The organism is Sphingomonas sp. 179-I 2A4 NHS (assembly GCF_045369135.1).
In the GTDB taxonomy this organism is placed as follows: Bacteria; Pseudomonadota; Alphaproteobacteria; order Sphingomonadales; family Sphingomonadaceae; genus Sphingomonas.
This window is the reverse complement of the sequence record NZ_JBIQFL010000011.1, coordinates 1-54,639: the sequence shown is the minus strand read 5'-3', so window position 1 is coordinate 54,639 and position 54,639 is coordinate 1. Positions and strand designations below refer to the sequence as shown.

The 54,639-nt window shown below is 65.0% G+C and carries 57 protein-coding genes (1 of these 57 only partly in view); 31 read left to right on the top strand and 26 right to left on the bottom strand.

The window, feature by feature from the left end:
• The 3 genes in view from ACH0CP_RS15775 to ACH0CP_RS15765 are tightly spaced (at most 5 nt apart) and all read left to right on the top strand, a layout consistent with a single transcriptional unit that may run on beyond the window.
• A protein-coding gene (locus ACH0CP_RS15775; RefSeq protein WP_406888979.1) for a hypothetical protein crosses the window boundary here: on the top strand, nt 1–317 show its 3' portion. Its footprint begins 79 nt before the window's first position; the window shows 317 of its 396 coding nt (coding positions 80–396); its start codon lies beyond the left edge, outside the window; its stop codon occupies nt 315–317.
• Entirely contained in the window at nt 314–1,678 is a 1,365-nt protein-coding gene (locus tag ACH0CP_RS15770; RefSeq protein WP_406888981.1) for an NAD(P)H-hydrate dehydratase, read from the top strand. The genes ACH0CP_RS15775 and ACH0CP_RS15770 overlap by 4 nt, the downstream gene beginning before the upstream one ends.
• 5 nt (nt 1,679–1,683) lie before the next feature.
• Nucleotides 1,684–2,862, top strand: coding sequence for a class I SAM-dependent RNA methyltransferase (locus ACH0CP_RS15765; RefSeq protein WP_406888984.1), 1,179 nt, complete (start codon nt 1,684–1,686; stop codon nt 2,860–2,862).
• A 15-nt stretch (nt 2,863–2,877) separates the two neighbouring features.
• Here the strand turns inward: ACH0CP_RS15765 and truA are convergent, their stop codons facing one another.
• Nucleotides 2,878–3,618: a tRNA pseudouridine(38-40) synthase TruA gene (gene truA, locus ACH0CP_RS15760; RefSeq protein WP_406888987.1), complete on the bottom strand. Its 741-nt coding sequence runs from the start codon at nt 3,616–3,618 to the stop codon at nt 2,878–2,880.
• Nucleotides 3,615–4,517 carry a methionyl-tRNA formyltransferase gene (gene fmt, locus ACH0CP_RS15755; RefSeq protein WP_406888989.1) on the bottom strand — a complete coding sequence of 301 codons (903 nt, stop codon included), beginning with the start codon at nt 4,515–4,517 and terminating at the stop codon, nt 3,615–3,617. Before fmt ends, truA begins: the two co-directional genes overlap by 4 nt.
• A gap of 56 nt (nt 4,518–4,573) precedes the next feature.
• On the opposite strand from fmt, the gene recR reads away from it, so the two are divergent.
• The 3 genes from recR (at nt 4,574) to rmuC (ending at nt 7,186) form a co-directional block, all read left to right on the top strand.
• A complete protein-coding gene (recR, locus tag ACH0CP_RS15750) occupies nt 4,574–5,170 on the top strand; it encodes a recombination mediator RecR (RefSeq protein WP_406888991.1) in 597 nt (198 codons plus the stop codon).
• Between the two features lie 31 nt (nt 5,171–5,201).
• Nucleotides 5,202–5,738: a peptide deformylase gene (gene def / locus ACH0CP_RS15745; protein ID WP_406888993.1), complete on the top strand. Its 537-nt coding sequence runs from the start codon at nt 5,202–5,204 to the stop codon at nt 5,736–5,738.
• Nucleotides 5,739–5,800: 62 nt separating this feature from the next.
• Nucleotides 5,801–7,186 (top strand): DNA recombination protein RmuC, encoded by a 1,386-nt coding sequence (rmuC, locus tag ACH0CP_RS15740; protein WP_406888994.1) that lies wholly within the window; start codon nt 5,801–5,803, stop codon nt 7,184–7,186.
• A gap of 10 nt (nt 7,187–7,196) precedes the next feature.
• On the opposite strand, the gene eda is transcribed toward rmuC, so the two are convergent.
• The 8 genes from eda to ACH0CP_RS15700 form a co-directional block, all read right to left on the bottom strand.
• Nucleotides 7,197–7,802 (bottom strand): bifunctional 4-hydroxy-2-oxoglutarate aldolase/2-dehydro-3-deoxy-phosphogluconate aldolase, encoded by a 606-nt coding sequence (gene eda / locus ACH0CP_RS15735; protein ID WP_406888996.1) that lies wholly within the window; start codon nt 7,800–7,802, stop codon nt 7,197–7,199.
• Nucleotides 7,799–8,767 (bottom strand): glucokinase, encoded by a 969-nt coding sequence (gene glk / locus ACH0CP_RS15730; RefSeq protein ID WP_406888998.1) that lies wholly within the window; start codon nt 8,765–8,767, stop codon nt 7,799–7,801. The genes eda and glk overlap by 4 nt, the downstream gene beginning before the upstream one ends.
• Nucleotides 8,768–8,785: 18 nt before the next feature.
• Complete coding sequence (gene edd / locus ACH0CP_RS15725) at nt 8,786–10,618, bottom strand: phosphogluconate dehydratase (RefSeq protein ID WP_406889000.1); 1,833 nt, start codon at nt 10,616–10,618, stop codon at nt 8,786–8,788.
• A gap of 123 nt (nt 10,619–10,741) precedes the next feature.
• Nucleotides 10,742–11,449, bottom strand: coding sequence for a 6-phosphogluconolactonase (gene pgl, locus ACH0CP_RS15720; protein ID WP_294442769.1), 708 nt, complete (start codon nt 11,447–11,449; stop codon nt 10,742–10,744).
• 109 nt (nt 11,450–11,558) lie between these two features.
• Nucleotides 11,559–13,022 (bottom strand): glucose-6-phosphate dehydrogenase, encoded by a 1,464-nt coding sequence (gene zwf / locus ACH0CP_RS15715; protein ID WP_294442768.1) that lies wholly within the window; start codon nt 13,020–13,022, stop codon nt 11,559–11,561.
• 64 nt (nt 13,023–13,086) lie between these two features.
• Nucleotides 13,087–14,004 (bottom strand): N-acetyl-gamma-glutamyl-phosphate reductase, encoded by a 918-nt coding sequence (gene argC / locus ACH0CP_RS15710; protein WP_406889001.1) that lies wholly within the window; start codon nt 14,002–14,004, stop codon nt 13,087–13,089.
• Complete coding sequence (locus tag ACH0CP_RS15705) at nt 14,001–14,354, bottom strand: SH3 domain-containing protein (RefSeq protein WP_406875740.1); 354 nt, start codon at nt 14,352–14,354, stop codon at nt 14,001–14,003. Before ACH0CP_RS15705 ends, argC begins: the two co-directional genes overlap by 4 nt.
• Entirely contained in the window at nt 14,311–14,631 is a 321-nt protein-coding gene (locus ACH0CP_RS15700) for a MarR family transcriptional regulator (RefSeq protein ID WP_294442779.1), read from the bottom strand. The genes ACH0CP_RS15705 and ACH0CP_RS15700 overlap by 44 nt, the downstream gene beginning before the upstream one ends.
• Nucleotides 14,632–14,855: 224 nt before the next feature.
• On the opposite strand from ACH0CP_RS15700, the gene secG reads away from it, so the two are divergent.
• From secG to ACH0CP_RS15685, 3 genes are all read left to right on the top strand, one after another.
• Nucleotides 14,856–15,245, top strand: coding sequence for a preprotein translocase subunit SecG (gene secG, locus ACH0CP_RS15695; protein WP_406889003.1), 390 nt, complete (start codon nt 14,856–14,858; stop codon nt 15,243–15,245).
• An 85-nt stretch (nt 15,246–15,330) separates the two neighbouring features.
• Complete coding sequence (locus tag ACH0CP_RS15690; protein ID WP_294442765.1) at nt 15,331–16,965, top strand: CTP synthase; 1,635 nt, start codon at nt 15,331–15,333, stop codon at nt 16,963–16,965.
• Nucleotides 16,958–17,527 carry an NUDIX hydrolase gene (locus tag ACH0CP_RS15685; protein ID WP_294442764.1) on the top strand — a complete coding sequence of 190 codons (570 nt, stop codon included), beginning with the start codon at nt 16,958–16,960 and terminating at the stop codon, nt 17,525–17,527. Before ACH0CP_RS15690 ends, ACH0CP_RS15685 begins: the two co-directional genes overlap by 8 nt.
• A gap of 173 nt (nt 17,528–17,700) precedes the next feature.
• On the opposite strand, the gene ACH0CP_RS15680 is transcribed toward ACH0CP_RS15685, so the two are convergent.
• On the bottom strand, nt 17,701–18,168 hold the full coding sequence (locus tag ACH0CP_RS15680) for an Hsp20 family protein (protein ID WP_294442763.1): 468 nt from the start codon (nt 18,166–18,168) through the stop codon (nt 17,701–17,703).
• A gap of 213 nt (nt 18,169–18,381) precedes the next feature.
• On the opposite strand from ACH0CP_RS15680, the gene ACH0CP_RS15675 reads away from it, so the two are divergent.
• The 5 genes from ACH0CP_RS15675 (at nt 18,382) to ACH0CP_RS15655 (ending at nt 24,172) form a co-directional block, all read left to right on the top strand.
• The gene (locus ACH0CP_RS15675; RefSeq protein ID WP_406889005.1) at nt 18,382–20,823 is read left to right on the top strand and encodes a TonB-dependent receptor; all 2,442 of its coding nucleotides are present in this window, start codon (nt 18,382–18,384) and stop codon (nt 20,821–20,823) included.
• A gap of 362 nt (nt 20,824–21,185) precedes the next feature.
• Entirely contained in the window at nt 21,186–22,436 is a 1,251-nt protein-coding gene (locus ACH0CP_RS15670) for a lipoprotein-releasing ABC transporter permease subunit (RefSeq protein ID WP_294442761.1), read from the top strand.
• Nucleotides 22,429–23,103 carry an ABC transporter ATP-binding protein gene (locus tag ACH0CP_RS15665; protein ID WP_406889007.1) on the top strand — a complete coding sequence of 225 codons (675 nt, stop codon included), beginning with the start codon at nt 22,429–22,431 and terminating at the stop codon, nt 23,101–23,103. Before ACH0CP_RS15670 ends, ACH0CP_RS15665 begins: the two co-directional genes overlap by 8 nt.
• Nucleotides 23,100–23,696: a GNAT family N-acetyltransferase gene (locus ACH0CP_RS15660; protein ID WP_294442758.1), complete on the top strand. Its 597-nt coding sequence runs from the start codon at nt 23,100–23,102 to the stop codon at nt 23,694–23,696. Before ACH0CP_RS15665 ends, ACH0CP_RS15660 begins: the two co-directional genes overlap by 4 nt.
• Nucleotides 23,693–24,172, top strand: a complete 480-nt coding sequence (locus ACH0CP_RS15655) for a glutathione peroxidase (protein ID WP_406889009.1) — start codon at nt 23,693–23,695, stop codon at nt 24,170–24,172. Before ACH0CP_RS15660 ends, ACH0CP_RS15655 begins: the two co-directional genes overlap by 4 nt.
• 53 nt (nt 24,173–24,225) lie before the next feature.
• Here ACH0CP_RS15655 and ACH0CP_RS15650 read toward each other — a convergent pair whose 3' ends face one another.
• Nucleotides 24,226–24,801: an HdeD family acid-resistance protein gene (locus ACH0CP_RS15650; protein WP_406889011.1), complete on the bottom strand. Its 576-nt coding sequence runs from the start codon at nt 24,799–24,801 to the stop codon at nt 24,226–24,228.
• An 89-nt stretch (nt 24,802–24,890) separates the two neighbouring features.
• Here ACH0CP_RS15650 and dnaE point away from each other — a divergent pair, with 89 nt between their 5' ends.
• Nucleotides 24,891–28,382 (top strand): DNA polymerase III subunit alpha, encoded by a 3,492-nt coding sequence (dnaE, locus tag ACH0CP_RS15645; protein ID WP_406889013.1) that lies wholly within the window; start codon nt 24,891–24,893, stop codon nt 28,380–28,382.
• Between the two features lie 79 nt (nt 28,383–28,461).
• Nucleotides 28,462–29,307 (top strand): transporter, encoded by an 846-nt coding sequence (locus tag ACH0CP_RS15640; RefSeq protein WP_406889014.1) that lies wholly within the window; start codon nt 28,462–28,464, stop codon nt 29,305–29,307.
• A gap of 14 nt (nt 29,308–29,321) precedes the next feature.
• Here ACH0CP_RS15640 and ACH0CP_RS15635 read toward each other — a convergent pair whose 3' ends face one another.
• The 5 genes from ACH0CP_RS15635 to ACH0CP_RS15615 form a co-directional block, all read right to left on the bottom strand.
• On the bottom strand, nt 29,322–30,419 hold the full coding sequence (locus ACH0CP_RS15635; RefSeq protein ID WP_406889016.1) for a PA0069 family radical SAM protein: 1,098 nt from the start codon (nt 30,417–30,419) through the stop codon (nt 29,322–29,324).
• A 32-nt stretch (nt 30,420–30,451) separates the two neighbouring features.
• Nucleotides 30,452–30,658 (bottom strand): DUF2842 domain-containing protein, encoded by a 207-nt coding sequence (locus tag ACH0CP_RS15630; RefSeq protein ID WP_294442752.1) that lies wholly within the window; start codon nt 30,656–30,658, stop codon nt 30,452–30,454.
• Entirely contained in the window at nt 30,655–31,215 is a 561-nt protein-coding gene (locus ACH0CP_RS15625) for a 5-formyltetrahydrofolate cyclo-ligase (protein WP_406889017.1), read from the bottom strand. The genes ACH0CP_RS15630 and ACH0CP_RS15625 overlap by 4 nt, the downstream gene beginning before the upstream one ends.
• Nucleotides 31,216–31,367: 152 nt before the next feature.
• Nucleotides 31,368–31,694, bottom strand: coding sequence for a cell division protein ZapA (locus ACH0CP_RS15620; protein ID WP_406889019.1), 327 nt, complete (start codon nt 31,692–31,694; stop codon nt 31,368–31,370).
• The gene (locus ACH0CP_RS15615; protein ID WP_294442748.1) at nt 31,694–31,852 is read right to left on the bottom strand and encodes a hypothetical protein; all 159 of its coding nucleotides are present in this window, start codon (nt 31,850–31,852) and stop codon (nt 31,694–31,696) included. Before ACH0CP_RS15615 ends, ACH0CP_RS15620 begins: the two co-directional genes overlap by 1 nt.
• 150 nt (nt 31,853–32,002) lie before the next feature.
• Here ACH0CP_RS15615 and gap point away from each other — a divergent pair, with 150 nt between their 5' ends.
• The 3 genes from gap (at nt 32,003) to ACH0CP_RS15600 (ending at nt 34,708) form a co-directional block, all read left to right on the top strand.
• Nucleotides 32,003–33,007, top strand: a complete 1,005-nt coding sequence (gap, locus tag ACH0CP_RS15610; RefSeq protein WP_406889021.1) for a type I glyceraldehyde-3-phosphate dehydrogenase — start codon at nt 32,003–32,005, stop codon at nt 33,005–33,007.
• A 103-nt stretch (nt 33,008–33,110) separates the two neighbouring features.
• Complete coding sequence (locus tag ACH0CP_RS15605) at nt 33,111–33,590, top strand: MOSC domain-containing protein (RefSeq protein ID WP_406889023.1); 480 nt, start codon at nt 33,111–33,113, stop codon at nt 33,588–33,590.
• Entirely contained in the window at nt 33,515–34,708 is a 1,194-nt protein-coding gene (locus ACH0CP_RS15600; RefSeq protein WP_406889026.1) for a phosphoglycerate kinase, read from the top strand. The genes ACH0CP_RS15605 and ACH0CP_RS15600 overlap by 76 nt, the downstream gene beginning before the upstream one ends.
• 67 nt (nt 34,709–34,775) lie before the next feature.
• Here ACH0CP_RS15600 and ACH0CP_RS15595 read toward each other — a convergent pair whose 3' ends face one another.
• The 3 genes from ACH0CP_RS15595 to ACH0CP_RS15585 all read right to left on the bottom strand — a co-directional run bounded on the left by ACH0CP_RS15595 (nt 34,776) and on the right by ACH0CP_RS15585 (nt 38,047).
• A complete protein-coding gene (locus ACH0CP_RS15595; protein WP_406889027.1) occupies nt 34,776–36,392 on the bottom strand; it encodes a choline dehydrogenase in 1,617 nt (538 codons plus the stop codon).
• A 105-nt stretch (nt 36,393–36,497) separates the two neighbouring features.
• On the bottom strand, nt 36,498–37,457 hold the full coding sequence (locus tag ACH0CP_RS15590) for an NADPH:quinone oxidoreductase family protein (RefSeq protein WP_406889029.1): 960 nt from the start codon (nt 37,455–37,457) through the stop codon (nt 36,498–36,500).
• Nucleotides 37,454–38,047, bottom strand: coding sequence for a TetR/AcrR family transcriptional regulator (locus tag ACH0CP_RS15585; protein WP_294442741.1), 594 nt, complete (start codon nt 38,045–38,047; stop codon nt 37,454–37,456). The genes ACH0CP_RS15590 and ACH0CP_RS15585 overlap by 4 nt, the downstream gene beginning before the upstream one ends.
• Nucleotides 38,048–38,133: 86 nt before the next feature.
• Here ACH0CP_RS15585 and ACH0CP_RS15580 point away from each other — a divergent pair, with 86 nt between their 5' ends.
• From ACH0CP_RS15580 to ACH0CP_RS15560, 5 genes are all read left to right on the top strand, one after another.
• On the top strand, nt 38,134–39,393 hold the full coding sequence (locus tag ACH0CP_RS15580; RefSeq protein ID WP_406889030.1) for an acetyl-CoA C-acetyltransferase: 1,260 nt from the start codon (nt 38,134–38,136) through the stop codon (nt 39,391–39,393).
• Nucleotides 39,394–39,451: 58 nt separating this feature from the next.
• Nucleotides 39,452–41,050, top strand: coding sequence for an acyl-CoA synthetase (locus ACH0CP_RS15575; protein ID WP_406889031.1), 1,599 nt, complete (start codon nt 39,452–39,454; stop codon nt 41,048–41,050).
• Nucleotides 41,047–42,639: an AMP-binding protein gene (locus tag ACH0CP_RS15570; RefSeq protein WP_406889033.1), complete on the top strand. Its 1,593-nt coding sequence runs from the start codon at nt 41,047–41,049 to the stop codon at nt 42,637–42,639. Before ACH0CP_RS15575 ends, ACH0CP_RS15570 begins: the two co-directional genes overlap by 4 nt.
• A gap of 119 nt (nt 42,640–42,758) precedes the next feature.
• Nucleotides 42,759–43,376, top strand: a complete 618-nt coding sequence (locus ACH0CP_RS15565; RefSeq protein WP_406889035.1) for a hypothetical protein — start codon at nt 42,759–42,761, stop codon at nt 43,374–43,376.
• A gap of 162 nt (nt 43,377–43,538) precedes the next feature.
• Complete coding sequence (locus ACH0CP_RS15560) at nt 43,539–43,706, top strand: RcnB family protein (protein WP_406889038.1); 168 nt, start codon at nt 43,539–43,541, stop codon at nt 43,704–43,706.
• A gap of 69 nt (nt 43,707–43,775) precedes the next feature.
• Here ACH0CP_RS15560 and ACH0CP_RS15555 read toward each other — a convergent pair whose 3' ends face one another.
• Nucleotides 43,776–44,564, bottom strand: coding sequence for an SDR family oxidoreductase (locus tag ACH0CP_RS15555; RefSeq protein WP_406889041.1), 789 nt, complete (start codon nt 44,562–44,564; stop codon nt 43,776–43,778).
• Nucleotides 44,565–44,704: 140 nt separating this feature from the next.
• Here ACH0CP_RS15555 and ACH0CP_RS15550 point away from each other — a divergent pair, with 140 nt between their 5' ends.
• From ACH0CP_RS15550 to ACH0CP_RS15540, 3 genes are all read left to right on the top strand, one after another.
• Complete coding sequence (locus ACH0CP_RS15550) at nt 44,705–45,532, top strand: SDR family NAD(P)-dependent oxidoreductase (protein ID WP_406889043.1); 828 nt, start codon at nt 44,705–44,707, stop codon at nt 45,530–45,532.
• Nucleotides 45,529–47,049, top strand: coding sequence for an MFS transporter (locus tag ACH0CP_RS15545; protein ID WP_365927815.1), 1,521 nt, complete (start codon nt 45,529–45,531; stop codon nt 47,047–47,049). Before ACH0CP_RS15550 ends, ACH0CP_RS15545 begins: the two co-directional genes overlap by 4 nt.
• A 158-nt stretch (nt 47,050–47,207) precedes the next feature.
• A complete protein-coding gene (locus ACH0CP_RS15540) occupies nt 47,208–47,780 on the top strand; it encodes a CHAP domain-containing protein (protein WP_406875744.1) in 573 nt (190 codons plus the stop codon).
• Nucleotides 47,781–47,786: 6 nt separating this feature from the next.
• Here the strand turns inward: ACH0CP_RS15540 and msrB are convergent, their stop codons facing one another.
• Complete coding sequence (gene msrB, locus ACH0CP_RS15535) at nt 47,787–48,284, bottom strand: peptide-methionine (R)-S-oxide reductase MsrB (protein WP_406889296.1); 498 nt, start codon at nt 48,282–48,284, stop codon at nt 47,787–47,789.
• 130 nt (nt 48,285–48,414) lie between these two features.
• Between msrB and ACH0CP_RS15530 the strand changes: the two genes are divergently transcribed.
• Complete coding sequence (locus ACH0CP_RS15530; protein WP_406889045.1) at nt 48,415–49,635, top strand: glutamate-5-semialdehyde dehydrogenase; 1,221 nt, start codon at nt 48,415–48,417, stop codon at nt 49,633–49,635.
• A gap of 19 nt (nt 49,636–49,654) precedes the next feature.
• Here ACH0CP_RS15530 and ACH0CP_RS15525 read toward each other — a convergent pair whose 3' ends face one another.
• Nucleotides 49,655–50,101, bottom strand: a complete 447-nt coding sequence (locus tag ACH0CP_RS15525; RefSeq protein ID WP_406889048.1) for a PaaI family thioesterase — start codon at nt 50,099–50,101, stop codon at nt 49,655–49,657.
• A gap of 39 nt (nt 50,102–50,140) precedes the next feature.
• Entirely contained in the window at nt 50,141–50,962 is an 822-nt protein-coding gene (locus tag ACH0CP_RS15520) for an SDR family NAD(P)-dependent oxidoreductase (RefSeq protein ID WP_406889049.1), read from the bottom strand.
• 132 nt (nt 50,963–51,094) lie between these two features.
• Here ACH0CP_RS15520 and ACH0CP_RS15515 point away from each other — a divergent pair, with 132 nt between their 5' ends.
• On the top strand, nt 51,095–51,736 hold the full coding sequence (locus ACH0CP_RS15515) for a TetR/AcrR family transcriptional regulator (protein ID WP_406889050.1): 642 nt from the start codon (nt 51,095–51,097) through the stop codon (nt 51,734–51,736).
• Here the strand turns inward: ACH0CP_RS15515 and ACH0CP_RS15510 are convergent.
• Nucleotides 51,719–53,029 (bottom strand): methyltransferase family protein, encoded by a 1,311-nt coding sequence (locus ACH0CP_RS15510; protein ID WP_406889053.1) that lies wholly within the window; start codon nt 53,027–53,029, stop codon nt 51,719–51,721. The two genes, ACH0CP_RS15515 and ACH0CP_RS15510, sit on opposite strands and share 18 nt — an antisense overlap.
• Before the next feature lie 84 nt (nt 53,030–53,113).
• Here ACH0CP_RS15510 and ACH0CP_RS15505 point away from each other — a divergent pair, with 84 nt between their 5' ends.
• Entirely contained in the window at nt 53,114–53,596 is a 483-nt protein-coding gene (locus ACH0CP_RS15505) for a GAF domain-containing protein (protein ID WP_406889055.1), read from the top strand.
• Between the two features lie 3 nt (nt 53,597–53,599).
• On the opposite strand, the gene ACH0CP_RS15500 is transcribed toward ACH0CP_RS15505, so the two are convergent.
• On the bottom strand, nt 53,600–54,268 hold the full coding sequence (locus ACH0CP_RS15500; RefSeq protein ID WP_406889057.1) for a glutathione S-transferase family protein: 669 nt from the start codon (nt 54,266–54,268) through the stop codon (nt 53,600–53,602).
• Nucleotides 54,269–54,427: 159 nt separating this feature from the next.
• Between ACH0CP_RS15500 and ACH0CP_RS15495 the strand changes: the two genes are divergently transcribed.
• Nucleotides 54,428–54,639 (top strand): hypothetical protein (locus ACH0CP_RS15495; RefSeq protein WP_406893927.1); only part of this gene is annotated, 212 nt, incomplete at its 3' end.

Below are 54,639 nucleotides of genomic sequence, written 5' to 3'. Positions count from 1 at the left end.
TGGCGAAGGCGGAGGCTGAGCAGGCGGTGGCCGCCGCGGAAGACGGCCGGGTGCAATGCGCGCCCGGCGGCGCCAAGGCATTCGCCCGCGTGTGCGAGATCGAGCGGGCGGAAAGCGACGGCGGGCTGGTGCTGACGATGCGGCACCCCGATGGCGGCTTCCGCCGGTTGCTGGTCGCGAGCGACGGGCGCGGCGTCGTCGCGGCCGACGGCGCGGAGCCGGCGGTGGTCACCTTGGCCGGCGCCGACGAGATCGAAGTGGCGCTGGGCGACGATCATTATCGTTTGCCGGCAACGATGAAGGCCGCTGCTCGATGAACTCGCTTGCCGGCCAGCTGATCCTGACCGCGGCCGAAATGCGTGCGGCCGAACAGCGGGCGATCGATGCCGGCGCTACCGTCGAAAGCCTGATGCAGCGCGCCGGTGAAGCGGTGGCGGAGCAGGTGCGCCGGCTGGCCGCTGGCGCGGAGGTTCTGGTGCTGTGCGGGCCAGGCAACAATGGCGGTGACGGTTATGTCGTCGCGGCGACGCTGCGTCGGGCAGGGCTGCCGGTCCGGGTCGCGGCGAGCGGCGAGCCGAAAACGCCTGCTGCGCAGGCTGCCCGCCAGCAATGGGGCGGGCCGGTGGAAATGATCGGTGATGCCGCGCCTGCCCCCGTGGTGGTTGACGCCCTGTTCGGCGTCGGCCTGACACGGGCGCTGGACGATGTGCTGGCAACGCTTCTTTGCGCGTTGGTTGCCGCTGCGCGCCTGTCGATCGCGGTTGACGTGCCGAGCGGCGCAGCGAGCGACGACGGTGCTTGCCCAGGCAAGGTACCGCGGTTTGACCTGACCCTGACGCTGGGTGCGGCGAAGCCGGCGCATGTGCTGGAACCGGCCGCCAGGCGCTGCGGGGCAGTGCGCGTTCTCGACATCGGCATCCCTGCGGACAGCAAGGTGCAGGTGGCCGCGGAGCCCCGACGCGAAGCGCCGAGCGTCAACGCGCATAAATATTCGCGCGGGATGGTGACGGTGATCGCCGGCGCCATGCCGGGGGCCGCGGCCTTGTGCGCAACCGCCGCGGCGAAGGCCGGGGCAGGCTATGTACTGTTGCTCGGCAGCGCGACGGATCGGCTGCCACATGCGATCGTTCGCCGCCGGTTCGACGCCGCGCTGCTTGCGGACCGGCGGATCGGCGCGGTCGTCGTCGGGCCCGGCCTTGGGCGCGGCGATGATGCGGTGACGAAGCTGGACGCGGCGCTGCGATGTGGCCGGCCATTGGTGATCGATGGCGATGCTTTAGCTCTCATTGGAAGTCATGCGCTGCCGCCCCAGACGATCCTGACCCCGCATGGCGGCGAGTTCGCGGGGATGTTCGGCGAGCAAGGAGGCAGCAAGATCGAGCGCGCGCTTTCCGCGGCGCGTGGGGCTCGCGCGATCGTGGTCTACAAGGGGGTGGACACCGTCATCGCATCGCCGGATGGCCGCGCCGTCGTCCATTCGGGTGCCCCGACGTGGCTTTCGACCGCCGGGACTGGCGACGTTCTCGCCGGCGTGATCGCGGCGCGGCTTGCCGGCGGGGCCGATCCGTTGCAGGCGGCGGTGGACGGGGTATGGCTGCACGCGCAAGCGGCGCGACTCGCCGGGCCCGCCTTTGTCGCCGACGATCTGGCGGCGCATCTACCGAGTGCGATTGGATAGTATTGGTGAGTGAAGAAGCGACGATCGTGCGGATCGCCGGGCGCGGCGATGGCGTGACGGACGACGGGCGGCATGTGGCGCTAACTGCGCCGGGCGACCGCGTCGCAGCGGATGGCACGATCGTGCGCGGACCGCATTATCAAGTGCCGCCGTGCCGCCACTTCCCGGAATGCGGCGGGTGCCAGCTGCAGCAGCTGGACGATTCGTCGTGGAGCGACTTCATCGTCGACCGGATCGCGGGGGCATTGTCAGCGCAGGGGCTCTCGACCGACGTTCGCGCGCCGGCCTTGTCACCGCCGCGGACGCGCCGCCGGGCGACACTCCATGCCGAGGCGGCGGGCCGGATCGGTTTCGCGGTGGAGAAGAGCCACGCCATCGTCGATCTTGCCGAATGCCACGTGCTTCGTCCCGAGCTGTTCGCGCTGGTGGCACCGCTTCGTCGGCTGATCCATGTGCTGCGGCCCAAGCGGCGGCTGGACGTCCACCTGACGCTGGCCGATCAGGGCGTTGACCTCCTCATCAACGGGATCATGCCGGAGGGGTTGAAAGCGGCCGAGGCGATCAGCGGCTTTGCCGAGGCACATGGCCTGGCGCGGATTGCATTCGACGAAGGCTATGGCCCGGAGGTGCGGTGGGAGCCGGACGCCGTGACGATCACGCTGGGCGGCGTGCCGGTGCCGCTGCCGCCTGCAGCGTTCCTGCAGGCGACGGCAGAGGGCGAGGCCGCGCTGGTCTCCGCCGTGCGCGAGGCGGTGGGTGACGCCGCTGTGACCGCGGATCTCTTCGCCGGGCTTGGGACCTTCGCACTAGCGCTGCCGGGGCGGGTCTATGCCGCGGAGGGCGGACGTGAGGCGATCGGGTCACTCAAAGCAGCGGCGTCGCGCGCGCAGCTGCCGGTGTTCACCGAGCATCGCGATCTGTTCCGCCGCCCGCTGACCCCGGTCGAGCTTGACCGGTTTGGCGCCATCGTGATCGATCCGCCGCGCGCCGGCGCGCGCGAGCAGGCGCACGCGCTGGCCGGCGCGCGGGTGCCGCGCCTCGCCTATGTATCGTGTAATCCCAGCAGTTTCGCACGCGATGTGAAGACGATGCTAGAAGGCGGCTGGCGTCTCGACTGGATCCAGCCGGTGGGGCAGTTCCGCTGGTCGACGCACGTCGAACTGGCAGCTCAGTTGACGCGCTGAGCGGCGTGGCGCCCCTTAGGGGTAGCGCGCGTTCATGAAGTAGAGACCGTCGGGCGGGGCGTTGAGGCCGAGCCGCGTGCGATCCGCAGCTTCCAGCGCGTCGCCCATGTCGGCGACCGCCCAGCGGCCCATGCCGACGAGTGCGAGGCAACCGACCATCGACCGCACCTGATGGTGAAGGAAGGAACGCGCCGCAGCGGTGACGATCAGGCGGTCTCCATTGCGCGTCACGTCGAGCCGATCGATCGACTTGACCGGGCTTTGTGCCTGGCAGTGGGCCGAGCGGAAGGTCGTGAAATCATGCCGGCCGACGAGCAGCTGAGCCGCCCGGTGCATCGCCGCTTCGTCGAGCGGCTGCGGCACTTGCCATGCGAGGCCCTTGTCCCACGTTAGCGGCGCGCGTCGGTTGACGATGCGATATTCATAGGACCGGCCAAGGCACGAGAAGCGCGCGTGCCAATCATCCGGAACGATCTCGCAGCCGAGGATAGCGATCGGCGCCGGCCGCAGGCGGGCGTTGAGTGCCTCGCCCAGCCGGAAGGGGGTGAGATCCTTCAACAGATCGAGATGCGCGCGCATGGCCACCCCGTGGACCCCCGCATCGGTGCGGCCGGCGGCGTGAATGGTGGTGCGCTCCCCCGTCACAGCAAAGGCTGCGTCCTCGATCGCCTGTTGGACGCTCGGCCCGTGATCCTGCCGCTGCCAGCCCATGAAGGGGCGGCCGTCGAACTCCACGGTGAGCGCGAACCGGGTCACAGGCGTGTGCCGGCCGGGATGGCGAAGCCGCGCAGCAGTTCGTGGACGCTCATCACGCCGCGACCGGCCCGCTGGACGGATGTTGGCCGTATCGCACCGGCTGCGCAGGCAATCGTCAGCTGATCGTCCAGCACCTCGCCACTTTCCCCGGACGGGTCCGCGACATCCGCTGAAAGCACGCGGATGCGCTCGCTGCCGACTTCGAACCATGCGCCCGGCGGATTGAAGGCACGTACCTGCCGTTCGACCGCCTCAGCGTCCCGGGTGAAGTCGAGCCGAAGCTCCTCCTTGGCGATCTTTGCGGCATAGGTGACGCCGTGTGCCGGCTGCGGGACCGGCGGATGGGCATCAATGTCAGCGAGAACCTCCACCATCAGCTTCGCGCCCATGCCGGCCAATTCGGTGGTAAGCTCGCCCGCGGTCTTGCCTTCGATCGGCGTGCGGCCCTCCAGGCGGACGGGCCCGGTATCGAGACCGGCCTCCATCTGCATGATCCCGACGCCGGTCTCTGCGTCACCGGCGAGGATCGCGCGCTGGATCGGTGCGGCTCCGCGCCAGCGCGGCAAGAGCGAGCCGTGGATGTTGAGACAGCCGTGACGCGGCGCCTCGAGGATCGGGCGCGGAAGGATAAGCCCGTAAGCGGCCACTACGGCGACGTCGGCGCCCAGCGCGGCGAAAGCCTCCTGCTCCGGCGCGGCTTTTAGTGAGACGGGGGTGCGTACCTCGATGCCGAGCGCTTCGGCGCGCTGGTGCACCGGCGAGGGGACGAGGGCGCGGCCGCGTCGGCCGCCGGGGCGGGGTGGCTGGCTGTAGGCCGCGACGATGTGATGACCCGCAGCAACGAGCGCATCGAGCGCCGGCACCGCGAACTCGGGCGTTCCCATGAAGACGATCCGCATGGCGGGCGCTTCAACGCGCTGGCGAAGCCAGGCGCAACCCCCTATCTGTTCCGGCGATGGCATCACAGGAGATCGAAGCGCTGACGGGCGCGTTGGCGCGGCTTCCTGGGCTCGGCCCGCGATCGGCGCGCCGTGCGGTGCTCCACCTCGTAAAGAAGCGAGAAGGGGCGCTCGTGCCGCTGCTCGCCGCGCTGCAGGCGGTGGAGGAGCGGCTGGCGACCTGCTCGATCTGCGGCAATGTCGACACCACGGATCCGTGCGCGATCTGCGCCGATCCGCGCCGTGACGCACGGGCCTTGTGCGTGGTTGAGGAAGTTGCGGATCTCTGGGCACTCGATCGGTCGCGGCTCTTTCCCGGACGCTTCCACGTGCTGGGCGGGCGACTATCCGCGCTGGAAGGCGTCAGGCCCGAGGATCTGGCGATCGACCAGCTGGTTCGGCGGGTGGAAGCAGGGGGCGTCGACGAGGTGGTGCTTGCCATGAACGCCACGCTCGAGGGGCAGACGACCGCGCATTACATTGCCGAGCGGCTGGAGCGCTTTCCGATTCGCCTCACGCAGCTTGCCCATGGCCTGCCGGTCGGCGGGGAACTCGATTACCTTGATGAGGGCACATTGGCACAGGCGCTGAGGGCGCGGCGACCCGTCGCTTGATTCGGCGGGCGTCCGCCAATATCTCGCGCGCATGGCCATTCTTCCGATTGTCGAGGTTCCCGATCCGCGTCTGCGTCTTGTCTGCGCGCCTGTTGAAACGATTGACGACGAGGTGCGTCAGCTCGTCGCTGACATGACCGAGACGATGTACGACGCGCGAGGCATCGGCCTTGCCGCGATCCAGGTGGGCGTCGCCCGCCGCGTCGTCGTGATCGACCTTCAGGAGCGCGAGACCGAGGACGAGGAAAAGCCCGAAGCGGTTCGCGATCCCAAGGCCTACATCAATCCGGAGATCATCTCGGTCTCCGAGGAGACCTCGCGATACAACGAGGGCTGCCTGTCTATCCCGGAACAATATGCCGAGGTGGAGCGGCCGGCGCGCTGCCGCGTGGCGTGGCTGGATCTCGATGGCCAGCGCCATGAAGAGGATATGGACGGCCTGATGGCGACGTGCATGCAGCACGAGATCGACCATCTGAACGGCGTGCTGTTCATCGATCATATCACGCGCCTGAAGCGCGACATGCTGCTGAAGAAGCTGGCAAAGGCGCGCAAGAACGCCGCTTGATCGCGCTTGCCTCTGCGTAGGCCGAGGGTTAGGTTCGCGCTTCGTTCTCTTCCGGAGGAAGCGTGGAGCCAGTCGCCGCATTGTTGATCGTCGTCGCCCTGCTCATCGGGCTCGCGGCGGGATGGTGGCTCGCCAGCCGCGGCGTGGCGGCACTTCGTGCCGAGCGCGATGCGCGGACCGACGAATTCAAGAAGGCGATCGTTGATCTTGCCGGCGCCGAAGAGCGCGCCAAGGCGGCGGGTTCGCTGCGCCAGGAACTGGCGGCGATCCGTGACGATCGTGATGCCGGCCGTGCCGAGATCGCGCGCTTGCAGGCCGAGGCGCGCGCGTTCGACTCGCGGTTGATCGAACTGCGTGAGGCGAAGGATGCGCTGGCGGCGCAATTCAGCCAAGTCGGCCAGCAACTGCTGGCGGAGGCGCAGGATCGGTTTCTTCAGCGTGCGAATGAGCGTTTCCGCGAGTCCGAAGAGACGGCCGGTCAGAACCTGCGTGCCATGCTGCAGCCGGTGAGCGAGCGGCTGCAGCGTTATGAAGAGGGCGTGCAGAAGGTGGAGGCGGAGCGCCGCGATGCCTTCGGCGAACTGCGCGGCCAGATCGAGCAGATGCGGATCGGGCAGGAATCGGTACGCAGCGAGGCAGCCAAGCTGGTCAACGCGCTGCGCAACGCGCCCAAGGCGCGCGGCCGCTGGGGCGAGCAGCAGCTTCGCAATGTGCTGGAAAGCTGCGGGCTTTCCGAGCATGCGGATTTTGCCACGGAAGTGTCGGTGACCGATGCGGATGGCGCGCGATTCCGTCCCGACGTGATCGTTCGGATACCTGGCGGCAAATCGCTGGTGATCGACGCAAAGGTGTCACTGAACGCTTATCAGGATGCGTTCGGCGCTGTCGACGAGGCGGATCGTTCCGCCGGCCTGACAGCGCATGCCGCAGCGATGCGGGCGCACGTTAATGGGCTGGGTGCCAAGGCTTACTGGAACCAGTTCGATGATGCCCCGGACTATGTGGTGATGTTCGTCCCGGGCGAGCATTTCCTGTCCGCGGCATTGGAACATGATCCGACACTTTGGGACTATGCCTTCGAACGGCGCGTGCTGCTCGCAACGCCGACGAACCTGATCGCCATCGCCCGCACGGTTGCAGCGGTCTGGCGGCAGGAGCAGCTCGCCGAGCAGGCGAGGGAGATCGCGCAGCTCGGCAAGGATCTCTACGCCCGCCTAGCGGTGATGGGCGGCCATGTCGCGAAGCTTGGCAAGAACCTCGACACCGCGATGGGCGCATATAATGCGTTCGTGGGCAGTCTCGAATCGCAGGTGCTGACCCAGGCCCGGCGCTTCGACACGCTCAAGATCGATACCGCCGGCAAGACGCTCGAGTCGCCGCCGGTCATCGAGCAGAGTGCCCGGCCCTTGACGAAGTTGACGGCCGACGTGGGGGAGGCGGCCGAATAACGCTTTGGGCTTAACGCCGGAGCGCAGCCGCCGCGCGCGCCTTAGCTTCGATCTCCGCTGGCGAACCAGTCGCAACCCAGCTGCCGCCGACGCAGAGCACCGGATCGAACGCGAGCCAGTCGGCAGCGTTGGCCTCCGAAACTCCGCCGGTCGGGCAGAAGCGGCATTGGTAGAAGGGGGCGGCGAGCGCCTTCAGCGCCTTCAACCCCCCGGAAGTTTCGGCCGGAAAGAACTTGAAGTGCGTGAGGCCAAGGTCGAGCCCGCGCATGATGTCACCCGCGGTTGCGACGCCCGGAAGATAAGGCACGCCGCTGGCAATGATCGGGCGCGCGAGCTGTTCGGTAAGGCCGGGGGATACGATGAACTCGGCGCCGGCCTCCACGACCTGCTCAAACTGATCGGCGAAGACGACCGTGCCGGCACCGACGATCGCGCCGCGCACTTGCTTCATCTCCCGGATGGCGTCGATCGCGGCCGGGGTGCGCATCGTTACTTCGAGCACGCGCAGGCCACCGGCGACAAGCGCCTCAGCGAGCGGCCGGGCGGTTGCCGCATCCTCGATCACCAGTACGGGGATGACCGCACTGGTGCGCATGATCTGGCCGATATCGGTCATGCCGTATGTTCCTGTGCGAAGGCCGCCGCGGCACCGAACAGGCCGGGCTGGGGATGGGTGATGAGCTTGACCGGGATGTTTGCCATCATCGACTGGAAACGTCCCTTGGCAACGAAGCGCTGATCAAAGCCCGAGCGGATCAGCTTGTCCTTGATCCGCAGGCCGAGCCCGCCAGCGATGACAACGCCGTTGGCGCCGTGGGCCAGCGCGAGATCGCCGGCCGTGGCGCCAAGCGCGAGGCAGAAGCGATCGAGCGCGGCAAGTGCGATCGAGTCGGTGCCTTCCAGCGCCTCCGTCCAGATAACCTTGTCGTCGCGGCTGGGAACGTGGCGGCCCTCCATCTCGGCAAGCAACTCGTAGATCGCGACGATGCCCGGGCCAGCGCAGATTCGCTCGGCCGAGACGCGGGTGAACGTGCCGCGCAGCCGCTTCAGCAGCGCGTCCTCGATCCCGTCCAGCGGCGCGTAATTGATGTGCCCGCCCTCAGTGGGAAGAACGTGATAGCCGTTGCCATGGCGGAACACCTGCGCGACGCCGAGGCCAGTGCCGGGCCCGCAGACGGTCGTCACACCCTTGTCGGGCAGCGTGATATCCGGCCCGCAGAGGTGATCGAAATGCTCCGGCGGCAGCTGAGCGACGGCATGGCCGATCGCACCGAAATCGTTGATGATCGTGAAGGTCGCGGCGCCGAGTCGTTCGGGGATCAGCGAAGGGCGGATGACCCACGGATTGTTGGTCAGGCGGATCACGTCACCGGTGATTGGCGAGGCGACGGCGATTGCCGCAGCCGAGGGAATCGGCCGATCCAGCTTCCGCTCGAACGCCTGCCACGCCGTCTGCAGACTGGCGTGATCGGATGTCTTGAGCGTGATCGGCTCGCCGAGCGAGACGACGCGACCGCCCTCGACCTCCGCGATCGCGAAGCGCGCATGCGTGCCGCCGATGTCGACCGATACCAGTTCCATGTCAGCCTTCGTCCCGATCTAGAGGTGCGCGCCGGCGAGTATGGCCGAGGCGCCTTTTTCGGCTTCATCCGCCAGGCCGCGGAACATGCCGAACAGTTCGCGGCCGAAGCCGTCAGCGGCGGGTGGCGCGGGCGCGGGCGTCCGCTCAGCCCATTCTCTAGCGTCAACCAGAGCGTCAATCGTGCCGGCGACCGCATCGACCCGGATCATGTCGCCATCGCGGATCAGCGCGATGGCCCCGCCGTCGCCGCTCAGCCCAGGCAGCGCTTCCGGCGACACGTGGATTGCGGCGGGGACCTTGCCTGAGGCGCCCGACATGCGACCGTCGGTGACAAGAGCGACGCGATAGCCCTTGTTCTGCAGGACGCCGAGCGCCGGCGTTAACTTATGAAGTTCCGGCATGCCGTTGGCACGTGGGCCCTGGAAGCGGACGACGACCACCACATCGCGGTCCAGTTCGCCGCGCTGGAAGGCCGCGAGCACTTCTGCCTGATCGTGAAACACGGCTGCCGGTGCCTCGATGATCCAGCGGTCGGGATCCACGGCCGACACCTTGATGCAGGCGCGACCGATATTACCGGCCAGGATGCGCATCCCACCATCCGGCGAGAAAGGGTCCGCTGGGGTACGAAGGATCGTATCGTCTCCGCTGGCCCCCGGATCACGCCATACAACCGCGTCCCCGTCGAGCATCGGTTTGCCCGAGGCATCGGAGAGCGTGTCGCTGCCGGCGGTGAGGATATCGGCATGAAGATGGCCGCTGGCGATCAGTTCGCGGATGACGAAGGCCATGCCGCCGGCAGCCTCGAAGCCGTTCACGTCTGCCGCGCCGTTTGGATAGACGCGCGCGATCAACGGCACCGCACGCGACAGGCGGTCCATATCCTCCCAGTCAATCACGATCCCCGCAGCGCGGGCGATCGCGGGAAGGTGAAGCAGGTGGTTGGTGGAGCCGCCGGTGGCGAGCAGGCCCACGGCTGCGTTCACGATCGCGCGCTCGTCAACGCAATGGCCGATCGGCCGGTAATCCTCGCCGCGCCAGCCGAGACCGGCAACGCGGTGCACCGCCGCGCGGGTCAGCGCCTGGCGAAGCTTCGTGCCGGGATTGACGAAGGCGGCGTTGGGGATGTGGAGGCCCATCACCTCCATCATCATCTGGTTGGTATTGGCCGTGCCGAAGAAGGTGCAGGTGCCCTGGGTGTGATAAGCCGCAATTTCGCTGTCGAGCAGCTCCTCGCGGTCCGCCTCCCCCATGGCGTAGCGCTCGCGGACCGCCGCCTTGCTCTTGTTCGAGATGCCGGTCGGCATCGGGCCGCCTGGCACCATCAGCATGGGCAAGTGTCCGAAGCGGAGCGCGCCCATCAGCAGGCCGGGAACGATCTTGTCACAGATGCCGAGCAGCAGCGCACCCTCGAACGTGCCATGGGAGAGGGCGATCGCCGTCGCCAGGGCGATCGTATCGCGGCTGAACAGCGACAACTCCATCCCGGCATAGCCCTGGGTCACGCCGTCGCACATCGCCGGCACGCCGCCGGCGACCTGCGCCGTTGCCCCGACCTCGCGCGCCCAGACCTTCATCTGCTCGGGGTACCGGTAATAGACGGCATGGGCCGAGAGCATGTCGTTGTAGGCCGTGACGATGCCGATGTTCATCCCGTCGCCCGCCTTCATCGCCGCACGGTCCTCTTCCGTACCTGCATAAGCGTGCGCGAGGTTGGCGCAGCCAAGCGCCGGGCGGCCGATCCACTGATCCCGCTCCCGCGTGAGGAGATCGAGGTAACGCGAACGGCTGTCGCGCGACCGGGCGATCACGCGATCAGTGACGGCGGAGACGACGGAGTTCAGGGGCATTTCAGTCTCTCAGTCCCCTCCAGGTGAAAGGAGGGTCAGGGGAGGGCATATCTATGTACGCCGAAGCGCCGGAAGGCGACAGGCCTCTCCCCCATCCCGCCCGTGAGTGGGAGGGTAGGGCGGCTACTCCGCCCAGTGGATGTCCACGGGAAGCTCGGCATCCGCGAGCACCCGGCCGATCGGATAAGCCGAGCCCGCGCCCTGGGCGATCGCATCCTCCAGCACCTTGCGCTTCTTGGCGCCGGTGATGGCGATCATCAGCGCCTTGGCGGAGATGATGCCGGCACGCGACAGCGTGACGCGCGCAACCGGCGCCTCTTCCGGCAGCGGCTCCGGCATCACGCCAAGTGCACGACGCTCGCGCGGGCCATTCAACGCTTCGTCATAGTCCGGCCCAGGGAAGATCGATGCCGTGTGACCGTCCGCCCCAACGCCAAGCAGGCAGAGGTCGAGCGGCCAGTGCAGGTCCTGCATCAGCGCGTCGGCCGAACGGCCGGCGGCCTTATAGTCGGCGGTCGCCTGCGGCACGATCGGGATCACGCGCGCGCCCTTGGGAATGAAGGTCTTGCCGATCATCGTCACGTTGCTGAGCGGATCGCCCAGCGGCACGATCCGTTCGTCCGTCGGCAGGATCGTCACGCGCTTCCAATCGAGCTTGGCGCTGGCCAGCTTCTGGTAGATCGGGATCGGCGTCTTGCCGCCGGAAAGCGCGATAACGGCCGCGCCGCGCGCATCAATCGCGCTTTCGATGATGAACTGAACGTCGCCTGCGACCGCATCTGCCATCTCGGCCGCGTCGTCATATTCCCACCATTCGATTTCGTCGCTCATAGATCCAATTCCGTAGGTCCCGAAGCAATGTCGCGGGACAGAAAGTGAGGCAAAACGTGTCTCGGCTCGCCTCACACGAACGGGTGAGGGGAAGCGTAAGCTCCCTCGATCAATCGTCCTGCCAGGTAACGCCGTCGCGCTCGGTCAGCGCGATCGAAGCTGCAGGACCCCAGGTGCCGGCGGCATAATGCTTCGGCTTCATGTCGTTGGCCTTCCAGCCCGCGCGGATCGCATCGATCCACGTCCATTGCGCCTCCACTTCGTCGCGGCGCACGAACAAGGTCTGATCGCCCTCGATCAGATCGAGAAGCAGGCGTTCGTAGGCGATACGGCGGCGCGTGCCGGCGAACTCTGCATCGAGGCTGAGATTCAGCGGCACTTCGCGCAGGCGGATGCCTTCCCGATCGAGGCCGGGCTCCTTCGCCATGACGAGAAGCTGGATATATTCTTCCGGCTGGAGGCGAATGATCAGCATGTTGGGCTGTAGCAGCCCGCCGCGTCCGGAGAACATCGAGTGCGGGACCGGCTTGAACTGGATCGCAATCTCGCTTCGTCGAGTGGGCATGCGCTTGCCAGTGCGAAGATAGAAGGGCACGCCCTGCCAGCGCCAGTTATCAACGTGTGCCTTGATCGCGACAAAGGTTTCGGTGTTCGAATCCTTGCCGAGTTCCTCGTCGTAGCCCTTGACGATCTCGCCCTTCACCGCCCCGCCGAGATACTGGCCGATGACCGTGCAGGTCGGCGCTTCTTCGGGCCGGATCTCGCGCAGCGAACGGAACACCTTCGCCTTCTCGTCGCGAATTTCGGTGACGTCGTAACGTGCCGGCGGCTCCATCGCGATCAGCGCAACGAGCTGCAGGATGTGGTTCGCCACCATGTCGCGCAGGGCGCCGGCGCCGTCATAATAGCCTGCGCGATCTTCCAGTCCCACCGTCTCGCTGACGGTGATCTGCACGTTATCGATGCCCTGCGCATTCCACACAGGTTCGAAGAAGGAATTGCCAAAGCGCAGGGCGAGGATGTTCTGCACCGTCTCCTTGCCGAGATAGTGGTCGATGCGGAAAATCCGCTCTTCCGGGAAGGCGGTGGCGACGGTGTCGTTAATTTCGCGGCTGGACGCGAGATCATAGCCGAGCGGCTTTTCCAGCCCGATCCGGACGGTGTCACCCGCCAGGCCGGCCTTGGAGAGCCCGCCGATCACCTGCTTGAATAGAGAGGGCGCCGTCGACAGGAAGATGGCGAGTCCCCCCGAGACGTCGCCCACCTTCTTCGCCAGATCGCCGTAATGGTCGACGTCGGTTGCATCGAGGGGCTGGTAATTCAGCCGCTTGAGGAAGCTGTCGATCGCATCCGAATCGCGCCGGTCCTTCGGCAGGAACTCGTCCAGCGCCTCCCGTGCGAAGGCGCGATAGCTTTCATCGTCATGATCCGACCGCGCCGTGCCGGTGATCGTCAGGCCGGCGGGCAACAGGTGATCGGCGTGAAGGCCATAGAGAGAGGGCAGGAGCATCCGCTGGGCGAGATCGCCAGTCGCGCCGAACAGCAGGAGCTTTGCTACCGGGTTGCGCTGCATTCGGATTCCTCTTTTCGCTTCGAGCGGCGCATGGCCGTGCCGGATACAGTAACGCCCAACTTCTTCAGAGGACCAACCCTACCAAAGGAGGGGCACCGATCATCAGGTTGAGGTTCTGCACTGCCGCGCCAGCGGCGCCCTTGCCCAGATTGTCTAGCCGGGCAACAAGCCGGGCCTGCTGCCCGGCAGCGTCGGCGAACACCCACAGGTCGAGCCGGTCGTCTGGCGCGGCGTCACGCGCCATCAGCAGCTCCGCGGGCTGATCCTGATGCACGGTGACGAGCGGCGCGCCGTCGAATGTGGCCGCAAGCGCATCGAGCACGGCGGCGCGCGACGGGGGGGAGGGCAGCGCAGCCAGCTGAAGCGGGACCTCCACGATCATGCCCCGAAAGGCGCGGACTACTGCAGGCGCGAACAGGGGGGCGTGCGCGAGTCCGGCGTGCTGCTGCATCTCCGGCACATGTTTGTGGCCCATCGCCAGGCCGTAGCTGCGGTAGGCGAGTTCGGGATCCGAATCGAAGCGCTCGATCAGCGCCTTGCCGCCGCCGGAATATCCCGACACCGCGTTCACCGTCAGCGGCCAATCCGGCGGGAGCAATCTGGCGCGAACAAGTGGGGCCACGAGTGCCAGGAATCCGGTGGGGTAGCAGCCGGGATTCGACACGCGCGCGGCGGCGGCGACATCGAAACCGAGCTCCGGAAAGCCATAGGTCCAGCCGCCCGCCACGCGATGCGCGCTGGAGGCGTCAATCACGCGGGTACGGGGATTGTCGATCAGCGCCACGGCCTCGCGCGCGGCATCGTCGGGGAGGCACAGGATGACCAGATCCGCGTCGTTCAGCGCTTCACGTCGAGCGGCCTGATCCTTGCGCCGATCGTCGGGCAGGGTGACGAGAGTCAAATCCTCGCGGTCGGCAAGCCGCTCGCGAATCTCGAGCCCCGTCGTACCGGCAGCACCATCGATGAAGACGCTGGTCGTCATGCGGAAGGTTCCAGGCTGGCTTCGTCTATATAGCCGACGAGGCCATGTGCGGGTGCAATGCCCCAGGCCTGAGCGCCGGTCACGTCTAGCACTTCGAACGTCTCGCCTTTTGCAAGAGTTGCCAGCGTAGCCGAATCGGTAGCGCGGCTTTCGCGAAGGCTGGTTTCACCGGACAGCACGCGCGGCAGAGGCGCTGCGTAATGGGGGGCGAAAACGTGCTCAGCGAGCCGAACGTCGGCGATGTCGCCACGAACAGCATAGCGTGTGGGATCAAGATGCCGCGACGGGCCGACCAGCGCGAATGATTTACGCGCTGGCGCGGCGGGGTTCCGGCTCTTCGCCGTCGCCAATGAACTGCCCGAACTCCTCAAGAAAATCTGCCCCTTCGGAAGTGCGCGCGACAAAGATATTGCGCTTGTCGCTGTCGTCGCGTTGGCGGCGCAGATAGCCGAGCGCCCCAAGCCTGTTCAAGGCGCGAGTGACGACGGGCTTCGAGACGTTGAGGATCCGGGCCAAGCCGCGAACGGTATGCGGCCCAGGCTTGAGATAGACGACCAGCAGCAAGGCCATCTGACGGTTGGTCAGATCAGGTTCACCCGAGCGGACATAATCCACGAGGGTCTTCATCCATGAACTGAGCTCGGAATGTGCGTAACTAGCCACGTGCATCATCCGGGTTCCAGGGGCCGGCTGTCTCCGACCACTCGGGGCGAATAACGCGGTCATCCGCGGCTGGTTTCAGTACTGTCACGAAATCGACCAACGGTTGATCGCGGGATCAGCGGCGCCTATGTGCGCGTATCGTTCGGCGGGCAGCCCCCACCGGAACAGCCAGTAAAGCCAGGATTGCCATGTTCACCTTCCTCCTCGTCGTTCAGGCGATCATCGCCGCCGCCCTCGTGACGGTGATCCTGATGCAGCGATCGGAAGGCGGCGGCCTCACCAGCGGCGGGAGCCCATCAGGCCTGATGTCGGCGCGCGGCGCGGCGGATTTCCTGACACGCGCAACCTCCATCCTCGCCAGCATCTTCGTCCTGCTGTCGATCACGCTCGCCGTTCTGGCCGCGACGCGGGGCACGACCAGCGTCGACACGTCGCTCGAGCGGACTGCTCCGGTCACTGCGCCGGCGCCGCAGCCGCAGGCTGACGACGCGGCGCTGTCCGCTGCCGAGGCAGCTGCTGCCGCAGCCGCGGCGAACCAGGCCGCGCCCGCTGACAACGGCGTTCCGCTCGCCCGCTGATCCACCCGGTTCGCCGGTTTCGTAGCGCCCGCGGTGACGCGGGCGCTTGTCCATTGTGCATGTTAGAGGCTAATCCGATATCCCCATGGCGCGGTTCATTTTCATCACCGGCGGCGTGGTCTCCTCGCTCGGCAAGGGTCTCATGGCGGCGAGCCTCGCGGCTCTCCTGCAGGCGCGTGGTTACCGCGTGCGGATCCGCAAGTTCGATCCTTACCTGAACGTCGATCCGGGCACGATGAGCCCGTACCAGCATGGCGAAGTCTATGTGACCGACGACGGAGCGGAGACCGATCTCGATCTTGGCCATTATGAACGTTTCACCGGCGTGGCAGCGCGCCAGAGCGACAACGTAACGTCCGGCCGGATTTATCAGCAGATCATCCAGCGTGAGCGCCGCGGCGACTATCTTGGCGCCACCGTGCAGGTCATTCCGCACGTTACCGACGCGATCAAGGCGTTCGCACGTGCCGAGACGGACGACCTCGATTTTGTCCTGTGCGAGATTGGCGGGACGGTCGGTGATATCGAATCGCTGCCGTTCATCGAGGCGATCCGCCAGCTCAAAAACGAAGTGGGCCGCGGCAATGCGATCAGCGTCCACGTGACGTTGGTGCCGTACATCGCCGCTGCGGGGGAGCTGAAGACCAAGCCGACACAGCATTCGGTGCGCGAACTGGCAGCGCTTGGCGTGCAGCCTGACGTGCTGGTCTGCCGCTGCGAACAGCCGCTCCCGCCCTCCGAGCGAGCGAAGATCGCGCTGTTCTGCAATGTGCCGGAAGGCGCCGTCATCCCGGCGCTCGACGCGAAGAGCATCTACGCGGTCCCGCTGCAGTATCACGCTGAGGGGCTCGATTCTGAGGTGCTGCGCGCCTTTGGTATCACGCCTTCTTCTCCGCCCGATCTCACCCGTTGGGAGGAGATCGTCGATCGCCTCACCAACCCTGAAGGCGAAGTGACGGTCGGCGTAGTCGGCAAATATGTCGGCCTGCAGGACGCGTACAAGTCGCTCAACGAGGCGCTTGTCCATGGCGGCATCGCCAACAAGGTAAAGGTCAACATCCGGTGGATCGACGCCGAGTTGTTCGAGAACGACGATGCGGAGATCGCCTCGCAGCTCGAGCCGTGCGACGCGATTCTGGTGCCGGGGGCCTTTGGTGAACGCGGTGCGGAAGGAAAGATCGCCAGTGTGCGTTTCGCGCGCGAGCGCGAGATTCCCTATTTCGGCATCTGCTTCGGCATGCAGATGGCGTGCATCGAGGGTGCGCGCGACCTTGGCGGTATCGAAGATGCGTCCTCGACCGAGTTTGGGCCTACCGAGGAACCGGTGGTCGGCCTGATCACCGAGTGGATGGGCCGCGACGGACTGGAGAAGCGCGAGGCCGAGGGTGATCTTGGCGGCACGATGCGGCTTGGTGCCTATGAAGCGAAGCTGGCGGGGAATAGCGTCGTCGCGTCGATCTATGGCGATACAACCATCTTCGAGCGTCATCGTCACCGCTACGAGGTGAACACGCACTACAAGGACGTGCTGGAGAAGGGCGGCCTCGTGTTCTCCGGTATGTCGCCGGACGGGACGCTGCCGGAGATTGTCGAGCGGCCGGACCATCCTTGGTTCGTTGGCGTTCAGTTCCATCCGGAGCTGAAGTCCAAGCCGTTCGATCCGCATCCGCTTTTCGCAAGCTTCATTGGCGCCGCGGTGAAGCAGAGCCGCCTTGTCTGACGATCCCGACCTGCCCGCGTGGCGGGTCGAGCGTTCGCGGCTGGCGTTCGATCATCGCTGGCTGCGGGTGCGCGCAGATGATTGCGTCACAGCGGAAGGGGTACGGGTCGCTCCGTTCTTCGTGACGGAGCACCCTGATTGGGCGATCGTCGTTGCTCTGGACGCGGATGGGCAGCTGCTGCTGGTCGATCAATATCGCCACGGCTGGGGGGTCGTCTCGCGGGAGCTGCCGACAGGCGCCGTCGATCCGGACGATGCGAACGCGATCGCTGCCGCCAAACGCGAGCTGCGCGAAGAGACCGGCTATGGTGGGGGCGAGTGGCGGCTGATCGCGACGCTCGCGCCTAATCCGTCGAACCAGTCGAACCGTTGCCATGTGGTACTGGCGACTGGCGTGGCCAAGGTCGGCGAACCGCAGAACGAGCCGACAGAACGCCTGCGGCTGGTTCGCCTACCCCTGAACGAGGCTATGTCACTCGCCCGATCCGGGGGCATCATCCAAGCGATGCACGTCGCAGCCCTCGCGATGGCATTGCCTGATCGCTGGAGCGCAGCCAGTTGAGCCGGGCCCGGCGAGGCATCTAAAGACGAAACGTGGCCGGCGGCGTGGGTGCCCGAACCATTAGCGACCCACTCCCGATAAGAAATTAAGGCGCCCGAGCCTTCCGGCCCGGACGCCCCACGACGCCTCGAAAAGGGAGCAAAGAGGCGCCGAACAGTCAGGCGCTAAGCCTGTTACGCGGCCTGTGCAGCCTCGTCGCGCTTGTCTTCCACGACCGTGGGCTTCGGGCCGGTCTTGATCGAGATGCTCTTCGGCTTCATCGCCTCGGGCACTTCGCGAACCAGATCGATGACCAGCAGGCCATCGTTCATCCGCGCGTCCTCGACGAACACGAAGTCAGCAAGCTCGAAGCGGCGTTCAAAGCTTCGGGTGGCGATGCCGACATGCAGGAAGTTCGGGCCGGTTGCCTTCTCATCCTTCTTGCCAGCGACAAGCAGCAGGTTCTGCTGGGCCGTAATCTCGATTTCGTCGCGCGAGAAGCCGGCCACCGCCAGCGTGATACGGTAGCGATCGTCGGCAAGACGCTCGAGATTGAACGGGGGATAGTTTTCCGAAGCCGTACGCGAATTGGCTTCGATGAGATCGAACAGCCGATCGAAACCGATGGTCGAGCGGCGATAAGGGGTCAGATCGAGACGCATCTTCAAGTCCTCCAGTGAGCGAGTTGAAAATCCGACGACGTGCGAATCGCCACGTTGCCGGTTGCGCGGCCCGTCAGCGGCACCGCGCAGAGCGAATTTTGGTGCGGTCAAGCGACTTTTCAAGAGGCTCGCACGATCAGCATTACATGGCGCTCACGCACATATCCGACTAAACAGATGGGGATAGTGAGGATCTATGTAGAAGGGGGGATCATGAGGTTGACGTTCGTTTCGTTTCTGCTGCTCGCCGGCACGTCCACTGCGGCCCTGGCGCAGGAGGCTAATCCACCGCTGATCGATCCCACCCCCGGTTCCGATGATCGCACGGGGGAGACGGTGCAGCGGAGTTCGGTGGCTTCGGACATCGTCGTCACGGCGCGCCGCAGGCAGGAACAGGTTCAGGATGTGCCGATCCCGATCTCCGTCGTTGGGGTGAAGGAACTCGACAACACCGGCAGCTTCAACGTCTCTCGGCTTCAGCAACTGCAGCCGTCGCTGCAATTCTATTCCACCAACCCGCGCAACTCATCGGTGAACATCCGCGGGCTTGGCGCGCCGCTGGGCCTTACCAATGACGGCATCGACCAGGGCGTCGGTGTTTATATCGACCAGGTGTACCTCAGCCGCGTTGCCGCCGCGACGCTCGATTTCCTTGACGTGCAGCAGATCGAAACGCTGCGCGGCCCCCAGGGAACGCTTTATGGCAAGAACACCGTTGCGGGCGCGATCAACATCACGAGCAAGGCGCCCAGCTTCGAGTTCGAGGGACGTGCCGAGGTCTCTGTCGGCAATCTTGAGTTCAAGCAGGGCAAGGCATCGATATCCGGGCCGCTGAGCGACAATGTCGCGGTACGGCTTGGCACCGCCGTCACATCCCGCCGTGGCACGATCTTCAACGTGGCGACGGGCAATTACGTGAACGAGCAGGACAACCTTGGCGTCCGCGGCGCCTTGCTGTGGCGGGCAGGCGACAACATGAATTTCACGCTGTCAGGCGATTACAGCCGGCAGAACCCGGAATGCTGTGCGCAGATCTTCGTTCGGCTGGGTTCCACCCAGCGGCCGCTCAACCGCCAGTTCGACGCGCTTGCCGCGGCGTTCGGCTATGAACCGTTAAGCCGTAATCCGTTTGACCGGCTGACTGATCTGGATGCCGACTTGAATGCGCTGAACGTGCTCGGCGGGGTCTCGCTCCGCGGCGAGATCGGCCTTGGCTCCGGTACGCTTACTAGCGTTACGGCATGGCGTTTCTGGGATTGGGGGCCGGCGAACGATCGCGACTTCACGGGACTGCCGGTCACGACCAAGTCGAACAACCCGACCAAGCAGAACCAATATACCCAGGAGTTCCGCTACGCCGGAGAGGGAAAGAGCTTCGACTATGTCCTGGGCATTTTCGCCTTCTACCAGGACATTCATACGACCGGCATTCAGCAGCAGGGGCCAGCGGCCAGCCGCTGGCTGATCAACCCGACCAATCCGCTGTCGAACGATCCCTCGGTGCTGAACGGCCTCACCGCGAACAACGACATTCGGCTAAAGAATTTCAGCGGCGCGATCTTCGGCAAACTCAACTGGAAGATCACGGACGCGTTGACGCTCTCGCCGGGCGTCCGCCTGAACTACGACGACAAGGTCGGCAGCTACGTCAGCATCGTGACCGACGGGCAGGGCAACCTGGTGCCCTATAGCGGCGGCACGGCGCGGCAGGCGGCACAGCGCGACGCGATCCAACCGCAGGCGTTCCGTGACGAGGCGTTCCGTGAATGGAACGTCTCTTATGACGGCACGATCTCGTACAAGCTTGCGCCCGATGTGCTGCTGTACGGCACCTATGCGCACACGTTCAAATCAGGCGGGCTGAACCTGAACGGCGTCCCGGTGGTGAATGGCGTCGTGCAGACCCAGTTGGCGCAGATCGCGCCCGAGAAGGTCGACCATTTCGAGATCGGCGTGAAATCACAGGTCTGGGATCGCCGCGTCACCTTCAACGTAACCGGCTTCTGGACCGACATCAAGGACTATCAGGCGATCGTCAACAATAGCTCGACCTCCACGCTTCGCGGCTATCTCGCGAATGCCGGCAAGGTACGGGTGCGCGGAATCGAGGCCGATCTGTCCGTTCAGCCGACTAGCGGCTTCACCTTCTACATCAACGGCGCCTTCAACGATCACGAATATGTCGACTTCAAGAATGCCCCGTGCCCGCCCGAGCTGTCGGGAGGCGGCACCGGGGCGGTGATCGGTGCTCCTGGGGTGCCCGGCGCGAACAGCCCGATCGTCTGCGACATTTCCGGCCAGTGGCTGCCGGGCATATCGAAATGGGCATTCTCCTATGGGGCGGAATATAGCGCCCCGGCCACGATCTTCGGCGAGCCGGGTGAGAGCTATGTCGCATTCGATGCCAACTCGAGAACGAAGTTCTCATCGAACGCCTCCCGCTCCATCTACACCGATATCGATGGGTATACGCTGGCCAATGCGCGGGTCGGCTTTCGTACGGACAACAAGCTCAACGCCTTCCTGTGGATGCGAAACGTCTTCGACAAGAAGTACTTCGATGTGCTCGCCACGACACCTGGCAACACCGGCCTCATCGCAGGCAACGTCGGCGACCCGCGGACCTACGGCCTGACGATCGGCATCAGCTTCTGAAGAAGCGGAACGGAACTGGATCCCGGCGGCAGCCGGGGTCCAGACGCAGCTGCTCGGCGATTGCCAAAAGACTCCGGATTTGGACAAGCAAACGCCCGGATCGTTTCCGACCCGGGCGCCTGCGTGACGATCACTCGTCAGCCCCCTTGTCGCCCCTCGTCCGCACGCCCATATCTAGGCGGGACTGAAGAGCGTTTTCCCCGAACCACGGCCTTTGCCTGTGTGCCAGTGATGTAAGGCTATGTGTCTACGCCGGGCGCGTCCACGAAAATGAACGCCAGCTAAACCGATTGCCCACCTCCTGTGACGATTCCGCAACAGCAGCGTTGCCAGCCTTCGTCGCCGCCGGTAGAGCGCTGCCCATGATCCTGTCGCGCTACGAACGAACGATCGCGCGGCGCTATCTTCTTCCCGGGCGCGGCGAGCGGTTCATCGTTCTCGTCGCCGGCTTCAGCCTCGGCGCAGTGATGCTGGGTGTGGCCGCGCTCGTGATTGTGATGAGCGTCATGAATGGCTTCCGGGCCGAGCTCTTCGACAAGATTGTCGGGCTGAACGGCCATGCCGTGGTACAGGGGGTCGGCGGCCGATTGGCGGACTGGCGCGACGTGGTGCGCGCGGCGGAAGCAACGCCCGGCGTCACCAGCGCAGTGCCGTTGGTCGAACAGCCGCTGATGTCGACCTATAACGGACGTGTCGAAGCGGTACTGGTGCGGGGCATGCGGGTGCAGGATATCCGTTCCAATACCGCGATTGGCAGCAAGGTGATCATGGGCACAATCAGCTCGCTGACACCTGGGTCGAACCGGGTCGCGCTAGGCTCGCGGTTGGCGGAATCACTTGGGGCGACCGTCGGATCCGAAATCACGCTGATCAACCCGGCGGGCCAATCGACGCCGTTCGGCACCGTCCCGCGCTACGTCAATTATACCGTCGCCGCCATTTTCGAGATCGGCGTGTATGATTTCGACAAGGCTTATGTGATCATGCCGATGGAGGACGCCCAGACGCTGCTCCTCCTCGGTGACGCAGTGGGCATGATCGAACTGGAGACGGTGGATGCCGATCGCGTCGGCCAGATCCTTGCGCCGCTCGCCGACAAGGTCGGCCGCGTCGGTGTGATCAATGACTGGCGGCAGATGAATGCGCAGCTGTTCGAGGCGCTTGCGGTTGAGCGCGTCGCGATGTTCGTCGTGCTGTGCATCATCATTCTCGTCGCGGCGTTCAACATCGCCTCGTCTCTGATCATGCTGGTTCGAGCCAAGACGCGCGACATCGCGATCCTGCGGACAATGGGCGCGACACGCGGGGCAATGATGCGGATCTTCATGACGGTCGGTGTCACGATCGGTGCGCTCGGTATTGTTGCCGGCCTGATCCTGGGCGCGATCTTCCTCTTCTACCGCCAGGCAGTGGTGAACTTCGTCCAGTTCGTGACCGGCCAGAACCTGTGGGATCCTTCGATCCGGTACCTGACGGAGCTGCCGTCAAAGCCGGATCCCGTGGAAATCGTTGCGATCGTCGTGATCACCGCTCTCATGACCCTGCTGGCGACCGTGTATCCGGCGTACAAGGCGGCAAGCACCGATCCCGTTCAGGTGCTGCGCTATGAGTGAGCCGGTTCTTGAGACGCGCGGGCTTTCGCGTAGCTTCACCCAGGGTGGCGAGACCATTGAGGTCCTTCGCGGGGTGAACCTTTCGGTTGGCCCTGGTGAGATCGTGGCGCTGCTGGGCCCGTCGGGCTCGGGCAAGTCGACGCTGCTTCAGGCGGTAGGCCTCCTCGAAGGCGGCTTCGACGGATCGATCCGCATCGCCGGTGAGGAAGCGGCAAACCTCGATGCACATGGCCGCACGATGGTCCGGCGCGACCGGCTTGGGTTCGTGTATCAGTTCCATCACCTGCTGCCGGACTTCAACGCGCTGGAGAATGTGGTGCTGCCGCAGCTGATCCACGGGGCGGAGCGGGCGCCGGCCGAAGCGCGCGCGACGACCCTTCTGTCAGCGCTTGGCTTGTCGCGTCGGTTGACACACCGGCCGAGCCAATTGTCCGGCGGCGAGCAGCAGCGGGTCGCCGTCGCGCGCGCGCTTGCCAATCGACCGGCACTCGTCCTCGCCGATGAGCCGACCGGCAATCTCGACGAGAATACCGCGGATCGCGTGCTCGGTGAGTTCCTTCGCCTCGTGCGTGAGGAAGGATCGGCGGCGCTGGTCGCGACCCATAATGAGCGGCTGGCCGCGAAGATGGATCGCGTTGTCCGCCTGCACGAGGGCATCCTGGAATGAACCCGTGGCGTGATCCGCCGGTGCTCGTCGGCCGGCACGTCACGCTGCGACCGCTTCTACCGGAACACCGGGACGCGCTCGCGGCTGCCGCAGCCGGGCTTACCGATCTCTTCTACGCCAACGTCTCGAACATGGCGGATCCCGACCAGTTCATGGCGGCGGCCTTCAAGGAGCGCGATTTCGGCCGATCGATGCCGTTCGTTGTTGAGTTGCCCGAGGGCAAGATCGTCGGCCTTACCCGCTATATGCGGATGAACGAGGCGCATCGGCGCGTCGAAGTCGGCGGCACCTTCTATGCGAAATCGGTGCAGCGCACCGGCGTCAATACCGAGGCGAAGCTGCTTCTGCTTCGGCACGCATTCGAGGTGCTCCAATGCAACGCGGTGCAGATCCGAACCGATTGGTTCAACCGCGCCTCGCAGCGCGCGATCGAGCGATTGGGGGCGAAACGGGACGGCGTTCTGCGTTCTCACCAAGTGATGGATGGGCGTGTGCGCGACATCGTGGTCTATTCGATTATCGCTTGCGAATGGCCGGGGGTTCGCCAGAATCTCGAGCATCTTTTGTCACGGCACGAGGAGGAGGGACGATGACCGCGATCACCGATTTCGAGGTGAAGGCCGCGGACGGCAGCGTCGCGTCTCTCGAAAACTATCGCGGCAAGGTGCTGTTGATCGTCAATACGGCGTCAAAGTGCGGCTTCACCCCGCAATATGAAGGATTGGAGTCGCTGCATCGCGAGTTCGGCGATCGCGGCTTCGAAGTACTGGCGTTCCCCTGCAACCAGTTTGGTGCGCAGGAGCCGGGGGATGCCGCCGAGATCGCCAACTTCTGCTCACTCACTTATGACGTCACGTTCCCGGTGTTCGCCAAAATCGACGTGAACGGCCCGCAGGCCGATCCCTTGTTCGAGGAATTGAAGGCCGCCGCGCCGGGGCTTCTCGGTTCCAAGGCGATCAAGTGGAACTTCACGAAGTTCCTGGTCGACCGGGAGGGCAGGGTCGTGTCGCGCTACGCGCCGACGACCAAACCCGAGGACATGCGCAAGGATATCGAAAAGCTGCTGTAAGCCGCCCACGAGCGGATTTCGGCTGTGCTCGTGAGCCGGGCGGGGATCTCAGGTCAGAAACGGAACGCCGTTGTTCCTGATTTCTGATCCACCCCAGCCATGATCGCCACCACGCCGCCGAACAGGAAGCTCATGCCCAGGATGAAGCCGGGGATGGTAAGCGCGGACAGCGGCACGGTTGCGACCACCATTAGGCCGAGGAGAATGTTCACCACGCCGTAGAGCAGCATCATCCAACGTCGACGACGCATGCGGAAGGCGTACGCGATCTCGGTGATGCCGCGAACCAACAGCCAGGCGGCAAGCACAAGCGTCAAGGAGATTGCGCCGGTCAGTGGCCAGCCTACGGTGATGACGCCCGCTACAATCGAGATCAGGCCGAGAATGATCGTGTAGCCACGGCTTTCCGCGCCGGTGCCACGAATTCCCGCGATCAGCGCGACGATCCCTGAGACGACGAAGGCGACGCCGATAAGCAGCGTTGCTGCAAGTGTGGCCGGGAAGGGCCAGATGAGCGCCAAGGCCCCGAATATGATTGAGATGACGCCGTATCCGATCATCCATCCCCAACCCGGGCCCGAGGATGACGCAAAACGACCGCCTGCTTCGCTCCGCCCGATATCGGTCATGGCAGATGCTCCTGTGCTGGCAGGCAAAACGAGCAAAGGGTGCGGCGGTTCCGCTGGTCGAATCATGCCGATCGGCGTAGCGTCCGTTGATGGCGCATTCCGGGTTCGTTCCGCTTCGTATCTTCTCCTCGTACACCATGCTCGACGGTGCGATCGAGCCGAAGGCGATCGCGAAGCGCGCGGCGCAGCTTGGTTTACCCGCCGCCGCGCTGACGGACCGCAACGGGCTTTACGCGGCGATGGCCTATTCCGACGCTTGCTTCGACGCCGGGGTTCAGCCGGTTATCGGAACCATGCTGGGCGTCGCGCGACCTGACATGCCGGAAGGCGTGGCGCCGATCGTCGACTGGATCGCGCTCTATGCCCAGGACGAGCGTGGCTATGACAATCTATGCGAGCTGGTCAGTCGCGCTCATCTCGATCGGCCGATCGATCTTCCGCCGCATGTCAGCTTCCAGTCTCTCAGCGAATTCACCGACGGATTGATCGCCCTGACCGCGGGCGGGGAAGGCGGACTGGCCCGGCTGCTTGCGGAGGACCAGCCAGATCGCGCCGGGGCGTATCTTGATCGATTGGGTCGGCTCTTCCCCGACCGGCTGTACATTGAACTTGCCCGCCGGGGCGATGAAACCGAGGAGCGGGCCGAGGCCGCGCTCGTCGATCTAGCTTATGCGCGGGATCTGCCGCTCGTCGCCACCAATCCCTGTTGCTTCGCGGAAAAGACCTTCGGCAAGGCGCATGACGCGATGCTGTGCATTGCCAACTCCACCTATGTCGAAACCGAGGACCGGCCGAGGAGCTCGCCGGACGCCTGGATGAAGCCCGCTGACGAAATGCGCGCTTTGTTCGAGGATCTGCCCGAAGCAATCGCAAATACCATGGTGGTGGCGCAACGTTGTGCGGTGGCAGCGCCCAAGCGGAAACCGATCCTGCCCAGCCTCGCCGGTGACCGCGAGGGTGAGGCGGCGATGCTGCGCGAGGAGGCGCATGCAGGCCTCGACGCGCGCCTCAAACGGATCGCGGAACTTGCTACCGAGCCGCTTGGTGACGGCTGGCAGGATGCTTACCGTAAGCGTCTCGATTTCGAACTCAACGTCATCATCCAGATGGGATTCCCTGGCTATTTTCTGATCGTTGCGGACTTCATTAAATGGGCGAAGATGCACGATATCCCGGTTGGCCCAGGTCGTGGGTCTGGCGCCGGCTCGGTCGTCGCCTGGGCGTTGACCATTACGGATCTCGACCCGCTGCAGCTTGGCCTGCTGTTCGAGCGCTTTCTCAACCCCGAGCGCGTCTCGATGCCGGACTTCGACATCGACTTCTGCGAAACACGGCGCGGCGAAGTGATCCGCTACGTGCAGGAGAAGTACGGCCGTGATCAGGTGGCGCAGATCATCACCTTCGGTAAGCTCAAGGCGCGGGCCGTGCTGAAGGACACCGGCCGCGTGCTTCAGATGAGCTACGGTCAAGTCGATCGCCTGGCGAAGCTCGTGCCCAATCATCCGACCGACCCCTGGACGTTGAAGCGTGCCATCGATGGCGTGGCGGAACTCCATCGCGAGTACGCCAATGACAATCAGGTCCGGAACCTGCTGGACCTCGCGATGCAGCTTGAAGGGCTGCCGCGACATTCGTCGACCCACGCCGCCGGTGTGGTCATTGGGGATCGGCCGCTTTCCCAGTTGGTGCCGCTTTACCGCGATCCGCGATCCGACATGCCGGTGACCCAATTCGACATGAAATTTGTCGAAGGTGCGGGGCTGGTGAAGTTCGACTTCCTGGGCCTGAAGACGCTATCGGTTCTGAAGCGCGCCCTTCAACTGCTTGAGAAGCGCGGCATCCACGTGGATCTTGACGCTCTCTCCTGGGATGACGAGGCTGTCTACGCCCTGCTGCAGAAGGGCGATACGGTCGGCGTGTTCCAGCTGGAATCGGAGGGCATGCGCCGGACGCTGTCGGCCGTCAGGCCAACCAATTTCGGCGACATCATCGCCCTCGTCTCGCTCTACCGTCCCGGCCCGATGGACAACATCCCATCGTTCGGCCGCCGAAAGCAGGGGACTGAGCCGATCGAGTACCCGCACCCATTGCTGGAGCCGATCCTCGCCGAAACTTACGGTATCTTCGTGTATCAGGAACAGGTGATGCAGGCGGCCCAGGTGCTGGCCGGGTACTCGCTTGGAGGCGCAGATCTTCTGCGCCGTGCCATGGGCAAGAAGATCAAGGCGGAGATGGACGCTCAGCGCGCGACCTTCGTTGAGGGCTGCGCCAAGCATAATCAAATTCCCAAGGATCGCGCGAACGCGCTGTTCGACTTGATCGACAAGTTTGCGGGCTATGGCTTCAACAAGAGCCACGCCGCTGCCTATGCGCTGCTCGCCTATCAGACGGCCTGGCTGAAGGCACATCACCCGCACGAGTTCTTTGCCGCGTCGATGGCCTACGACATCCATCAGACGGACAAGCTCGCCATCTTCTGTGACGACATGCGAAGAATGCAGGTCAAGTACCTGCCGCCAGACATAAATCGCAGTCAGGCTGACTTCGACGTGGAAGTGGATGAGGACGGTCCTGCCGTCCGCTATGCGTTGGCCGCGCTGAAGTCGGTGGGTGAAGGCGCAATGGAGAAGCTGGTCGCAGAGCGCCAGGAGAATGGCGCCTTTCAGCGGCTGGACGATCTGGCACACCGGGTTGATCCGCGGCTTATCAACAAGCGACAACTCGAAACGCTCGCCGCCGCCGGAGCCTTCGACGGGATCGAGCCCAACCGCGCCGGTGTGTTCGCCGTCGCCGAAACGATCCTGGCTGTTGCCGCGCGACAGCACGAGGCGCGCACGAGCGGGCAGCACGGACTGTTCGGCGATGCGGAGCCAGCCGGGGATGCAATCAAGCTGCCTAACGCTCGCTGGAGCATGTCCGAGCGGATGGAGCAGGAGAAAGAGGCGTTCGGCTTCTATTTCTCGGCGCATCCGGTGGATCGGCACGCCCACCTCGCCAAGGCGCACGGCGCGCGGCTCTATACGGCGCTCGCGGAACTCGCGATCCCTGATGACGGTACCCGAGCCGGTGCCACCATGGCGGTACTGGTGGAAGATGCACGGTGGCGTACCTCAGCGCGCGGAAAACGCTATCTGATGGCGACGCTCAGCGACCAGAGCGGGCAGTTCATCGCGACCTGCTTTGACGATGCGGTGGCGGCAGATCTGGAGGAAGCAGCACGCGCGGGCGGCTGCGGGCTCGCGACCGTCGAACTGGATCGGCGCCCAGGCGAAGAAACGCCTCGAGTGACGGTTAAAAGGCTACAACCGTTCGAGACGCTGGCGTCGATGGCCCGCTTCGTCATCGAGGTTGCGGTCAGCGAGCCAAGCGCGCTGCAGGCGCTGGCAGCGTTGCTTGAGCATCAGCGAGGTGCGCGCGGCGAGGTGATCGTTCGGGCACCGGTGGACGGCGGGGAGGCCACCGTGTTGCTAGGGCGCGACTTCTTGCTGGATCTGGAACTGGTGCACCGGATCGAAGACTTGTCCGGAGTGCGCGAAGTGGCGATGCGACAATCCGAAACCCGGCTTGCCCTCGTCAGTTGAGTCTCACATGGCGCTGAAGCTGTTCGGCACCATGTACGCCGGTTGAGCGCTCTGGCCCGAGCGGCGTGGGAGGGGGACGATGCTGATCCTGCTTGCGGCGCTAGCCAATGCTTCGGTCATCCCGGTCGAAAAGGAGTCATTTGATCCGCCGGTGGAAATGCGCGCACCCGACAGAGCGTCCGAGGCAGCGCGGCAGCGCGAATTCACGACGGATCGGCCCGACGTCACTGACAATCCCTACACAATCGACACCGGCCGATTGCAGATCGAACTCAGCGCCGCGGAATACACGCTTGAGCGCGACCGCGCCCAAACTGTCGATGTGATGCCGCTCAGCATCCAATACGGCCTAAGCAGCAATGTCGATGTGCAGCTACTTTTCACGCCGTACCAGCGCCGTGCGGAAGGGGCAGGAGTGGATCGGGAGGTCACCCGCGGATTTGGTGACGAAACGATGCTTCGTCTCAAGATCAACCTGCAAGGTAATGATCATGACGGACTTGCTTTGGGGGTAATCTCCTATGTCAAGCTGCCGACGGGCAGCGGCGGCCTCTCCAACCATCATGTCGAGGGGGGCCTTATCATGCCCGTCGCCGTTGATCTGGCCAAGGACATCACTTTAGGCGGTATGATCGAGGCCGATCTCGTATATCACGACGAGACTGGCGATTACGGTGTGGACCTGATCCATAGCATCGCGCTCGAGCATCCCGTTTCCGGGCCGGTGAGCGCCTATGTGGAATATGTCGGCACGATCCCCAGCAATGCACCCGCCGGGCGGGCCAGTCATTATCAGGCGCTCGGGTCAGCCGGTCTTATACTCGAGGTGCAGGATGATCTTGCGCTGGATCTTGGCGCGCGCATCGGCTTCAGCGGGGATGCGGATCGTGCCGCGGTATTCGTAGGTGCGTCGAAGAGATTCTGACGCGGGTTGCGCGATCAGAACAGCTCACCTTGGGGCCCACGCGGCGGTTTGAACAGATCAGTGCGCAAGGCCATCCGCGCCGCGCGCTGCTCGATCCCATTTTTGCGTCGCGCGACAGCGAAGCGGGTTCTCAGCAGTTCGGCCCACGGGCCCTGGCCGCGCATTCGGCTGAAGAAGCCGGGATCATTGTCCTTGCCGCCACGAAGCGACTGGATGGTCGCCATCACCTTGCCGGCGCGATCCGGGAAATGCGTGTCGAGCCAAGCGCGAAACAGCGGCGCCACTTCCCATGGTAACCGGACCGGTATGAACGACACGTCTCGCGCGCCCGCCTCCGCCGCTCGTGCCACGATGGCCTCCACCTCATGGTCAGTGACAGCGGGGATCACCGGGGCCATGTTGACGTAGACGGGCACGCCGGCGTCAGCGAGGCGGCGGACGGCGAGAAGACGGCGCTCCGGATGGGGAGCGCGGGGCTCCAAGGTCATCGCAACACGGGGATCCAGCGACGTTACGGAAATGGCGACACCTGCCAGCCCTTTCTCGGCCATCGGCGTGAGAAGATCGAGCTCGCGGACCACGCGATCCGACTTGGTCGTGATCACCAACGGATGATCGCATTCCGCCAGCACCTCGATGATACTGCGGGTGATCCGCCACTTGCCCTCGATCGGCTGATAGGGATCAGTGTTCGTTCCCAGCGCCATCGGCTGGCACACGTAACTGCGCTTCCATAGTTCGGCGCGTAGCAGCGCGGCGGCATCCGCCTTGGCGAAGAGCTTCGTCTCAAAATCCAGCCCGGGAGAGAGATCATGGAACGCGTGGCTTGGCCGGGCGAAGCAATAGATGCACCCGTGCTCGCATCCGCGATACGGGTTGATCGAGCGATCGAACGGGATATCGGGGGAGCTATTGCGCGCGATGATGGTTTTCGGTCGTTCAATCGTAACCGTTGTACGGAGCGGGGGCGGGGCGCCATCGATCCCCTCGCGCACGTCCAGCCAATCACCGTCAGCTTCGGTTTGGGGGAGGTTGAAGCGCGTGCTTTCGGCATTCAGCGTCGCACCGCGCACCGCTCTTTTTCCCGTAACTTGTCCGCCGACCTGCGCCATCCGCGGAACATATCGCGAACATCAGTTGCGCGTCAACGCCAGTGGCCGAGTTCCATCCAGCGCAGCAGCGGCTTCAACGGTGTGATCCAGATGATCCCGGTCACGAGGTAGAACACCAACTGGAGCGCCCAATGCCACGCGCCGACCGTGCTCGAGAAACTGATAATCAGCGCGCACCACAGGGTGATGAGCGCCAAGATGATGAGCATGCCGACGGGTTTGCGCCAGGAGGCGTTCATGGCGTGATCCATTCCTTTTCGGTGACGATGGCGTGCAGTGGCACATCCCACGGATCAGCCGGGGTTTGCGCCACTTCCTGCACGGAGTAAGCGATGCCGACGCGAAACGCCTGTGGAAAATGTGCGAAGGCACGATCGTAATATCCCGCACCTTGGCCGACGCGGCCCAGACCGCGATCAAACGCCACTAGTGGAGTGATGATTAGATCAGGCGCCACCTCAGCAGCCTCGGATGACGGCTGCTGCAACCCGTACGGTCCGGCAGCGAGCAAATCGCCGTGCTTCCACGAGAGGAACCGCATCTGCGTCGCGCGATCGACAACATAGGGCAAAGCAAGCGTGCAGCCGGCCTCGAGTGCGGCCCGGGCGAGTGGCGAAGGATCAGCTTCGCTGCCAAACGGCACGTAGCTCGCAACAATCATGCCGGGCCGAAGCAAGCTGCGGAACGCCGCGGGCACGACGATCGCGGGACGGTCTTGACCCAACGCGTCCCGCGCAGCGCGAGCGACGGCACGGATCGTGCGCTTGTCAGAAGGGAGGGGTGACGGGACCGCCATGGCCGTTTGCCGGGATATCCTCTGACGCCCAGTACGTCAGGTGGGGACCATGTACGTCGGGCCAGGGCCCGGGCAGGGACAGCCCCCGTGGATGATGAATAGCCTCAGGGATATTTTCAGGCTCGCACCGGGCAGTTCCCGTCGCGACCGATCTAGTCACTCGCAGGCTCGTGCTCAAGGGCTTCGGCGAGCTCTTCAAGGATATCGGCAACACTGGCCAGTAGTGCGCCATCCGACGCAGGCTGCGCGGCGCGTTCCTGTGCCTGAGCAAGCTGCCCCTGCGTCTCCACCAGGTCGTCAGCGAGCATCAGCGCGATCAGCAGCAAGACACGCGCAGTGCCGCCGTCACCCGCGGCGCGATGCGCCTGCTCCCAGCGTTCGTCGAGCATAGCGCCGAGCCGCTGAACCTGAGGCTCCTCACCATCGCGGCAATTCACCGGCCAGCGACTGCCACCGATTTCGAGCATTACGCGCGCCATCAGCGGGCATCCTTCGCGACCAGATCATCGATTTCGGCGATGGCGGCAGCCACCTCCTCGCGCAGCACCTCGTGGCGCTGACGCAGGGCTGCAGTCTCCTGCGCACGGCGGTTGACCGCCGCCTCGATGCGCCTGATCGCGGCGTCGATCCGCGTCACAGCGTCACTTTCCGTCATTATCCCGGATTAGGATCGCGCCCGGGTAACGGCAAGCCCTCACCGCGTTATGAGGGCGACCACTGGTTGACGCGCGGCGCCTCCGGCGCTCAAAGGCGCGCGAGAATTCCGCGCCAAGGGAGAGTCGGCGAGATGACGAAGGTTGCGATCAACGGTTTCGGGCGCATCGGCCGCCTGGTGGCGCGCGCGATGCTGGAGCGGGGCGGCAGCGATCTGGAGCTGGTGACGATCAACGATCTCGCTGATGCCAAGTCGAACGCCTGGCTGTTCAGCCGCGATAGCGTCCACGGCAAGTATCCGGGCACCGTCGAGGCCGACGGCAACGACCTGGTGATCGACGGCAAGCGCATCCGCGTGACCGCAGAGCGTGACCCGGCGAACCTGCCGCACAAGGAACTGGGCGTCGACCTGGTGCTGGAGTGCACCGGCTTCTTCACCGATCGTGCATCGTGCGAGAAGCACATTGCCGCCGGCGCCAAGAAGGTGCTGATCTCCGCCCCCGGCAAGAACGTCGACCTGACCGTCGTGTACGGCGTGAACCACGACAAGCTGGAGGCCGGGCACACGATCGTGTCCAACGCATCGTGTACCACCAACTGCCTGGCGCCGGTTGCCAAGGTGCTGAACGATGCGATCGGCATCGAACGCGGCCTGATGACCACCGTGCACGCCTACACCAACGACCAGAAGATCCTCGACCAGATCCACCCGGACCTGCGTCGCGCCCGCGCCGCAGCGATGAGCATGATCCCGACCACCACGGGCGCGGCGCGCGCGGTGGGCGAGGTGCTGCCGGAGCTGAAGGGCAAGCTGGACGGTTCGGCGATCCGCGTGCCGACCCCGGACGGCAGCCTCGTCGACCTGACCTTCACCCCCGGCCGCGACACCAGCGTCGAGGAAGTCAATTCGCTGCTGAAGGCGGCCGCCGAGGGTCCGATGAAGGGCGTGCTGCACTTCACCGACGAGCCGCTGGTTTCGATCGACATCGTTCACACGCCTTATTCGTCGACCGTCGACAGCCTGGAGACGGCCGTGATCGACGGCAAGCTGGTGCGTGTCGTCAGCTGGTACGACAATGAATGGGGCTTCTCCAACCGCATGGTCGACACCGCCACGCTGATGGCGAAGCTGGGCTGATCCGTCGGATCGCCCTGGCGTCACGCCGGGGCGATCACGCGATATGCGCATGGCAAACGGGATCCTTGTCGGAATCGCGCGCCATGCGCGATCGCGAGCACCCATGGAGGTGCTGACCAATGCCGAGGTGACGCCCGAGGGCGGCATCGTCGGTGATTTTCGCGGCGCAATGAAGGGCAAGCCGTACAAGCGGCAGATCACCCTGATCGAGCGCGGCGACTGGGACCGGGCAATGGCGGATGTCGCGCACGCCATCAGTTGGGAAGAACGGCGCGCGAACCTGCTGGTCGACGGGGTCGACCTGCCGCAGACGGCGGGCTGCCGCGTGCGGATCGGCGCGGACGTGGTGCTGGAGATCACCCGGGAGTGTGATCCGTGCGAGCGGATGGAAGCACTGGCCGACGGATTGCGCGCGGCGCTGACCCCGGACTGGCGCGGCGGCGCGTGCGCGATGGTAATAAGCGGCGGCCATATTGCCGTCGGTGATGCAATCAGGATCGAGGAATCATGGCCAAGTCATTCCGAACGCTCGACGACATCGGTGACATCCGCGGCAAGCGCGTACTCGTCCGCGAGGACCTGAACGTCCCCTTCGCCGACGGGCAGGTCACCGACGACACGCGGCTGCGCGCGACCGTCGCGACGGTCAGCGAGCTCGCCGACAAGGGCGCGATCGTGCTGATCCTGGCGCATTTCGGCCGCCCCAAGGGCGTGCCGAGCCCCGAATTGTCGCTGGCGCAGATCGTCAAGCCCTATGAGGCGGTGCTGGGTCGCCCGGTGCGCTACATCGACTGGGAAGGCGACGCGGCGAATGTCGCGATGCTGCAGCCGGGCGATATCGCGGTGCTGGAGAACACGCGCTTCTTCGGCGGCGAGGAAAAGAACGATCCGGCGGTGGTCGACCGCTTTGCTGCGCTGGGCGACATCTACGTCAACGACGCTTTTTCGGCGGCGCACCGCGCGCATGCCTCGACCGAGGGGCTGGCGCACAAGCTGCCGGCCTATGCGGGGCGCGCGATGGAGGCGGAGCTCGACGCGCTGCAAAAGGCGCTGGGCGAGCCGGAGCATCCGGTGGCCGCGGTGGTCGGCGGCGCCAAGGTGTCGACGAAGCTCGCCGTGCTGAAGCACCTCGTCGGCAAGGTCGATCACCTGATCATCGGTGGCGGGATGGCCAACACCTTCCTGGCGGCGCGCGGCGTCAATGTCGGCAAGAGCCTGTGCGAGCATGACCTGACCGGCACCGCCGACGAGATCATGGAAGCGGCCGATCGCGCCGGCTGCACCGTCCATCTGCCCTATGACGTCGTGGTCGCGACGGAGTTCAAGCCCAACCCGCCGACGCGCACCGTGAACGTGCATGAGGTGGCCGCGGACGAGATGATCCTCGACGTCGGGCCGGCCGCCGTCGAGGCGCTGGGCGACGTGCTGAAGAATTGCCGGACGCTGGTGTGGAACGGGCCGCTGGGCGCGTTCGAGACGCCGCCGTTCGATGCGGCAACGGTGGCGCTGGCCAAGACGGCGGCAGCGCTGACGGTGGACGGCAGCCTGGTATCGGTCGCCGGTGGCGGCGACACGGTGGCGGCGCTGAACCACGCCGGCGTGGCGGACGATTTCACTTTCGTCTCGACGGCGGGCGGCGCGTTCCTGGAATGGATGGAAGGGCGCGAGCTGCCCGGCGTCGCGGCGCTGATGCGGAAGTAACTCTCCCGCGGCGACGCTGAACCGCGAAAAGGCTCCCGTTCCGCCGCAGGAACGGGAGCCTTTTCGTTCAGGCGGCTAGGGCGGTTGGCTTCGACACCCCACGGATCATGTCTGCTGCCTTCTCGGCAATCATAATGGTCGGCGCGTTGGTGTTCGACCCGACCAGCGTCGGCATAACCGACGCGTCGACGACCCGGAGCCCTTGCAGCCCACGAACCCGGAGCTGCTCGTCCACCACGGCCATCTTGTCTCCGTCGGTGCCCATCTTGCAGGTGCCCACCGGATGATAGATGGTCTCGGCGTTCGCCCGGACCCATGCATCGATCTCATCGTCCGACTGAATCGAGCGGCCTGGCGCAAATTCCTCACCCCGATAGGGATCGAGAGCTGCCTGGTAGGCGACCTCCCGGCCGATGTGGACGCAGTCGCGCATGACTCGCCGGTCGACCTCGCTCGCTAGATAATTGGCATAGATGAGCGGATCGGCGATCGGATCACTGGAACCTAACGCGATCCGACCCCGGCTTTCCGGTCGAAGCTGGCAGAGGTGGAGTGAGAAGCCGTCAGCCTTCACGCGCGTCTTGCCATGATCCTTCATGATTGCGAGTACGCCGTGAATTTGGACATCAGGACGCGATAAGCCTTCGCGCGAGCAGATGAACGCGCCTGATTCCAGGAACTGCTGGCGGCCGAGCCCACTGCCGCGGGTGAGATATTCCAGGCCCACGCGTAGCTGCCGCAGCCCCTTGGTAGAGGAGAACGCGGTCATCAGCCCGCGGCTGTACCAGCTCATGATGATGTCGAGGTGGTCCTGCAGGTTTTCGCCGACGCCAGGGAGGTCATGGACCGGCTTTACGCCAACGTCGCGGAGAGCGGCGCCGTTGCCGATGCCGGACAGTTGCAGGATGTGCGGGCTCTGCACTGCACCGGCGCACAAAATCGCTTCGCCGTCGACCGCGACGCGCTGGATCGTCTTGTCCTTGATATAGTCCACTGCCACGGCCCGACCGCCCGACGTGACCACTGCCATGGTGCGCGCATCGGTGATGACCGTCAGGTTCTTGCGCTCCGAAACAGGCCGCAGATAAGCGGCGGCCGTCGACCAGCGCTGCCCGTTGGCGATCGTCAGGTCGTAACGGCCAAAGCCCTCCTGATTGGCGCCGTTGAAATTGTCGCAGACCGGGTAGCCGGCCTGGCGCCCTGCCTCGATCAGCGCGTCATGAAAGGGGCTGTCGCTTTCCCCGCCGGAGATCGTCAGCGGGCCGTCTGCGCCATGCAAGTCGTCGATCCGGTGGTGACCCTCCAGCTTGCGGAAGTAAGGAAGCACGTCCTCCCATGACCACCCGGTGAGCCCAAGCTGCCGCCATTCGTCGAAATCCTGTGGGTGTCCGCGGGTGTAGACCATGCCGTTGATCGAGGACGAGCCGCCCAGGCCGCGGCCGCGCGGCCACCATAAGCGGCGGTTATTGAGGTGCGGCTCCGGCTCGGTCCAGAAGCCCCAGTTGTGCTTGCCCTTGGCCTTGATGAGGCTGCCAACGCCCGCCGGCATCCGGACCAGAAGTTCCTTGTTCGCGCCGCCGGCCTCAAGCAGGCAGACGCTAACGGCCGGATCCTCGCTCAGGCGTGCCGCGAGCGTGCAGCCGGCCGAGCCACCGCCGATGATGACATAATCAAAACCGGGCATCTTCCCCTCCACTTTGCATTATTCCCTCGCGATTCCGGGGCACTGTTATGACCTGATGGTAACCGAGATCGACCTGCCTCCGCCACCCTGACAGGTTGGCGGGCTCTATGGCGTGAGGACGATCTTGCCGACCATCTGGCTGTGCTTCATTGCCTCGAACGCGGCACGCCAGTCAGCAAGCGGATACTCGGCGTGTACACGGGGACGGATCCGCCCTTCTTCCGCCAAGCGCCAGATGGCGTCCTGATTTTCCCGACCCTTATCCGGAAACTGACGGCCATACTCTCCCGCCCGAACGCCGATAACGGAAAAGCCCTTGATCAGCGGCATGTTCGTGGAGACGGTTGCGATCCGCCCCGAGGTGAAGCCCACCACGCATAGACGCCCGCCAAAGGCGATCGCGCGCACCGACTCGTCGAACACGTCGCCGCCGACGGGATCATAGATGACATCCGCGCCCTGGCCGGTCAGTTCCTTTACCGCGTCACGAAAGCCGGGGGCGGGCAGGGTGGCGTCTACCGGGTAGGATTGCTGAAGGATCCGCAGCTTCTCCTCTGACCGGGATGTTGCGATCACCCTGGCGCCGAGGGCCCTTGCAAGATCCACTGCCGCGAGGCCGACGCCGCCAGTCGCGCCGTGAACCAGCACCCATTCGCCGGGCTCGACCTTAGCCAGGCGCACAAGCGCGACGTAGGCGGTTAGATACGCCGCGCCGACACCGGCGGCCTCCGCGAAGGAGAGATGCGCCGGCTTGCGCCGCACGGCGGTCGCATCAACAGAGACGAGTTCTGCAAATCCCCCGAGCCGAGTGCCAGCGACGACAGCTGCGCCCGGCTCGAATCCGTCGCCTGCCAGTACCTCGCCAGCGATCTCCATACCCGGCGAGAATGGAAGCGGCGGCTTCAGCTGGTATCCGCCCCGCGTCATCAACAGGTCGGGAAAGTTGAGCGCTGCCGCTTTCACGCGGATCAGAACCTGCCCGGGCGCGGGCGCAGGCTCCGGAACGTCGACAAGCCCGGTGCCGGAGAGATCCGGCGACAGGTTCGATACCACCAGTGCTCTCATGCCGATTCAGGCTTCGCGACCATGATATCGAGCAGCGAGTCGAACAACGTGCCCATGTCGAGATGGGGAGCGTGCACCTTGCTCAAGCCCAGGGTGATGAGGCCGTAGGCGCGAACCTCCGCTTCTGCCCGGGTGAAGCCGATCTGCATCAGATTACGAGCGAGGAAGTCGAGCATCAGCGCGTCGTGGCGCTGCACCGCCTCGCGCGCTCGCGGATCGCTTTCGGCCCACGCACGCATCGCGACCGCAAGCCGGGAGGATCCGCGCCGCCGCACCGTCTGTCCCAGCAGGCGAATGCGCCCGATCGGGTCCGGCGTCGCGCGTTCCAGCGCGGCGATCAGGTCGCTTACCTGGTCCTCGGCGAAATAGGCCGCGAGCTTGCCCTGGTAATCATCGAAGTCGCGGAAATGATGGTAGAAGCTGCCTGTGGAGACCTTCAGCTCCTCCGCCAGCGGGCGAAGCTTCAACGCCCTCAAGCCGCCCCGACGAAGCAGTGACTGCCCCGCTTCCAGCCAAGCCTGAGGCGTGAGGTCGGGGCTGCGAGATGCCGAAGGCGTCCGAACGGAAACAACTGGCTGCACGCTTGACATCCCATCTACCATAACGAAGGTTATGCTGGAAATCCGCGCCGGTAAAGGGCCGGTCGGGGTGAGATTCTTGGAGAGGTTTGGAAGCAATGGCCGACGCTTACATCATCGACGCCGTCCGCACGCCGCGCGGGATCGGGAAGCAGGGCAAGGGCGCGCTGGCGCACATGCACCCGCAGCATCTCGCCGCCACCGTGCTGAAGGCGCTGAAGGAGCGCAACAACCTGAACACGGCCGAGGTGGACGACATCATCTGGTCGACCAGTTCGCAGCGCGGCAAGCAGGGTGGCGACATGGGCCGCATGGCGGCGCTGGATGCTGGCTATGACGTCAAGGCGTCGGGTACCACGCTGGACCGTTTCTGCGGCGGCGGCATCACCGCGGTGAACTTCGCCGCGGCGCAGATCATGAGCGGCATGGAAGATTGCGTCATCGCGGGCGGCACCGAGATGATGAGCCTGACTGCGGCGATGAGCCAGGAGGACATGGAGAGCGGCAAGCCGCCGCTGGGCATGGGTTCGGGCAACGAGCGGCTGAACCTGAGCCATCCGCAGTCGCACCAGGGCATTTGCGGCGACGCGATCGCCAGCATGGAGGGCTTCACCCGCGAGCAGCTCGACAATGCCGGCCTCGAGAGCCAGCAGAAGGCCGCCAAGGCGATTGCTGAGGGCCGGTTTAACAAGTCGATCGTGCCGGTGGTGGACGATGACGGCAACGTCGTCCTGGACCATGACGAATTCCCGCGTCCGCAGACCACCGCGGAAGGACTTGCGAGCCTGAAGCCGTCGTTTGCGGCGCTTGCGGACATGCCGTACAACAAGGCGGGCGACACGTTCCGCAAGCAGATTAATCGCAAGTATCCGGACCTGGAGATCCAGCATTTCCACCACGCCGGCAATTCGTCGGGCGTGGTTGATGGCGCGGCGGCCGTGCTGCTGGCGTCCAAGGAATATGCCGAGAAGATGGGCTGGAAGCCGCGCGCGCGGATCGTGGCGATGGCGAACGTCGGCGATGATCCCACGCTGATGCTGAATGCGCCGGTGCCGGCGGCGAAGAAGGTGCTGGAGAAGGCGGGCCTCAAGAAGGAGGACATCGACCTGTGGGAGATCAACGAGGCGTTCGCGGTGGTTTCCGAGAAGTTCATCCGCGATCTCGAACTGCCGCGTGACAAGGTGAACGTGAACGGCGGCTCGATCGCGCTGGGGCACCCGATCGGCGCGACCGGTTCGATCCTGATCGGCACCATCGTCGACGAGCTGGAGCGCCAGGAAAAGCGCTACGGGCTGGTCACCATGTGTGCCGCAGGTGGCATGGCGCCGGCGATCATCGTCGAACGCCTGGCCGCCTGATCGAAGCACGTAAGATGCCGCGAGCGGGCCGAAAGTGCCCGCCGCGGTGGAGGGAATAATGACGCATCCGTACAAGCACGCGGCCGCCACGCCCGACAAGCCCGCCTATATCATGGCGGGTTCCGGAGAGACGGTCACCTTTTACCAGCTCGACACGCGCGCGAACCAGGGCGCGCATCTGATCCGATCGCTCGGCCTGAAACGGGGCGACGCAATGGCGATGATGATGGACAATTCGCCGCGCTATTTCGAAGTTGCCTGGGCGGCCGAACGTGCTGGCGTCTACCTCACCTGCATCTCGTCCAAGCTGATGGCGGGGGAGGCGGAGTACATCATCCGCGATGGTGAATGTCGGGCGTTCGTTGCGTCGAACGGAACGGCGGCTTGTGCGGAAGCGCTGTTGCCCATGATCGGCGACCTTGACCGGTTCATGGTCGATGGCGCGATCGAGGGATATCAGAGTTGGGAGGAAGCGTGTGCCGCCCAGCCGACCACTCCAATCGCGGATCCTTCCCCGGGCCAGATAATGCTTTATTCGTCGGGCACCACCGGCAAACCCAAAGGCGTCCGCTTCGCTCTGCCGGAGGAGCCCTATGGCGAGAACGTCTCGCCGCTGATGATGATCGGGCAGGGACTGTACGGCTTCAACCCGGACATGGTCTACCTCTCGCCGGCGCCGCTTTACCATGCCGCGCCGCTGCGCTGGTCGATGGCGGTCCAGCAACTGGGTGGCACGGTCATCGTGATGGAGCGCTACGATCCTGAGAAAGCGCTGGAAGCGATCCAAACTTACAAGGTGACGCACGCGCAGTGGGTTCCTACCCACTTCATCCGCATGCTGAAGCTGCCGAAGGAAGTGCGCGAGAAATATGACGTTTCTTCGCTAAGGGCGGTCTGGCACGCCGCCGCCCCCTGTCCAATCCCGGTTAAGGAAGCGATGATCGAATGGTGGGGACCCATCATCGGCGAATATTATGCCGGGACCGAGGGCAATGGCTTCCACAACATCCTATCGCCCGAATGGCTGACCCATAAGGGATCGGTCGGCCGGAACCTGACCACGATCACCCACATCTGCGACGAGGACGGCAATGAAGTGCCGCCGCGTACCGAGGGAACGATATACTTCGAGGCGCCGGTGACGGAGCTGAACCCCACCGGGGCGGCGCCGTTCAGCTATCACAACGATCCCGAGAAAACGAAGGACAGCACCAACGCCAAGGGCTGGACGACGTTGGGTGACGTGGGCTGGATGGATGAGGAAGGCTATCTCTACCTCACCGACCGCAAGAGCTTCATGATCATTTCGGGCGGGGTAAACATCTATCCGGCCGAGATCGAGAATTTGCTGATCACGCATCCCAAGGTGGCCGATGTGGCGGTGATTGGCGCGCCGCACGAGGAAATGGGCGAGCAGGTGGTCGCGGTGATCCAGCCGAAGGATCCGGGCGCGGATGACGAAGCATTGGCAAGCGAACTCGCCGAATTTGCGCGCGCGAACCTCAGCCACGTGAAATGCCCGCGCCGGTGGGACTTCCGCGCCGAGCTGCCGCGTCATGACACCGGTAAGCTCTACAAGCGGCTGCTCCGCGACGAATATTGGGGCAAGACCAAGCCCGCCGAGACGGCGCCGTCTCCTTCGGAGCAGGCGGCATGAGCTTCAACTTCGGTGACCTGATCGAGGCGGTCGAGGCCGCCGTGCCGGGTGACCGGGTGGCGCTGGCCCATGGCGAGCAGGTAATCGACTGGGATGGGCTCCGCATCCAGTCGAACAACCTGGCGCGCGCCCTGATCCATCGCGGTCTCCAACCCGGAGACCGCTTCGCCTTTTACGCTTATAATTCAGCTGACTATTTGATTGCGTTGATGGCGTGCTGGAAGGCGCGCGGCACGCACGTCAACGTCAACTACCGCTATGTCGCGGACGAGCTTGCGTACATCCTGGCCGACAGTGACGCGGCGGTGCTGGTCTATGATGCACGGCTGCGCGATTGCGTGTCCGAGGTGGTCGATCGATCGCCGTTGGTGCGCACCTATGTGGAGATTGGTGGCGATAGCGCGCCGCCCGCCTACGCTGAAGCGTTCGATGATCTGATTGCTGGCGACGGTGCGCCGCTCGGCATCGCACGCGATCCGCAGGACCGGTTCTTCATCTACACCGGAGGCACCACCGGCATGCCGAAGGGCGTAGTGTGGACCCATGCGGACCTGAACGCCATCGCCCACGGTGCGGCGGCAGCGGCAGGACTTCCGGTGCCGACCTCGGTGGAGGAGGCCGCGGCATTCGCGGCGGCCAATCCGGATTATCCGCGCACCGTTTGTGGTCCACCGCTGATGCACGGCACCGGCCTGCTCACCTCCTACGGTTCGCTGCTTGCCGGTGGCTTCGTTGCCACCCTGCCGAGCCGCAGCTTCCAGCCGACAGATGCGCTGGATGCCATCCACCGCTGGAAGGCGAATCGGCTGGTGGTGGTGGGCGACGCCTTCGCCCGACCGATCCTGGAGGCGCTCGATGCCGAACCCGGGCGGTGGGACGTGTCATCGATGCAGCTTATCAATTCGTCCGGCGTGATGTGGACGCAAGGCGTGAAGGACGGGCTGATCCGCCACATGCCCGGCGCGACTTGCCAGGACAATTTCAGTTCGTCCGAAGCAATCGGCATGGGCGTGTCACTGACCACTAAGGATGGCACGGTGGAAACGGCAAAGTTTGTCGTGGGCCCGCGCTGCCGGGTGCTGGACGATGATGACAAGGATGTGGTGCCCGGATCGGGGGTGACGGGCAAGGTGGTGCTCGGCCCGCCTAATCCCGTCGAATATCACAAGGATCCTGAAAAGAGCGCACGCACTTTCCGCGTGATCGACGGACTGCGATACACCGTGTCTGGCGATTACGCGCAGGTGGCGGAGGACGGCAGCGTCATACTGCTCGGCCGCGGCTCCGCCTGCATCAATTCGGCCGGAGAAAAGATCTTCCCGGAAGAAGTCGAGGAAGCGCTGAAGCTTTGCCCAAAGGTCGAGGATGCGCTAGTTTTCGCCATGGCGGACCCGAAATGGGGCCAGGCGGTCGCGGCAGTCGTTCAGTCATCGGCCGGCTTCGACGAAGACGTGACCCGGGACTCGCTTCGCACCCGGCTTGCCGGATACAAACTGCCGAAGCTGATCGTGGCAACCGACCAGTCGCTGCGCGCACCAAACGGCAAAGCGGACTATGCGCGGGCCAAGCAACTCGCTGGTGTTGCCTGACGGCACTAAATTCTTTCGCAATGCTGACACGTCGGTTCAGCCGACAGTCGCCACGGCTCGTCCATAAGGGTTTCATCAGCAGGGCCGGCAAAGTGCGCCGGCAGTGGAGTGAAACCAGAATGGGTAGGAAGATCTTGGCGGCGCTGCTCGCTGCGGCGTCGATCATGCCAGCAGCAGCCGTCGCGCAGGACCGCGGCGGGCCGCGGATGGAGCGCGGTCAGGGTCGGCCGTCGGGCGGCTTCGGCGCGCCGCAGCGTCAGGCGCCGCAGGGCGGCGGCTGGCAGCAGCGGGGCGAGCGGCCACAATCGTTCGCACCGCGCGCGCAGCGCCCTGGTGGGTTCGAGCAGCGTCAGCCGCGCGCTCAGAATGAAGCGCCGATCCCGCGCTTCCAGGGGCAACGGCCCGAGGGGCCGCGCGGTGATAGCGGGCCCCGAGGCTTTGATCGGCCGCAACCTGGGCCTGGCGCTGTGACGCCCACTCAGCCGCGATTGCCGCGCGAACGAGTGGACACGCCGCTCGGCGCGCGCCCGGACGGCTGGAACCGTGGACCTGATGGTCGCAGCGGCGCACGGCCCGATCGTCAGCCAGATCGTCGCTTCGACGCACAGCGTGGCTGGGACCGCAGCGGCGCCGACCGGAACGACCAACGCCGTTGGGATCGGGACCGCCGCGACCGGGTCGATGCTAATCGCTGGTATGGCGGTCGCGACGAGCGTCGCGGCTGGAACTCCGATTAGCTTCACAACGATGGCCGCGGGTGGAATCGCGATTGGCGACGTGACACGCGCTACGATTGGAATCGCTGGCGCGCCACCAACCGAAATGCCTTCCGCCTGCCGCGTTATTATGCGCCGTACGGCTGGAACTATGGCTATCGCCAGTTTGGCATAGGCGCGGTGTTGTCATCGGTTCTGTTCGCCCAGAACTACTGGATCAATGATCCGTGGGCCTATCGTCTGCCGGAGGCGGACGGTCCCTATCGCTGGGTGCGCTACTACAATGATGCGTTGCTGGTAGATGTCTACTCGGGTGAAGTGGTCGATGTGATCAACGACATCTTCTGGTAGGTTCGTAACAAACTGATGTTCGTCCGGAGGAGCGGTGGTTGGCGGAAGCCGGCCACCGCCCCTTTGGCGTCAGGCTTCCAGGCTGCGGCCAAGCGACGCGTTGACGACGCCGCCGTCCACCACGAGCGTATCGCCGACGACATAATCGCTCGCGCGGCTCGCGAGGAAGATCGCGGCACCCGCCATGTCGGCTTCATTGCCGATGCGCTGCATCGGAATGCCTTTGGCCACTTCATCACCGTGATCGCGCGCGGCCCGATTCATCTCGCTAGCGAAGGCGCCGGGCGCGAGGCTGGTGACGATGATCGCATCCTTGATCAGTCGCGCCGCCATCCGCTTGGTCAGATAGATCAACGCAGCCTTCGATGCGTGATAGCTGTATGTATCCCAAGGGTTCAGCCGCAAGCCGTCGATCGAGGTGATGTTGATCACCTTGGAGGGCTTGTCATAGCTTGCCTCGGCTTTCAGCAGCCCGTGCAATGCTTGGGTCAGGAAAAACGGGGACTTGACGTTCAGGTCCATCACCTTGTCCCAGCCGCTTTCCGGGAACTCCTCGAACGGCACGCCCCAGGCGGCACCTGCGTTGTTCACCAGGATGTCGAGATGATCTTCCCGCTCCGCGATTGCTGCGGCCAAGGCGCGGCAGCCTTCCACGGTCGAGATGTCCTGCGGCAGGGGGATGCAGTTTGACCCGAGTTCGGCCGCGGTCTCCTCGCACGCCGCCACCTTGCGTGAGGAAATGTACACCTTGGCACCTTGTTCGATGAAGCCGCGCGCGATGATCTTACCGATCCCGCGGCTGCCGCCGGTGACGAGGGCGGTGCGGCCCTCGAGGCTGAAGAGATTATTGAAGCTCATCATTTCACTCCCGTTCCATCGCGCGCCTAGCGCGGCGTCCGACGACGAGCAACCGCCCTACCGCAAATTCGAACCGTGACAGATTGACGTGGATAAGTGCCATACTATGCTGCCGAAAAAACGAGATGATAGGATCGAGGATGCGGTTTTCGGGTAAGCGAGCCGTCGTCACTGGCGGGGCTTCCGGCATCGGGCGCGCCACCGCGCTCCGCCTGGCGGAGGAGGGCGCTGATGTGTGGATCGGCGATATCGACGAGGCGGCGGGACAAGACCTTGCTGCCACTTCCAACGGCAAGATCAGCTTCCGCCGCTGCGACGTCACTGAGGCGGAAGACATTCGAACGCTGATGGAGGCGGCCGACTCGGCCGGTGGGCTCGACGTGTTGTTCAACAACGCCGGCGCGGGCGGAGCCCCGGAGAAGATCGACGAGATCTCGCCGGAGGATTGGGACCGCACACAGTCGTTGCTGCTGCGCTCCGTTGCGCTCGGCATTCGCTATGCCGCGCCGCTGATGGCGAAGCGCGGCGGTGGGGCGATCGTGAACACGTCGTCGGTATCGGCGCTCGGCACCGGATATGCGCCGACCGCATATTCCACCGCCAAGGCGGGCGTCCTGCATCTCTCGAAGATGGCGGCAGCCGATCTTGCCAAGATCAACGTGCGTGTGAACGCGGTGATACCCGGCTTCATCACGACCAATATCTTCACCCGGCATCTCGAGGTGCCGGAGGAGCAGCGCGAGCGCGCCAATCAGATAATCGCCCAGGTTGCCGCGAAGGCGCAGCCTGTGGCGCGCGCGGGGCGGCCAGAGGATATCGCGGCTGCCGTGGCCTATCTGCTGAGCGATGAAGCAGGTTTTGTCACTGGCACCCATCTGGTGGTGGACGGCGGTATCACGATCGGCACGCGGCCGAGCTGGGATCCGGAACAGCCCGGGCTCTTTGCGGCCTTGGAGTCGTTTCTGTGAGCGCCTCGATCGCAACCGGAGCCGCCGTCGCCACTCCGACGAGCGTGCCGCCTAGCCCCAGGCGGCTGCGCGGTCGCACGATGGCCAGCTATGGTTTCGGCGCAGCTGCGTACGGCGTTAAGGACTCGGGCTTCGGCACCTTCCTTCTTCTGTTCTACAATCAGGTGATCGGCGTGCCGGCGGCAACCGTCGGGTTCGTGATCATGCTGGCGCTCATCATCGATGCTTTCATCGATCCGACGGTAGGCATGCTCTCCGATCGCACGCAGACGCGGTGGGGACGGCGCCATCCTTGGCTCTATGGAGCGACGCTCCCAATCATGCTCGGCTGGGTGTTGCTGTGGAACCCGCCCGAGGGCTCGCAAGCGATGGTGCTTGGCTGGTTGTTCGTCATGGCAGTGCTCGTGCGAAGTGCGGTCAGCGCCTATGAGGTGCCTAGCCAGGCGATGGCTGCGGAGCTCAGCTCCGATTATGACGAGCGTACCCGCATCATGGCCTATCGCTTCCTGTTCGGGTGGGCTGGCGGCCTCATCATGCTGATTGCGGCTTATTGGATCTTCCTTTCCCCCACACCGGAGTTCCCGAACGGGCTGCTCAACCGCGCGGGATACAAGGGCTTCGCTATCGCTGGCGCGCTGTTCATGGGCGTCGCGATCCTCACGTCCGCGCTCGGCACGCATCGGGAGATCCCGAACCTTCCCAAGCCAGTGTTGGAGAAGCAATCGCTCGGAAAGCACTTCGCGGATCTGCGCGAGACGCTGCACAATCGCGCGTTCCTGATCCTGATGCTGGCCGGCCTCTTTGTGTTCACCAACCAGGGGATCACCTATGCGATCTCCAATTACCTTTACACGTACGTGTGGCGCTTCACGGCGGTGTCGATCGGTTCTCTGACGGTGCCGACGTTCGTGCCGCTAAGCTTCTCGCTGTTCGGCGGCGTGTTGGTTGCTTTCGTCGTTGCGCCCCGGCTCGGGCAGGTTGCAAGCAAGCCGAAGGTTGCTTCGACTGCTGCGATCCTGTCGGTGGCGATCGGCACTGCGCCTTACTGGTTACGGCTTGGCGGGATGTTCCCAACGCCGGAAAACCCGGCCATGTTGCCGATCCTGTTTGCGATGCTGGCGATCGCGACGGCGGCCAGCGTGACGGCGCATATCCTGGGTTCGTCCATGATGGCGGACGTGGTGGAGGATTCGGAACAGCGCACCGGTCGCCGATCGGAAGGCGTGTTCTTCGCCGGCGGCTTTTTCATCCAGAAGTGCACCAGCGGCGTCGGCATCTTCCTGACCGGCCTGATCCTGGCCGTCGCCAACTTCCCGGCAAAGGCGATCCCCGGGCAGGTTCCGGTCGGCGTGATTGATCGTCTGACGATCATCTACATCCTGGCTGCAACCACCTTGGCTCTGGCCGCCGCGTTCACTTACCGCGCGTTCCCGTTCGGTCGAGCGGAACATACAGCGCGGCTGGAGGCATTGAGGATGCAGGCGCTCGATTCGGAGCGGATCGAACCCGTTCCCTGAGCTGAAAACGGGCGGGTTTTGCCGTGAAGAGGCGACCAAACGACCGTTCGTCGGCGCGCAAACACCGTTCACCGGTTTCGGTTCCCCCGCGGCTTGGTATTTTTTCCTGACCTTCGTAGCTGCACTGCAACAGTCAATTTCGTGACCGGGGGGTCGCAGTGCAGTTCAAGAAGTTCACGGCGCGTGCAGCGCTGGTGCTATCGTGCGGCCTGATGACCGCTACCGGCGCCAATGCCCAGTTCTGGCAATGCGCGCCTTATGCTCGGGAAATCTCGGGCATCCAGATCCGCGGCAATGCCAACACCTGGTGGGGTCAGGCCGCGGGCCGCTACGAGCGGGGCAACCAGCCGAAAGTCGGCGCCGTCCTCTCCTTCCAGGCCACGCGCCGCATGCGCGTCGGACATGTCGCAATGGTCAGCCGCGTGGTGAGTGATCGTGAGATCCTGCTCACCCATGCAAACTGGTCGCGCCGCGGTGGCATCGAGCGTGACGTGCGCGCGATCGACGTGTCGCCGAACGGTGACTGGAGCATGGTGAAGGTGTGGTATGCGCCGCAGGGCGGGCTCGGCACTTCCGATTATCCCACCAACGGCTTCATCTATTCAGACCATACACCGGCCGGTACGCCCACCATCGGCGGATCCGACGCAGATGAGACCCGCATCGCGAACCTTGCGATTGCCACATCGGCGTCAGTCCCGATGAAGGGCGCGGTGACGATCGAGCCGTAAGCCCGCTCAGGCGGGGCGGAAGGTCATCGCCACGCCGTTCATGCAATAGCGTTTGCCGGTGGGCCTGGGCCCATCGTCGAATACATGGCCCAGATGGCCGCCGCAGCGGCGGCAGTGGACTTCCGTCCGTGTCATGCCGAGCGTGCTATCACGGCGGGTAGCGACCGCATTGGGGAGCGGCGCCCAGAAGCTTGGCCAACCTGTGCCGCTTTCGAACTTGGTTCGCGACGAGAACAGGGGCTGCGCGCATCCGGCGCACAGGAAGGTACCGGCTCGTTTCTCGTCGTTGAGCGGACTCGAATAGGGCCGTTCGGTCGCTTCCTTGCGAAGCACATCATAGGCAGCGGGCGGTAGCTTGGACCGCCACTGCGCGTCCGTCAGCCTAAACGGAAATTTCTCCGACGCTGCTTGAGCGGGATCAGCCCCGCACGCGCTGACCGCAGCCGCGATGGTGCCGCTCCCAAGCGCGATTAGGGCGCGGCGGCGATCAATCAGATGGTCCATCTTCAGAATATAAGCTTCGCAAGCGCGGCAGACAGTGGCGCATAGGGGAATTTGCTGCGGCCGCCGCAACTCGCGTGCTAAGCTTGCAACCATGCTGGACACTGTCTCCCCCGCCGCGATGATTGCGGGCATGGCTGCTCGTGCACGTGTCGCCGCGCACGACCTGGCTCGCACAACCACGGATCAGCGCCGCGCTGGGCTCCGTGCCGCTGCATCGGCGCTGCGCGACGCGGCGGACAGGATCATCGCTGCCAATGCCGTGGATGTTGCCCGCGGCGAAGCGACTGGGCTGAGTGGCGCGCTTCTCGATCGCTTGCGGCTTGATGCTGGAAGAGTGGCCGCCATGGCGGCAGGAGTTGAGACGGTCGCATCGCTCGCTGATCCCGTCGGCCAGGTGATCAACACGGTGACCAGGCCCAACGGCTTGGTTCTGTCGCGAGTCCGGGTCCCGATCGGCGTTATCGGCATCATCTATGAGAGCCGCCCGAACGTGACTGCGGATGCAGCGGCGCTTTGCGTCATGTCCGGCAATGCCGTGATCCTCCGCGGTGGATCCGAAGCGGTCGAGAGCAACGCCGCTATCCACGAGGCGCTGTGCGAAGGGTTGATAGCCGCGGGCCTACCCGCCGACGCGGTGCAGCGTGTCGCCACCACTGACCGCGCCGCAGTCGGGGCGTTGTTGGCGGCGGAGGGCGCGGTCGACCTTGTCGTACCGCGCGGTGGCAAGAGCTTGGTCGCCCGCGTGCAAGCGGAAGCGCGGGTGCCGGTGCTCGCGCACCTCGACGGCATCAACCATGTCTTCGTCCATGGTTCGGCCGATCCGGTGATGGCGGAGCGCATCGTTGTCGACGCGAAGATGCGCCGTACCGGTATCTGCGGTGCGATGGAGACGTTGCTGATCGACGCCGCTTTCGCCGAGCCCGAACGGCTGGTCACAGCGCTTGCAAATGCCGGCTGCGAAGTACGCGGAAACGCGCGCATTTCGGCGCTCACCGGCGCCACGCTAGCCTCGGAGGCCGACTGGGACACCGAGTATCTCGACGCCCTTTGCGCGGTCGCGATTGTTGAGGGGCTGGACGGCGCGATCGATCACATCGCGCGTCATGGTTCCCACCACACGGACGCGATTGTTGCTGAGGATCAGGCCGTCGCGGAGCGCTTTCTGGCTGAAGTGGATTCGGCGATCGTCCTGTGGAACGCCTCCACCCAGTTTGCAGACGGGGGCGAGTTCGGACTGGGCGCAGAGATCGGGATTGCCACCGGGCGCTTGCATGCGCGCGGGCCGGTCGCGCTGGAGGGACTGACCACTTACAAGTGGATCGGCCGCGGAACAGGGCAGGTTCGCGGCTGATCCACCACTTCTTGGTCGTTCAGCGGGGCAGGTCAAAGATCAGCAAGGTCGAGGTGGCGGTGGCGCAGAGCTTGTTCTGGCTATCGTGTAGCGTTGCTTCGGCGAAGGCCACCCGACGACCCATGGAGACGATCCGGCCTTCGGCGCGCACCCGGCCGCTCTTCTCGGAGAGGCCGCGGTGATAGGCGATCTTCAGTTCGAGCGTGGAGTAGCCTTGGCCAGGGCGCATCCGGGAGTGGACCGCCACTCCGCAGGCGCTGTCGAGCAAGGTCGCCGCATAGCCGCCGTGGACCGATTCGAGCGGATTGAAGACGCTGCCGTCCGGCTCGCCTTCGAAGATGGCGGTGCCGCGCGTCACCTCGACAAGATCGATGTTCATCCGTTGGTTCATTGGCGGGCGCTGCCCGGCCATGAGCATGGACTGCAATTGTGCGAGACCATCCAGCTCGGCCGCTTCCTCATGCATCGACAAATCCTTCGTCTGTTTGGTGCAAAGCCCACAGGTTCAGCGGTACCGCGAGGCCACGTCGCGCCGGGACAGTCCCGGTGCCATGGCGAGGCGGGCTGACTGCATGGCCCGCCACTGGCTCTCGTCCGGCAGCGGCGGGATGGTGACGGTCTCGCCCCGATCGAAGCCGACCAGCGCCGCGTCGACCAATTCGCCGGCATCCATGACGATTTCCGCGGGGAAAGCATTTACGTCCTTGCCGGATCGCTCCCAGATCTCGGTACGGGTCGCGCCGGGCAGAACGGCCTGAACGTGGACGCCCTTGTCGCCGACTTCACGGCTGAGACCTTGGGTTAAGTTCAGGATGTAAGCCTTTGTGGCACTGTAAGTCGCCTCGAAGGCTTCCGGCGCCAGGGCGATGGTTGAGGAGAGATTGATGATCGCGCCGCGGTTGCGGGCGACGAAGCCCGGCAGGGCAGCGCGGGCCAAGAGGGTGGGAGCGGTGACGTTGATGGCGATCAACTGTTCGACCGCCGAAACCGACGTATCGATGAGGGACCGTTCGAATGCGATACCGGCGTTATTGACGAGCATCGTCAGCGTCTCGTCGGCGGTGATCCGCTGTTCCACGCGGGCAAGTTGAGTGCGATCGGCAAGATCGGCCTGGAGAACCTCGGCGTTGATGCCGGCTTCCGCGCGTAGTTTGCCAGAAACCGCTTCTAAGCGGCCGGAATCCCTCGCAACAAGGATGAGATCGTAGCCGCGTTTCGCTAGGCGATCGGCGTAGATGGCGCCGATGCCGGTGGAGGCGCCAGTGATGAGTGCAGTGCCTTGAGCCATGGCTCGTTCTCCTTCGAGCAGCGTATCGCATACTCGCATATGATGGCCGTCATATTATATGATGTTCATCATCTGTCGAGTCATACCTGTGTATGGCGAACTTGGCGGTGCCCTCACGGGGCGTACAATGGCGGTCGAAAAGCGGTTTGCGATGGGCGACAATGGAAGCCGATGGAGTTTGATGTGATGGGCGTGGCGCGTGATGGCAGCGGAATGGCTGGCGAAATGACGGCGAAGGACCGGACCCGCGCCCGAATCCTCGATGAAGCGGCCAGTGCGATGCGGGAGCGCGGTTCTGACGGGATCGGGGTCGCTGCGCTGATGAAGCGCGCCGGGCTGACGCATGGCGGCTTCTACGCCCATTTCGAGAACCGGGATGACCTGGTCTGCCACGCGGTCGATCGCATGTTCCGCGATTCGGCGGAGATCCTGAGACAGCATCTGGGACAGGAGGATGCGGCCCGCGGCCTCGCCGCGCTGATCGACGCTTATCTGTCGGACGAGTTGCTGCAGGCCGCGGACCGAGGGTGTCCGCTGCCCGCGCTGAGCGGGGAAGCGATGCGCATGCCGGCGGCGGCGCGTGAGCGGTTTCGCGAGGGGATCGTCGCGTTTCGCGGTGCGCTGGCGAAGACGCTCGCGACGCTGGGGCGGCCGGAGCCCGACGCGCTCGCGGCGTCCGTGCTGGCGGAGATGGTAGGCGCAATGGCGGTTGCCCGGGCGCTGGGCGGCGATATGGCGGCCACGCAGCTTGCCGCGTCGCGCGAGCAGATCAAGCGGCGGCTGGAACTGGCGGCGTCAGACGGCGGCGCTTGATGAGGCCGCTGGTTCGCCGCGGCCGGTGATGAAGCGGAAGAAGCGCGGGACCGCGCCGTTGCGATCCATCCATGCGCTGTATTCCCGGTAGGCGGGATCGGCGAGCAGGTGCCGTTCCTCGGTGCGAGCGCGCCAGTAATAGATACCGGTGACGGCGCCCAAGATGATCGTCGACCGTGCCGCATCGACCATCGAGCCGGTCGACAGGATCGGGATGGTCGAGATCCACCAGAACAGGTTCTTGGTGAGATACGCCGGATGGCGTGACCATGCATAAGGACCGTGGGTGAGGATGCCACGGTTGGTGAGGTTCGAGAAGCGCAGGCCGAAGGCGACCGTCGCCCAGGCATAGATGCCGGTGAGCACCACCAGCACCGCGCCGGTCAGCGCCAGCAGCAGCGGGTGGCCCTGCAGCCAATAGGTCCATTCCGCGGTGCCGGGATGATAGTCGAGCGGGCCGCCCGCATCCATCAGCAGGAAGGGCGGATAGCAGATGAGCGCTGCCATCCACCCGGCAGCATAAGGATTGGCGGTGCGGATATGCGCATCGAGCGGGCGCATCGTCAGCATGTAGCCGACGGTGGCAAAGGCGACGTCGATCACGAACATGAAGGTGATCAGCCACTGCGCCAGGGCCACCGGATCGGCGAGGATGCCGAAGGTGGGCGTGCGCACGAAAGCACCGAAGCCCGGCGGCACGATCGCCAGCATGAAGGCGAGGAAGAAGGCCTTCACCCCCCAGGCGCGCAAGTGATTGTAGATCACCTCCGGCTCCGCGGTGCCGGTGTGCGTCAGCCATGCGCCGAACGCCCACGCGCCGTCGCGTGGATCGACCAGCCGGCGATCCAGCCAGATGACGTAGGGGATGGAGACGAGGAACAGCCAGGGTGCCGCCGTGCCGAAGCACCACATGGCGAACTGGAAATTGCCTTCCCAATAGAAGCGCCCGGTGGCGTAGATGAGGGCGATCGCGGCCCAGGTTGCCCATAGCCCGACGAGCTTGATGAGGCTGATGTCGATCGTTTCGCGCAGCGGGCGGGCGTTTGCCCAGTCAATGCCCGTGGAGGGGTTGCGGTGCACCTTGTCGACGAGGAGCGACCACAGCACCATCGGGATGCCGCAGGCGAGGAGGTTCACCAGCGCCGCATAGGGCCCGTCCATGCCGTAATGGCGCGCGATCGCGATCCAGACGATGACGCCGGCGAGCCCCGCCAGCCCGACACCGTGCGACACCGCGGAGGCGGGACGTGAGTCGGCCCGCTCGGCGCTCGCGAAAGTGGCATCCTGGTACATGCACCGTGCCCCTAGCGCACAATCGTAAGGATCGCGTGAAAGAAGCGCTCGCGCAGCGTGGCGGCTGCTCCTACATCCGCCGCCATGTATCAGTTCGACATCGCCGCCGACGACAAGGCAGAGCTTTACCGGGATATCCTGTCCGCGCTCGACGCGCTGACCGCAGACGAGCCAGACGCGATCGCCAACATGGCCAACGCCGCTGCCTTATTGTGGCAGTATCTGCCGAACCTGAACTGGGCGGGCTTCTATCGCCTGGTGGGCGATGAGCTGGTGCTCGGGCCGTTCCAGGGAAAGCCGGCGTGCATCCGCATCGCCATCGGCAAGGGCGTGTGCGGCGCGGCAGCGGCGACGCTGGAGACGCAGCTGGTGGCGGACGTCCACGCCTTCCCAGGACATATCGCGTGCGATGCGGCCAGCGCGTCCGAACTGGTGGTGCCGATCGTGAAGCAGGGGCGGCTGATCGGCGTGCTCGATCTCGACAGCCCGCTGCCCGGCCGCTTCGATGCGGCGGATGCGGAAGGCGGCGAGCGGATCGCGGCGCTGCTCGCGGACCGGATCGGCTGAGGATCAGCGGTCGCCGGCGTCCGCCGCGCGCAAAGTTTCGAGGAACACGGCGCGCTGCGCGTCGAAGGCGCGGCGGTAGGCGGGCCGTGCCGCGCCACGTGCGATATAGTCGGCGAGGCTGGGGAAGCGGGCGAGGAGGTGACTGCCCTCCAGCCGGCGAAGCACAGTGATCATCAGCAGATCGCCTGCGGTGAAGGCGTCCTCCAGCCAGGCGCGGCGGCCGAGGCAGGCGGAGAGTTCGCCGAGGCGGCGGTCGACCCGCTCCTCGAGCATTGGCAGGCGCTCCGCCGCCCACGGGCGATCGCCCTCTAGGAGATGCGCCATCTCCAGTTCGACGATCGGCTGCTCGAGCGTGTTCAGCGCGCTGAACATCCAGTTGATCGCGCGGGCACGGCCGGCCCCCTCTGACGGAAGCAGGCCGGCGTGGCGCTGCGCGACGTGCAGCACGATCGCGCCGGATTCGAAGAGGGCGACGTCGTCCTCTTCAAAGGTGGGGATCTGGCCGAAGGGGTGGAGCGCGCGGTGCGAGAGCTGCTTCATCGCGGCAAACGACAGCAGCCTGACCTCATAGGGTTGGCCGATCTCTTCGAGCGCCCAGCGAACGCGCATGTCGCGCGCCTGCCCGCGGCCCTTGTCGGGCGAAGCGGCGAAAGCGGTGATGGTGATCGTCATCGCGAGCGTTCCTGTCGTCCCCCGGCGGGGTGTCTCTTCGCAGGACGCGCCCCAATTCGGGACGGGCGCGGCGGTGGCGAGCACCCGAACGCGATGGTAAGCAAAACGTTAAGATAACGGGTGCGGCGCGGTCCACCGTGCATTTCGGGAGGCGAATTGATGCGAAACCTGTTGGTCACCACTGCCATGGTGTCGATGGCGATCGCCAGCGGCGCGACGGCGCAGGAACGGGTGGTCGTTCGCGGTCCGGCGCCTGCCGCCACCACGCCCGCCGCCACCACGCCCGCCGCCGCCACGCCGCCGCCGACACGGCCGGTGGCGACGCCGCGGCCGGTGAGCGCCCCGCAGCCGCAGAACGGGCGCACCTGGAC

What these genes read in the sequence shown, in the direction of transcription:
- ACH0CP_RS15555 (WP_406889041.1), bottom strand. Translation starts at nt 44,564, where the DNA reads ATGAGCTTCAATAATCTCTTCAGCCTCGAGGGCCGCACCGCCCTCGTC.
- recR (WP_406888991.1), top strand. Translation starts at nt 4,574, where the DNA reads ATGGCATCACAGGAGATCGAAGCGCTGACGGGCGCGTTGGCGCGGCTT.
- ACH0CP_RS15680 (WP_294442763.1), bottom strand. Translation starts at nt 18,168, where the DNA reads ATGCGTCTCGATCTGACCCCTTATCGCCGCTCGACCATCGGTTTCGAT.
- pgl (WP_294442769.1), bottom strand. Translation starts at nt 11,449, where the DNA reads ATGAGCGACGAAATCGAATGGTGGGAATATGACGACGCGGCCGAGATG.
- ACH0CP_RS15525 (WP_406889048.1), bottom strand. Translation starts at nt 50,101, where the DNA reads ATGCATGAGGAAGCGGCCGAGCTGGATGGTCTCGCACAATTGCAGTCC.
- ACH0CP_RS15575 (WP_406889031.1), top strand. Translation starts at nt 39,452, where the DNA reads ATGACGCATCCGTACAAGCACGCGGCCGCCACGCCCGACAAGCCCGCC.
- def (WP_406888993.1), top strand. Translation starts at nt 5,202, where the DNA reads ATGGCCATTCTTCCGATTGTCGAGGTTCCCGATCCGCGTCTGCGTCTT.
- ACH0CP_RS15590 (WP_406889029.1), bottom strand. Translation starts at nt 37,457, where the DNA reads ATGAGAGCACTGGTGGTATCGAACCTGTCGCCGGATCTCTCCGGCACC.
- ACH0CP_RS15620 (WP_406889019.1), bottom strand. Translation starts at nt 31,694, where the DNA reads ATGGCGCGCGTAATGCTCGAAATCGGTGGCAGTCGCTGGCCGGTGAAT.
- ACH0CP_RS15665 (WP_406889007.1), top strand. Translation starts at nt 22,429, where the DNA reads ATGAGTGAGCCGGTTCTTGAGACGCGCGGGCTTTCGCGTAGCTTCACC.
- ACH0CP_RS15640 (WP_406889014.1), top strand. Translation starts at nt 28,462, where the DNA reads ATGCTGATCCTGCTTGCGGCGCTAGCCAATGCTTCGGTCATCCCGGTC.
- ACH0CP_RS15600 (WP_406889026.1), top strand. Translation starts at nt 33,515, where the DNA reads ATGGCCAAGTCATTCCGAACGCTCGACGACATCGGTGACATCCGCGGC.
- edd (WP_406889000.1), bottom strand. Translation starts at nt 10,618, where the DNA reads ATGCCCCTGAACTCCGTCGTCTCCGCCGTCACTGATCGCGTGATCGCC.
- ACH0CP_RS15530 (WP_406889045.1), top strand. Translation starts at nt 48,415, where the DNA reads ATGGCTGCTCGTGCACGTGTCGCCGCGCACGACCTGGCTCGCACAACC.
- ACH0CP_RS15605 (WP_406889023.1), top strand. Translation starts at nt 33,111, where the DNA reads ATGGAGGTGCTGACCAATGCCGAGGTGACGCCCGAGGGCGGCATCGTC.
- ACH0CP_RS15655 (WP_406889009.1), top strand. Translation starts at nt 23,693, where the DNA reads ATGACCGCGATCACCGATTTCGAGGTGAAGGCCGCGGACGGCAGCGTC.
- ACH0CP_RS15500 (WP_406889057.1), bottom strand. Translation starts at nt 54,268, where the DNA reads ATGACGATCACCATCACCGCTTTCGCCGCTTCGCCCGACAAGGGCCGC.
- ACH0CP_RS15650 (WP_406889011.1), bottom strand. Translation starts at nt 24,801, where the DNA reads ATGACCGATATCGGGCGGAGCGAAGCAGGCGGTCGTTTTGCGTCATCC.
- gap (WP_406889021.1), top strand. Translation starts at nt 32,003, where the DNA reads ATGACGAAGGTTGCGATCAACGGTTTCGGGCGCATCGGCCGCCTGGTG.
- dnaE (WP_406889013.1), top strand. Translation starts at nt 24,891, where the DNA reads ATGGCGCATTCCGGGTTCGTTCCGCTTCGTATCTTCTCCTCGTACACC.
- ACH0CP_RS15520 (WP_406889049.1), bottom strand. Translation starts at nt 50,962, where the DNA reads ATGCGAGTATGCGATACGCTGCTCGAAGGAGAACGAGCCATGGCTCAA.
- ACH0CP_RS15510 (WP_406889053.1), bottom strand. Translation starts at nt 53,029, where the DNA reads ATGTACCAGGATGCCACTTTCGCGAGCGCCGAGCGGGCCGACTCACGT.
- ACH0CP_RS15625 (WP_406889017.1), bottom strand. Translation starts at nt 31,215, where the DNA reads ATGGCGGTCCCGTCACCCCTCCCTTCTGACAAGCGCACGATCCGTGCC.
- eda (WP_406888996.1), bottom strand. Translation starts at nt 7,802, where the DNA reads ATGACCGATATCGGCCAGATCATGCGCACCAGTGCGGTCATCCCCGTA.
- ACH0CP_RS15670 (WP_294442761.1), top strand. Translation starts at nt 21,186, where the DNA reads ATGATCCTGTCGCGCTACGAACGAACGATCGCGCGGCGCTATCTTCTT.
- ACH0CP_RS15580 (WP_406889030.1), top strand. Translation starts at nt 38,134, where the DNA reads ATGGCCGACGCTTACATCATCGACGCCGTCCGCACGCCGCGCGGGATC.
- fmt (WP_406888989.1), bottom strand. Translation starts at nt 4,517, where the DNA reads ATGCGGATCGTCTTCATGGGAACGCCCGAGTTCGCGGTGCCGGCGCTC.
- secG (WP_406889003.1), top strand. Translation starts at nt 14,856, where the DNA reads ATGTTCACCTTCCTCCTCGTCGTTCAGGCGATCATCGCCGCCGCCCTC.
- ACH0CP_RS15660 (WP_294442758.1), top strand. Translation starts at nt 23,100, where the DNA reads ATGAACCCGTGGCGTGATCCGCCGGTGCTCGTCGGCCGGCACGTCACG.
- ACH0CP_RS15565 (WP_406889035.1), top strand. Translation starts at nt 42,759, where the DNA reads ATGGGTAGGAAGATCTTGGCGGCGCTGCTCGCTGCGGCGTCGATCATG.
- msrB (WP_406889296.1), bottom strand. Translation starts at nt 48,284, where the DNA reads ATGGACCATCTGATTGATCGCCGCCGCGCCCTAATCGCGCTTGGGAGC.
- ACH0CP_RS15515 (WP_406889050.1), top strand. Translation starts at nt 51,095, where the DNA reads ATGGAGTTTGATGTGATGGGCGTGGCGCGTGATGGCAGCGGAATGGCT.
- ACH0CP_RS15595 (WP_406889027.1), bottom strand. Translation starts at nt 36,392, where the DNA reads ATGCCCGGTTTTGATTATGTCATCATCGGCGGTGGCTCGGCCGGCTGC.
- ACH0CP_RS15675 (WP_406889005.1), top strand. Translation starts at nt 18,382, where the DNA reads ATGAGGTTGACGTTCGTTTCGTTTCTGCTGCTCGCCGGCACGTCCACT.
- ACH0CP_RS15700 (WP_294442779.1), bottom strand. Translation starts at nt 14,631, where the DNA reads ATGAAGACCCTCGTGGATTATGTCCGCTCGGGTGAACCTGATCTGACC.
- ACH0CP_RS15770 (WP_406888981.1), top strand. Translation starts at nt 314, where the DNA reads ATGAACTCGCTTGCCGGCCAGCTGATCCTGACCGCGGCCGAAATGCGT.
- ACH0CP_RS15635 (WP_406889016.1), bottom strand. Translation starts at nt 30,419, where the DNA reads ATGGCGCAGGTCGGCGGACAAGTTACGGGAAAAAGAGCGGTGCGCGGT.
- ACH0CP_RS15690 (WP_294442765.1), top strand. Translation starts at nt 15,331, where the DNA reads ATGGCGCGGTTCATTTTCATCACCGGCGGCGTGGTCTCCTCGCTCGGC.
- ACH0CP_RS15585 (WP_294442741.1), bottom strand. Translation starts at nt 38,047, where the DNA reads ATGTCAAGCGTGCAGCCAGTTGTTTCCGTTCGGACGCCTTCGGCATCT.
- ACH0CP_RS15505 (WP_406889055.1), top strand. Translation starts at nt 53,114, where the DNA reads ATGTATCAGTTCGACATCGCCGCCGACGACAAGGCAGAGCTTTACCGG.
- ACH0CP_RS15550 (WP_406889043.1), top strand. Translation starts at nt 44,705, where the DNA reads ATGCGGTTTTCGGGTAAGCGAGCCGTCGTCACTGGCGGGGCTTCCGGC.
- zwf (WP_294442768.1), bottom strand. Translation starts at nt 13,022, where the DNA reads ATGCAGCGCAACCCGGTAGCAAAGCTCCTGCTGTTCGGCGCGACTGGC.
- glk (WP_406888998.1), bottom strand. Translation starts at nt 8,767, where the DNA reads ATGGAACTGGTATCGGTCGACATCGGCGGCACGCATGCGCGCTTCGCG.
- ACH0CP_RS15630 (WP_294442752.1), bottom strand. Translation starts at nt 30,658, where the DNA reads ATGAACGCCTCCTGGCGCAAACCCGTCGGCATGCTCATCATCTTGGCG.
- ACH0CP_RS15570 (WP_406889033.1), top strand. Translation starts at nt 41,047, where the DNA reads ATGAGCTTCAACTTCGGTGACCTGATCGAGGCGGTCGAGGCCGCCGTG.
- argC (WP_406889001.1), bottom strand. Translation starts at nt 14,004, where the DNA reads ATGACGACCAGCGTCTTCATCGATGGTGCTGCCGGTACGACGGGGCTC.